Source organism: Streptomyces violascens (genome assembly GCF_014649955.1).
Lineage (GTDB): Bacteria > Actinomycetota > Actinomycetes > Streptomycetales > Streptomycetaceae > Streptomyces > Streptomyces violascens.
The window spans coordinates 1-57,671 of the sequence record NZ_BMUA01000015.1; the positions used below are offsets into that span (position 1 = coordinate 1).

At 71.3% G+C, this 57,671-nt stretch carries 43 protein-coding genes and 1 other RNA gene (1 of these 44 running past the window's edge); 24 read left to right on the plus strand and 20 right to left on the minus strand.

Annotated elements, in window-relative coordinates; translation table 11 throughout:
- Positions 1-110: 110 nt before the first annotated feature.
- The 5 genes from IE206_RS25915 to IE206_RS25935 are packed head-to-tail and all read right to left on the minus strand — an operon-like array spanning position 111 to position 5,536.
- Positions 111-1,421 carry a DUF58 domain-containing protein gene (locus tag IE206_RS25915; protein ID WP_189966054.1) on the minus strand — a complete coding sequence of 437 codons (1,311 nt, stop codon included), beginning with the start codon at positions 1,419-1,421 and terminating at the stop codon, positions 111-113.
- Positions 1,422-1,430: 9 nt separating this feature from the next.
- On the minus strand, positions 1,431-2,414 hold the full coding sequence (locus IE206_RS25920; protein WP_189966056.1) for an AAA family ATPase: 984 nt from the start codon (positions 2,412-2,414) through the stop codon (positions 1,431-1,433).
- Positions 2,411-3,601: a DUF4350 domain-containing protein gene (locus IE206_RS25925; protein ID WP_189966058.1), complete on the minus strand. Its 1,191-nt coding sequence runs from the start codon at positions 3,599-3,601 to the stop codon at positions 2,411-2,413. The genes IE206_RS25920 and IE206_RS25925 overlap by 4 nt, the downstream gene beginning before the upstream one ends.
- On the minus strand, positions 3,598-4,287 hold the full coding sequence (locus tag IE206_RS25930) for a DUF4129 domain-containing protein (protein ID WP_189966060.1): 690 nt from the start codon (positions 4,285-4,287) through the stop codon (positions 3,598-3,600). The genes IE206_RS25925 and IE206_RS25930 overlap by 4 nt, the downstream gene beginning before the upstream one ends.
- 4 nt (positions 4,288-4,291) lie before the next feature.
- Positions 4,292-5,536: a DUF7847 domain-containing protein gene (locus IE206_RS25935; RefSeq protein WP_189966062.1), complete on the minus strand. Its 1,245-nt coding sequence runs from the start codon at positions 5,534-5,536 to the stop codon at positions 4,292-4,294.
- A 155-nt stretch (positions 5,537-5,691) separates the two neighbouring features.
- On the opposite strand from IE206_RS25935, the gene mtnA reads away from it, so the two are divergent.
- The 7 genes from mtnA (at position 5,692) to IE206_RS25970 (ending at position 14,349) form a co-directional block, all read left to right on the plus strand.
- Positions 5,692-6,840: an S-methyl-5-thioribose-1-phosphate isomerase gene (gene mtnA, locus IE206_RS25940; RefSeq protein ID WP_189966064.1), complete on the plus strand. Its 1,149-nt coding sequence runs from the start codon at positions 5,692-5,694 to the stop codon at positions 6,838-6,840.
- Between the two features lie 4 nt (positions 6,841-6,844).
- Positions 6,845-7,534 carry a two-component system response regulator MtrA gene (mtrA, locus tag IE206_RS25945; RefSeq protein WP_189389435.1) on the plus strand — a complete coding sequence of 230 codons (690 nt, stop codon included), beginning with the start codon at positions 6,845-6,847 and terminating at the stop codon, positions 7,532-7,534.
- Between the two features lies 1 nt (position 7,535).
- Positions 7,536-9,545 carry an MtrAB system histidine kinase MtrB gene (gene mtrB, locus IE206_RS25950; RefSeq protein WP_189966066.1) on the plus strand — a complete coding sequence of 670 codons (2,010 nt, stop codon included), beginning with the start codon at positions 7,536-7,538 and terminating at the stop codon, positions 9,543-9,545.
- Entirely contained in the window at positions 9,535-11,442 is a 1,908-nt protein-coding gene (locus IE206_RS25955; RefSeq protein WP_373300984.1) for an LpqB family beta-propeller domain-containing protein, read from the plus strand. Before mtrB ends, IE206_RS25955 begins: the two co-directional genes overlap by 11 nt.
- Before the next feature lie 67 nt (positions 11,443-11,509).
- Positions 11,510-12,337, plus strand: a complete 828-nt coding sequence (locus IE206_RS25960; RefSeq protein ID WP_189966068.1) for a ComF family protein — start codon at positions 11,510-11,512, stop codon at positions 12,335-12,337.
- A gap of 314 nt (positions 12,338-12,651) precedes the next feature.
- Positions 12,652-13,341 (plus strand): ribosome hibernation-promoting factor, HPF/YfiA family, encoded by a 690-nt coding sequence (gene hpf / locus IE206_RS25965; protein ID WP_373300985.1) that lies wholly within the window; start codon positions 12,652-12,654, stop codon positions 13,339-13,341.
- 249 nt (positions 13,342-13,590) lie between these two features.
- Positions 13,591-14,349, plus strand: a complete 759-nt coding sequence (locus IE206_RS25970) for a response regulator (protein WP_189966070.1) — start codon at positions 13,591-13,593, stop codon at positions 14,347-14,349.
- Here IE206_RS25970 and IE206_RS25975 read toward each other — a convergent pair.
- Positions 14,342-15,508, minus strand: coding sequence for a winged helix-turn-helix domain-containing protein (locus IE206_RS25975; RefSeq protein WP_189966072.1), 1,167 nt, complete (start codon positions 15,506-15,508; stop codon positions 14,342-14,344). The two genes, IE206_RS25970 and IE206_RS25975, sit on opposite strands and share 8 nt — an antisense overlap.
- Positions 15,509-15,552: 44 nt before the next feature.
- Positions 15,553-16,125 carry a GNAT family N-acetyltransferase gene (locus IE206_RS25980; RefSeq protein WP_189966074.1) on the minus strand — a complete coding sequence of 191 codons (573 nt, stop codon included), beginning with the start codon at positions 16,123-16,125 and terminating at the stop codon, positions 15,553-15,555.
- A 197-nt stretch (positions 16,126-16,322) separates the two neighbouring features.
- Between IE206_RS25980 and secA the strand changes: the two genes are divergently transcribed.
- The gene (gene secA / locus IE206_RS25985) at positions 16,323-19,175 is read left to right on the plus strand and encodes a preprotein translocase subunit SecA (RefSeq protein WP_189966085.1); all 2,853 of its coding nucleotides are present in this window, start codon (positions 16,323-16,325) and stop codon (positions 19,173-19,175) included.
- Positions 19,176-19,277: 102 nt separating this feature from the next.
- Here secA and IE206_RS25990 read toward each other — a convergent pair whose 3' ends face one another.
- Complete coding sequence (locus tag IE206_RS25990; protein WP_189966087.1) at positions 19,278-19,685, minus strand: Rv3235 family protein; 408 nt, start codon at positions 19,683-19,685, stop codon at positions 19,278-19,280.
- Positions 19,686-19,963: 278 nt separating this feature from the next.
- Between IE206_RS25990 and IE206_RS25995 the strand changes: the two genes are divergently transcribed.
- Together IE206_RS25995 and IE206_RS26000 are read left to right on the plus strand one after the other, a co-directional pair.
- Positions 19,964-20,470: a DUF6912 family protein gene (locus IE206_RS25995; RefSeq protein WP_189966090.1), complete on the plus strand. Its 507-nt coding sequence runs from the start codon at positions 19,964-19,966 to the stop codon at positions 20,468-20,470.
- A 78-nt stretch (positions 20,471-20,548) separates the two neighbouring features.
- Positions 20,549-21,244, plus strand: a complete 696-nt coding sequence (locus tag IE206_RS26000; protein ID WP_189966092.1) for an HAD family hydrolase — start codon at positions 20,549-20,551, stop codon at positions 21,242-21,244.
- A gap of 6 nt (positions 21,245-21,250) precedes the next feature.
- Here the strand turns inward: IE206_RS26000 and IE206_RS26005 are convergent, their stop codons facing one another.
- Positions 21,251-21,817, minus strand: coding sequence for a DJ-1/PfpI family protein (locus tag IE206_RS26005; RefSeq protein WP_189966095.1), 567 nt, complete (start codon positions 21,815-21,817; stop codon positions 21,251-21,253).
- Positions 21,818-22,277: 460 nt separating this feature from the next.
- Here IE206_RS26005 and IE206_RS26010 point away from each other — a divergent pair, with 460 nt between their 5' ends.
- Positions 22,278-27,302: an NAD-glutamate dehydrogenase gene (locus tag IE206_RS26010; RefSeq protein ID WP_189966097.1), complete on the plus strand. Its 5,025-nt coding sequence runs from the start codon at positions 22,278-22,280 to the stop codon at positions 27,300-27,302.
- 61 nt (positions 27,303-27,363) lie between these two features.
- Here IE206_RS26010 and IE206_RS26015 read toward each other — a convergent pair whose 3' ends face one another.
- The 3 genes from IE206_RS26015 to IE206_RS26025 all read right to left on the minus strand — a co-directional run bounded on the left by IE206_RS26015 (position 27,364) and on the right by IE206_RS26025 (position 30,537).
- A complete protein-coding gene (locus IE206_RS26015) occupies positions 27,364-28,638 on the minus strand; it encodes a glycosyltransferase 87 family protein (RefSeq protein WP_226598903.1) in 1,275 nt (424 codons plus the stop codon).
- A gap of 188 nt (positions 28,639-28,826) precedes the next feature.
- On the minus strand, positions 28,827-29,615 hold the full coding sequence (locus IE206_RS26020) for an ABC transporter ATP-binding protein (RefSeq protein WP_226598907.1): 789 nt from the start codon (positions 29,613-29,615) through the stop codon (positions 28,827-28,829).
- Between the two features lie 22 nt (positions 29,616-29,637).
- Positions 29,638-30,537 (minus strand): ABC transporter permease, encoded by a 900-nt coding sequence (locus tag IE206_RS26025; protein ID WP_189966384.1) that lies wholly within the window; start codon positions 30,535-30,537, stop codon positions 29,638-29,640.
- 204 nt (positions 30,538-30,741) lie between these two features.
- Here IE206_RS26025 and IE206_RS26030 point away from each other — a divergent pair, with 204 nt between their 5' ends.
- The gene (locus tag IE206_RS26030) at positions 30,742-31,374 is read left to right on the plus strand and encodes a TetR/AcrR family transcriptional regulator (RefSeq protein WP_189966102.1); all 633 of its coding nucleotides are present in this window, start codon (positions 30,742-30,744) and stop codon (positions 31,372-31,374) included.
- Positions 31,375-31,530: 156 nt separating this feature from the next.
- Here the strand turns inward: IE206_RS26030 and IE206_RS26035 are convergent, their stop codons facing one another.
- From IE206_RS26035 to IE206_RS26055, 5 genes are all read right to left on the minus strand, one after another.
- Complete coding sequence (locus IE206_RS26035) at positions 31,531-33,771, minus strand: bifunctional glycosyltransferase/CDP-glycerol:glycerophosphate glycerophosphotransferase (protein ID WP_189966104.1); 2,241 nt, start codon at positions 33,769-33,771, stop codon at positions 31,531-31,533.
- Positions 33,772-33,951: 180 nt separating this feature from the next.
- Positions 33,952-34,833 (minus strand): carbohydrate ABC transporter permease, encoded by an 882-nt coding sequence (locus IE206_RS26040; RefSeq protein WP_189966106.1) that lies wholly within the window; start codon positions 34,831-34,833, stop codon positions 33,952-33,954.
- A gap of 70 nt (positions 34,834-34,903) precedes the next feature.
- Positions 34,904-36,256, minus strand: coding sequence for a carbohydrate ABC transporter permease (locus tag IE206_RS26045; protein WP_189966108.1), 1,353 nt, complete (start codon positions 36,254-36,256; stop codon positions 34,904-34,906).
- A gap of 7 nt (positions 36,257-36,263) precedes the next feature.
- Complete coding sequence (locus tag IE206_RS26050) at positions 36,264-37,601, minus strand: ABC transporter substrate-binding protein (protein ID WP_189966386.1); 1,338 nt, start codon at positions 37,599-37,601, stop codon at positions 36,264-36,266.
- A gap of 294 nt (positions 37,602-37,895) precedes the next feature.
- Positions 37,896-40,979: an FtsK/SpoIIIE domain-containing protein gene (locus IE206_RS26055; RefSeq protein WP_189966110.1), complete on the minus strand. Its 3,084-nt coding sequence runs from the start codon at positions 40,977-40,979 to the stop codon at positions 37,896-37,898.
- 397 nt (positions 40,980-41,376) lie between these two features.
- On the opposite strand from IE206_RS26055, the gene IE206_RS26060 reads away from it, so the two are divergent.
- From IE206_RS26060 to IE206_RS26075, 4 genes are all read left to right on the plus strand, one after another.
- On the plus strand, positions 41,377-43,035 hold the full coding sequence (locus tag IE206_RS26060; protein WP_189966113.1) for a serine/threonine-protein kinase: 1,659 nt from the start codon (positions 41,377-41,379) through the stop codon (positions 43,033-43,035).
- A gap of 156 nt (positions 43,036-43,191) precedes the next feature.
- The gene (locus IE206_RS26065; RefSeq protein ID WP_189966115.1) at positions 43,192-44,436 is read left to right on the plus strand and encodes a serine/threonine-protein kinase; all 1,245 of its coding nucleotides are present in this window, start codon (positions 43,192-43,194) and stop codon (positions 44,434-44,436) included.
- Positions 44,437-44,660: 224 nt separating this feature from the next.
- On the plus strand, positions 44,661-45,767 hold the full coding sequence (prfB, locus tag IE206_RS26070) for a peptide chain release factor 2 (protein ID WP_189966117.1): 1,107 nt from the start codon (positions 44,661-44,663) through the stop codon (positions 45,765-45,767).
- A gap of 439 nt (positions 45,768-46,206) precedes the next feature.
- Positions 46,207-47,136: a hypothetical protein gene (locus tag IE206_RS26075; RefSeq protein ID WP_189966119.1), complete on the plus strand. Its 930-nt coding sequence runs from the start codon at positions 46,207-46,209 to the stop codon at positions 47,134-47,136.
- 73 nt (positions 47,137-47,209) lie between these two features.
- Here IE206_RS26075 and IE206_RS26080 read toward each other — a convergent pair whose 3' ends face one another.
- Positions 47,210-47,401 carry a hypothetical protein gene (locus IE206_RS26080; protein WP_189966121.1) on the minus strand — a complete coding sequence of 64 codons (192 nt, stop codon included), beginning with the start codon at positions 47,399-47,401 and terminating at the stop codon, positions 47,210-47,212.
- 264 nt (positions 47,402-47,665) lie between these two features.
- Between IE206_RS26080 and ftsE the strand changes: the two genes are divergently transcribed.
- From ftsE to ssrA, 5 genes are all read left to right on the plus strand, one after another.
- Positions 47,666-48,355: a cell division ATP-binding protein FtsE gene (gene ftsE / locus IE206_RS26085; protein WP_053727228.1), complete on the plus strand. Its 690-nt coding sequence runs from the start codon at positions 47,666-47,668 to the stop codon at positions 48,353-48,355.
- A 46-nt stretch (positions 48,356-48,401) separates the two neighbouring features.
- Entirely contained in the window at positions 48,402-49,319 is a 918-nt protein-coding gene (gene ftsX / locus IE206_RS26090) for a permease-like cell division protein FtsX (protein WP_189966123.1), read from the plus strand.
- An 80-nt stretch (positions 49,320-49,399) separates the two neighbouring features.
- On the plus strand, positions 49,400-50,593 hold the full coding sequence (locus IE206_RS26095) for a S41 family peptidase (protein ID WP_189966125.1): 1,194 nt from the start codon (positions 49,400-49,402) through the stop codon (positions 50,591-50,593).
- A 34-nt stretch (positions 50,594-50,627) separates the two neighbouring features.
- Positions 50,628-51,140, plus strand: coding sequence for an SsrA-binding protein SmpB (gene smpB, locus IE206_RS26100; RefSeq protein ID WP_053727225.1), 513 nt, complete (start codon positions 50,628-50,630; stop codon positions 51,138-51,140).
- Between the two features lie 102 nt (positions 51,141-51,242).
- Positions 51,243-51,612, plus strand: a transfer-messenger RNA (tmRNA) gene (ssrA, locus tag IE206_RS26105).
- Between the two features lie 64 nt (positions 51,613-51,676).
- Here ssrA and IE206_RS26110 read toward each other — a convergent pair.
- A complete protein-coding gene (locus IE206_RS26110) occupies positions 51,677-52,096 on the minus strand; it encodes a hypothetical protein (RefSeq protein WP_189966127.1) in 420 nt (139 codons plus the stop codon).
- Positions 52,097-52,150: 54 nt separating this feature from the next.
- Entirely contained in the window at positions 52,151-53,389 is a 1,239-nt protein-coding gene (locus IE206_RS26115; RefSeq protein ID WP_189966129.1) for an MFS transporter, read from the minus strand.
- A gap of 104 nt (positions 53,390-53,493) precedes the next feature.
- Between IE206_RS26115 and IE206_RS26120 the strand changes: the two genes are divergently transcribed.
- The 3 genes from IE206_RS26120 to IE206_RS26130 form a co-directional block, all read left to right on the plus strand.
- Entirely contained in the window at positions 53,494-54,504 is a 1,011-nt protein-coding gene (locus IE206_RS26120) for a LysR family transcriptional regulator (protein ID WP_189966131.1), read from the plus strand.
- Positions 54,505-54,658: 154 nt separating this feature from the next.
- Positions 54,659-55,441: a hypothetical protein gene (locus IE206_RS26125; RefSeq protein ID WP_189966133.1), complete on the plus strand. Its 783-nt coding sequence runs from the start codon at positions 54,659-54,661 to the stop codon at positions 55,439-55,441.
- Between the two features lie 159 nt (positions 55,442-55,600).
- On the plus strand, positions 55,601-57,671 hold the 5' portion of the coding sequence (locus IE206_RS26130; protein ID WP_189966388.1) for a bifunctional polysaccharide deacetylase/glycosyltransferase family 2 protein. Its footprint extends 32 nt past the window's final position; 2,071 of the gene's 2,103 nt are visible here — the first part of the coding sequence; it begins with the start codon at positions 55,601-55,603; its stop codon lies beyond the right edge, outside the window.

Below are 57,671 nucleotides of genomic sequence, written 5' to 3' on the forward strand. Positions count from 1 at the left end.
GCCCCGCACCAGGTCCGTATCAACGGATCACGGTGCGGGGCTTTTTCGCGTTTCAGGGAGGGTTGGAAGAAGGCTCCTTTCTACCGCCCCTCCCTTTCTCCGCCCCTTCCTTACAGGCGGCCCGTCGCCTTCAGGTCGAGGTATGCGTCGGCCAAGGCGGGGGCCAGCTCGTCCGGGGTGGCGTCGACGACTGTGACGCCGTGGCGCATCAGTTTGTCGGCCGTGCGGCGGCGCTGATGCTGGGTCTGGGTGGCGGCGGCCGCCTCGTAGACCGACTCGACGTCGCCTCGTGCGGCTGCCATCTGCTGGATGTGAGGGTCGGCCACCGATGCCACCAGCACCGTGTGCCGCTGGGTGAGCTGTGGGAGTGCGGGGAGCAGGCCCTCCTCCGCTGCCGCCGTGTCCAGGCTGGTCAGCAGGACGATCAGAGAGCGGCGGGGCGCGTGGGTCAGGGCTGCTGCGACGAGGCCGCGGGCGTCGGTCTCCACGAGGGACGGTTCGAGCGGGGCCATCGCGTTGACCAGCGCAGGCAGGAGCTCGCCCGCGGCTCGGCCCAGTACCTGGGCGCGTACCCGACGGTCGTAGGCGAGGAGGTCGACTCGGTCGCCGGCTCGTGAAGCGAGAGTGGCGAGCAGCAGCCCGGCGTCCATGGCGGCATCCAGCCGGGGTATGTCGCCGACGCGGCCGGCCGATGTGCGGCCCGTGTCGAGGACGACCAGTACGTGGCGGTCGCGCTCCGGGCGCCAGGTGCGTACGGCGACGTTTCCCTGACGGGCGGTCGCGCGCCAGTCGATGGAGCGGGTGTCGTCGCCGGGGACGTACTCGCGGAGGCTGTCGAATTCGGTGCCCTCGCCGCGGGTCAACACGCTGGTGCGGCCGTCGAGTTCGCGGAGCCGGGCAAGGCGGGACGGCAGGTGCTTGCGGCTTGTGAAGGGTGGCAGGACGCGGACCGTCCAGGGGACGCGGTGGCTGCCCTGGCGGGCGGCCAGGCCGAGCGGGCCGTACGAGCGGATCGTGACGCGGTCCGCGTGGCGGTCGCCGCGGCGGGTCGGCCGCAGGGTCGTGGACAGGCGGCTTCGTTCGCCGGCCGGGATCGTCAACGGATGCCGGGATGCTGCCTGTTCGGTGCCGGAAGGCCAACTGCTGGGCGGCCAGGCATCCCTGAGCTGGGCGCGGAGGCGGCGGCTGGACGGGTTGGTGACGGTGAGGCCGACCTCGGCCGCGTCACCCAGTCGAACTGACGTATCACCGCTTCGAGTGAACTGGAGCTTCTGCACTGGCGCTGCGCAGGCGTAGTCGCACAGAATTGCGAGTGCAAGGGGAGCGTTGACCGCCAGCATGCCGGTCCAGCCCGGGGCGAAGACACCGACCGGGATGGAGCCGAGGGCGGCAAGGAGTGCGGAGCGTCCGGTGAGGGCCATGGGGGCGCCTCAGCGGGGCACGGGGACGTGGGCGAGGACCGAGGTGATGACGGAGTCGGCGGTGACGCCCTCCATCTCGGCTTCGGGGCGCAGTTGGATGCGGTGGCGAAGTGTGGGGAGTGCCAGGGCTTTCACATCGTCCGGGATGACGTAGTCCCGGCCGGTGAGCCAGGCCCAGGCCCGGGCCGTGGAGAGCAGGGCGGTGGCGCCGCGGGGGGAGACCCCGAGGCTGAGCGAGGGGGATTCGCGCGTGGCACGACAGATATCGACGACATAGCCGGTGATCTCGGCCGAGACCGAGGTCTTGGCGACGGCGGCTCGGGCGGCTTCGAGGTCGGCGGGGCCGGCCACCGGGCGTACGCCTGCTGCCTTGAGGTCGCGGGGGTTGAAGCCGTTCGCGTGGCGGGCCAGCACGTCTATCTCGTCCTGGCGGGATGGCAGCGGGACCGTCAACTTCAGCAGGAATCGGTCCAGTTGGGCCTCGGGCAGGGGGTACGTGCCCTCGTACTCGACCGGGTTCTGGGTGGCGGCCACCAGGAACGGGTCGGGCAGGAGGCGCGGGCTCCCGTCGACCGTGACCTGACGCTCCTCCATGGCTTCGAGGAGGGACGACTGGGTCTTGGGCGGGGTCCGGTTGATCTCGTCCGCGAGCAGCAGGTTGGTGAAGACCGGACCGGGCTGGAAGGAGAACTCCGCGGTACGGGCGTCGTAGATGAGGGAGCCGGTGACGTCGCTCGGCATCAGATCGGGGGTGAACTGGACGCGCTTGGTGTCGAGTTCGAGGGAGGCTGCCAGCGCACGCACCAGGAGGGTCTTGGCGACGCCCGGTACACCTTCGAGCAGCACATGGCCGCGGCACAGGAGGGCGACGACGAGGCCGGTGACGGCGGAGTCCTGGCCGACCACGGCCTTGGCGATCTCGGCGCGCAGGGCTTCCAGGGAAGCGCGGGCGCTGTCCGGGTTCGCTGCGGTCTCCGGGGTGCGGTCGCTCATGAAGTGCGTACCTCTCTTTCGAGGGCGTCCAGTTCGTCCGCGAGGCGGACCAGTGCGGCGTCGTCGGCGGGTGTCGGGCCGAAGAGCAGGGAAAGGGGGTCACGGCCGGCCGCGGGGAGCCGGGCGGAGACGGCCGGGACGAGGACCTCGGGGGAGTGTGCCGCCGAGGCGGTCACGCCGACGAGGGGGGCCAGGCGGCTGCGGGCGGCCGAACGGAGGGTCGCGGCCGCGCGGTCGCGGGCGTTGGCCTTGCGGTAGAGGCGGGCGCGGCCCTCGGTCGCCTCGGACGCGCGGATGGCGACCGGGAGTTGCTCGGTGACGAGGGGGCCGAGCCGGCGAGCCCGCCAGATGGCGGCGAGCACGGCGGCGAGGGCGAGTTGAAGGGCGGCCCAGCGCCATCCGGAAGGGATCAGGTCGAAGAAGGAGCGTTGGCCGCCGTCGGTGGCCGACACGTCACCCAGCGAGGGGAGGTACCAGACCACATGGGGGCGAGTGCCGAGCAGTTGCAGGGCGAGGGAGGCGTTGCCCTCCTTGTCGAGGCGGTGGTTGAGGAGGATGTCGGGGGCGCCGAGCAGGACGGTGTCGCCCTGGCCCTGGCCCCGGGGTGCGGTGCGGAGCAGGGTGGGCAGGCCGTCGGCCGGGTAGCAGCCGTCGCTGCTCTCGTCGGGGGCCGCGTAGCGGATGCCGCCGGTGTCGGCGCGGCCCGCTCGCGTCGCGGCGGGCTGGGCGCAGTCGGGGTCGCGGGGCTTGACGGAGACGGGGCTCTCGGCGCGTACTCCGGGGGCGAGGATGCCCAGGGAGGGCGACCCGGGGGCGATGAGGACCGTACGGCCGCCGGAGTCGATAGTGGCGGCGCGGAGTTGGCGTTGCTGAGCCCCGGTCAGGAGGTCGGGGACCGTGATCAGGAGCGTGGTGTCGGGGCCGGTGGCCACTGTCGCCTCGTCGAGGGTGGTCACCACGCGGGTGGAGACTCCCTGGGCCTTGAGGAGTTGGGCGACGGCTCGGCTGCCGTACCGGTCGGCGGAGCGCGGGTCGAGGCTGCCGTGCTGGGAGTTGGAATGCAGCGCGGCGAGTGCGATGCCGGCCGCGGCCAGGACGGCGAGGGCGAGCAGCAGACCCCGGGTACGGGCCCACAGCCGGTGGGCCGTGGCCGAGGTGGAGGTCGGGGCGGCTATGGGGGTGGTCATTCGGCCCCTCCGCTGACCGCGTCGCTCAACGCGGGCCTCGTGCGTTCGAGGTCGCGGTCGAGGTCGCGCAGGCGTCCGTACGCTGCTTCGTCGGCGGTGCGGCCGCCGTATGTGACGTCGTCGAACGACCGGGCGGCGGCGCGCAGTCGGTCCGCGTGGCCGGGCAGGGGGCGGCCCGCTTCGGCGGCGGCCTCGTCGGCGGTGCGGCCGGGGCGGGGGTCGAGGAGGGCGCGTTCTTCCAGCGAGCGGACGATGGCGCGCATCCGTTCCTGGACGGCTTCGTTCCAGCGGCGGGCGGCGGCGTGCGTCTCGGCCGCGGTGCGGTGTTCGGCGGCGCTGCGCGGGCGGTCGTCGAAGACCGTGCCGCCCGGGGTGACGGTCCGCTGCGGGGTGCCGAGCCGCCACCACAGCGCGGCGATCAGGGCGAGGACGGCGACCGCGATCACGACCAGGCCGAGCGGGCCGCCGGGGGTGGCTCCCGATGCCGAGTCGAAGAGCGAGCCGACCCAGTCCCAGAATGCGTCGAGGGCGCGCTGGAGGAGGCTCGGGTCGTTCTGGTGGTACGCCGGGTCGGACAGTTCGCGCCGTGCCGCCTCGCGGGCGGCGTCGCGCCCGATGTCCACCGGAGGTGTGCCGGATGCGCCGCTCTGCAGTCGTGCCGTGATGAAGCCCCCCGCTCCTGACACTGCATCAGCTCCCGGGTGTCTGGTAGCCGGGAACGCCTGCGGCGCGGGCGAGTTCGAGGTCGAGGGCCTCGCGGCGGATGCGCTGGTCGATGTAGAGCAGCACGCTGACTCCGGCGGCGATGGGGTAGGTGATCGCCGAGCCGATCACGGCCCCGATCCCCGAGATGATCAGGTAGGACCAGCCGAACTCCGGGGTGGTGCCGCTCAGGATGCCGTGGAAGTCGCTGCTGTCCACGGCCATCGCGATCGCGGCGAACGGGATCATGATGATCATCGAGACGATGGCCATCAGGATCGACGTCAGCAGGCTGATGCCGAAGATGCGCCACCAGGAGCCGTTGACCAGCTTGGCGGAGCGGCGCATGGACTGGACGATGCTCTGCCGTTCCAGCATCAGCGCCGGGGAGGCGAGGCTGAACCGGACGTACAGCCACAGGGTGACCACGGACGCGGCGAGACCGCCGAGCACGACAAGCGCGGCGCCGCCGCCTCCCCCGAGGAGCACGCCGGGAAGGATGCCGACGGCGAAGATCGCGCAGAACATGCCGAACAGGAGGGTCAGCAGGCCGAACAGGCTCAGCAGACGTGGGCGGGCCTCGGTCCAGGCATCGCCGAGGCTCACCGGGCGGCCGAGCACGGAACGGCTGACGACGATGGTGAGGACGGCCGTCGTGAACAGCGTGGCGAACTGACCGATGATCAGGGACGGCGTGAAGTCGAGCAGGCTGGACTGCAGGGCGTCGAAGGCCTGGTTGACGGCCTCGGTGCCGGTCGCGTTCGGATCGATCGAGGCCGGGGGCGGCAGGATGAACCGGACGGCGAGGATCTGCGCGATCTGGGAGATCACCGCGACGGCCAGCGTCAGGCCGAGGACCGTGCGCCAGTGGGCGCGCGTGGTGGAGACGGCGCCGTCGAGGATCTCGCCGACGCCCAGCGGGCGCAGCGGGATGACGCCTGGCTTGGCGGCGGGCGGACGGCCGTAGTTCTGGTTCCAGTTGCCGCCCGGAGGCTGCCCCGGGACCTGGCCCCAGCCGCCTGGACCATGCTGCGGGCCGCCCCGGCCGGGCTGCGGCGCAGGCGGTGTCGGGCCGGCGCCCGGCGGGGACCACTGGGCGGCCGGTGGCTGGTCCTGCGACCACTTCGAGGAGGCACGGGCCCGGTCGGAGGGCTCGGGCGTCGGGGGTGTGCCGGAGTTTTCGCCGTCGGAGGGGGCCGATCCGGGCGAGGCCCAGCCCGGAGAGTCGTTCACGGTCGTCCACCTCGTGGATTGGTCGCGGGACCGGCTGCGCGTGCCGGCTCCTTCGGGTTGGCTGCCATCGTGCCACGTGGATCCTGGCCGCGGACCTGCCCCCGTATCTCGTTCGCACCTTCAATTGTCGGTGGCTCACGGGGCAGACTGGGCGGATGGCTGATCAGGACGTGCGAACCACCATGGGCCCCGGCCCTTCGGGGATTCCCTCGCTGCGCTGGGACGAGCCGCCGGAGGGCCCGGTGCTGGTCCTCCTGGACCAGACACGGCTGCCGGCCGAGGAGGTGGAACTCGTCTGCACGGATGTGCCGGGGCTGGTGCTCGCCATCCAGACGCTGGCGGTACGCGGGGCTCCGCTGCTCGGCCTCGCCGGGGCCTACGGGGTGGCGCTCGCCGCGGCACGCGGCTACGACGTGGACGAGGCGGCGGCGCTGCTCGCGGGTGCGCGGCCCACCGCGGTCAACCTCGGGTACGGGGTGCGGCTGGCGGCCGGGGCGTACCGCGCGGCCGTCGAGAAGGGCGTGAGCCGGGCGGAGGCCGGGGCGGTGGCGCTGGCCGCGGCCAAGGAGCTGCACCGGGCCGACGCCGAGGCCAGCGCGCGGATGGCCCGGCACGGGCTCGCGCTGCTCGACGAGCTGCTGCCCGGCGGCAGCCACCGCATCCTCACCCACTGCAACACCGGCCGCCTGGTCTCGGGCGGCGAGGGCACCGCCTTCGCGGTCGCGCTGGCCGCGCACCGGGCGGGCCGGCTGCGGCGGCTGTGGGTGGACGAGACGCGGCCGCTGCTGCAGGGGGCGCGGCTGACGGCGTACGAGGCGGCGGGCAGTGGAATGGCGTACAGCCTGCTGAGCGACAATGCGGCCGGCTCGCTGTTCGCGGCCGGTGAGGTGGACGCCGTGCTCATCGGTGCCGACCGCATCGCGGCCGACGGCTCGGTGGCGAACAAGGTGGGGAGCTATCCGCTCGCCGTGCTCGCCAAGTACCACCACGTGCCGTTCGTCGTGGTCGCGCCGGTCACCACGCTGGATCTGGAGACTCCCGACGGAGCTTCGATCGAGGTGGAGCAGCGGCCCGGCCAGGAGGTGACAGAGTTCACTGCGCCGCAGGTCCCGGGGGGCGGCTGGGGGTCGGGTTCCGGACAGCCGGTGGCACCTCTTGGGACGCAGGCGTACAACCCCGCCTTCGATGTGACGCCGCCGGAACTGGTCACGGCGATCGTCACGGAGGAAGGGGTGCTCTCCCCGGTGACAGGGGGCGGGCTGAGGGAGCTGTGTGCCAGGTCACGCCAGGTAACGATTAGCTAATGGGATGATGACGTTTATGAAGGGACGCGTCCTTGTCGTCGACGACGACACCGCACTGGCCGAGATGCTCGGCATTGTGTTGCGTGGAGAAGGTTTTGAGCCGTCGTTCGTAGCGGATGGCGACAAGGCACTGGCGGCATTCCGTGACGCCAAGCCCGACCTGGTGCTGCTCGATCTCATGCTGCCCGGACGGGACGGCATCGAGGTCTGCAGGCTGATCAGGGCCGAGTCGGGTGTGCCGATCGTCATGCTCACCGCAAAGAGCGACACCGTGGACGTGGTGGTCGGCCTGGAGTCCGGGGCCGACGACTACATCGTGAAGCCGTTCAAGCCGAAGGAGCTGGTCGCCCGGATCCGGGCCAGGCTGCGCAGGTCCGAGGAGCCTGCGCCGGAGCAGCTCGCCATCGGCGATCTGGTCATCGACGTGGCGGGGCACTCGGTGAAGCGGGACGGGCAGTCGATCGCGCTGACCCCACTGGAGTTCGACCTGCTGGTCGCGCTCGCCCGCAAGCCGTGGCAGGTGTTCACTCGAGAAGTACTCCTCGAACAGGTCTGGGGCTACCGCCACGCGGCGGACACCCGCCTGGTCAACGTCCATGTCCAGCGGCTGCGCTCGAAGGTCGAGAAGGACCCCGAGCGGCCGGAGATCGTGGTGACCGTCCGTGGGGTCGGTTACAAGGCAGGACCGAGCTGAGATGACCCAAGAAGCTGGGCGCAAGACGTCCTGGGGCGGCCGGCTGCTCCAGGACGGAGCGCCCGGCGGTCCGGTGTTGCGCCTCGTCGTGCGCTGGCTGCGGCGCCCGCTGCTGCCCGCCGCGCGGCTGTGGCGGCGCAACATCCAGCTGCGGGTGGTCGCGGCCACCCTGCTGATGTCGCTGGGCGTGGTCGTGCTGCTCGGCTTCGTGGTCATCGGGGCGGTGCGCAACGGCCTGCTCGAAACCAAGGAGAAGGCGGCCGTGAGCCAGTCCGCCGGCGGTTTCGCGGTCGCGAAGGACAAGGCGGGCACGCCCGTCTCGTCCGGTGACGACTCCACCTCGGGCCGCGGCTCCGGCTCCTCGGTGAGCTGGCGCAACGACCTGGTGACCCAGCTCGCGAGCAGCGGCCAGGGTGCGTTCTACGTCGTCGCCCTGGGCTCGGCCTCGTCGGACTCCGACTCGGCGTCCAGCAACCGCGGGCCGCGCGCCTCCGGCTTCGTGGACCCCCGCGCGAGCGTTCCGCAGAGCCTGCGCGACAGCGTCGACGAGGGCGTCGGCGCGTTCAAGACCTACACCTCGATCAAGTTCACCGACGGCCAGGAAGCCGAGCCGGGGCTCGTGGTGGGCACCCGGCTCAAGGACGTCGACGGGCAGTCCTACCAGCTCTACTACCTCTTCCCGCTGGTGCAGGAGGAGAGGTCGCTCACCCTGGTCAAGACGACCCTTGCGACGGCCGGGCTCTTCGTCGTGGTGCTGCTCGGGGCGATCGCCTGGCTCGTGGTGCGGCAGGTGGTCACGCCGGTGCGGATGGCGGCCGGAGTCGCCGAACGGCTCTCCACCGGCGTCCTCAGAGAGCGCATGAAGGTCACCGGCGAGGACGACATCGCCCGGCTCGGCGAGGCCTTCAACAAGATGGCGCAGAATCTCCAGGGCAAGATCAACCAGCTGGAGGAGCTGTCACGGATGCAGCGGCGGTTCGTGTCCGACGTCTCGCACGAACTGCGCACACCCCTGACGACCGTACGGATGGCGGCCGATGTCATCCATGAGGCGCGGGTCGACTTCGACCCGGTGACGGCGCGTTCGGCCGAGCTGCTCGCCGGGCAGCTGGACCGGTTCGAGTCGCTGCTCGCCGACCTCCTGGAGATCAGCCGGTTCGACGCGGGTGCGGCGGCGCTCGAAGCCGAGCCGATAGATCTGCGCGAGGTCGTGCGCCGGGTGATCGAGGGCGCCGAGCCGCTGGCCGAGCGCAAGGGCACCCGGATACGGGTGGCCGGTGACGAACAGCCCGTGGTCGCCGAGGCCGATGCCCGCCGGGTCGAGCGGGTGCTGCGCAACCTGGTCGTCAACGCCGTCGAGCACGGCGAGGGGCGGGACGTTGTGGTGCGCCTCGCGGCGGCCGGCGGGGCCGTGGCCGTCGCGGTGCGGGACTACGGCGTCGGGCTCAAGCCCGGCGAGGCGACGCGGGTGTTCAACCGGTTCTGGCGGGCCGACCCGGCGCGCGCCCGCACCACCGGTGGTACCGGGCTCGGCCTGTCGATCGCCGTCGAGGACGCGCGGCTGCACGGCGGCTGGCTGCAGGCCTGGGGCGAGCCGGGCGGCGGTTCCCAGTTCCGCCTGACCCTGCCGCGTACCGCCGACGAGCCGCTGCGCGGATCGCCGATACCGCTGGAGCCGGAGGACTCACGGGCCGCCCGTGAGCGGGCCAAGGCCGAGGCGGGGGCCGCGCAGGCGCAGGGCAACCGGCTCTCCTCCGTACCGACACCGCGCCTGGACCGTTCCGCGCTGCCCGTGCCGCCCGCGGCGCCGGTGCGCCCGCGCACCTCGGGTCCGGCGGCCAGTCCGGCGGGGCTGCCCGCAGGCGGCGCAGGCGGCGGGGGCCGCGTGGTGGCCCGGCTGGCCGACGCGGAACCGGGCACGCGGGCCGCAGCCGAGCGCGGGGAAGGCACGGCGAGTCCCGAGCGGCTCACCGACATGACTGACCAGGAGGGATCGGCCCGTGGGCGCTGACCGGGGGAGGGCCCGCGGCACGCTGCCCCGGGCGGTGGTCGTGCTGGGCTGCGGCTCGCTGCTGGTGTCGGGCTGTGCGTCCATGCCGAGCAGTGGTGACGTGCACTCGGTATCGGCGTCCCAGCGAGCCGATTCGCAGGTGCAGGTGTACGCGGTGCCGCCGCGGCCCGGCGCCCAGCCCAACGAGATCGTCTCGGGCTTCCTCGAGGCCATGACCAGCGACGATCCCCAGTTCGCGATGGCCCGCCAGTATCTGACCGTGAAGGCCGCGAAGGACTGGCAGGCGAATCAGGTCACCGTCCTCGCCGACGGTCCCGACCCGCAGCCGAACCGGTCCGGAGACCGGGGCGCGGATTCGAGCGGCTTCACCTTCACGGTGTCGGGCAAGCCCGTCGCCGTCGTCGACAAGCAGCGCGCCTACCAGCCCGCCAAGCCGCAGGACACCTACAGCCAGACCATTCACCTGGTGCGGCAGAGCGGTCCGGACGGGACGGGCAAGGAGTGGCGCATCGACGCGCTGCCGGAGGGGCTGCTGCTCGGGCAGTCCGACTTCCAGCGCATCTACCGCTCGGTCAACAAGTACTACTTCGCGGCGGGTCAGAACCAGCTGGTCGCCGACCCGGTGTACGTGCGCCAGCGCACCGATCCCGAGACGCAGATGAACCTGATCACGCAGACGGTGCAGTCGGTCCTGGACGGCCCGACCAACTGGCTGAAACCGGTGGTCGCTTCGAAGTTTCCGTCGGGAACGGCACTGAAGAGCGACACCAAGTCGCTCGCCCTGGACGACCGCAATGCGCTGAAGGTCCCGCTGAACGAGCGGGCCTCCCACGCCGAGGATCAGCAGTGCAAGCGGATGGCGGCCCAGCTCCTGTTCACCCTGCGGGATCTGACGACCACTCGGATCGGCCAGGTGGAGCTCGACCGGGCCAACGGCTCCCAGATGTGCGTGCTCAGCGGCAACCAGGCCGAGACGTACGCGCCGGAGCGCATGTCGACGACCCCGGGGCAGTACTTCGTGGACACCACGGGCCATGTGGAGCGGATGAGGGCCGACACGAGCGGTTCGGACGGCTCGGGCGGCGGCACGGACAGTTCCGACGGTTCGGACGCCTCGGTGGTGACCGAGCCGGTGCAGGGCCCGTTCGGCAAGGGCGAGCAGCAGGTGCGTACGGTCGCCGTCTCGCGGGACGAGAAGCGCGCTGCCGGGGTCTCGGCGGACGGCAAGGCCCTGCTCGTGGCTCGGCTCGCGGTCGGCGGCGAGCTGGTGCACACGTCGGTGACCAGCGACGACAGGGATGCCAAGAACGGCGGCCTGTCGGCGCCGAGCTGGGACGGGCGCGGCGACCTGTGGGTGGCCGACCGCAACCCGGCCAAGCCGCGGCTGCTGCGCCTCGCGCAGGGCACGGGCGAGCCCGAGGCGGTCGACGTGACGGGACTCAACGGCGCGCAGATCCAGCAGGTGCGCATGTCGGCGGACGGCGTGCGCATCGCTCTGCTCGTCTCCGAGGGCGGGCACACGACGCTGCGCATCGGGCGGGTCGAGCGGACCGAAGACGGCGACAAGAAGGTGGTCTCGGTGCGCGAACTGCGCCCCGGGGCCCCGCAGATGGAGGACGTGACCGCCGTGTCCTGGGCCGGGCGCAGCCGTCTGGTCGTGGTCGGCAAGGAGATCGGCGGGGTCTCCCAGCAGCTGCGCTATGTGCAGACGGACGGGTCGACCTCGGCGGCCGGCACCCTGCCGAGCGTCAACAAGCTCACGGACATCGCGGCCACCGATGACGACCGGATGCCCCTCGTGGCGCACTCGCAGGAGGACGGCATCGTCCGGCTGCCGCCCGGGGCGAACTGGAAGACGGCCGTCAAGAAGGGCTCGGCGCCCGCGTATCCGGGGTAGCCGCCGGGCTGTGGACAGGTTGTCCACAGGGGTGGCCGGGCCCCGCTCCGATTGGCACAGTGGAGCCATGCGGGGGTGGTGGCGGGAGTTCTCCGGCCTTGTGCTGCCGACCGCCTGCGGCGGCTGCGGCAGGCCGTGTACGGCGCTGTGCGAGGGGTGCCGGGCGGCGCTGCTGGGGGCGCCCGCATGCCGGGTCCGCCCGGCACCGGAGCCCGCCGGGCTGCCCGCGGTGTACGCCGCCGCGCCCTACGAGGACGCGGTGCGCGCGGTGCTGCTCGGGCACAAGGAGCGGGGCGCGCTCGGTATGGCCGCGGCGCTCGGGCAGGCCCTGGCGGGCGCGGCGCGGGCGGCCGCGGGGCCGTGCGGCCAGGGGCCGTTGCTGCTTGTCCCGGTGCCGTCCTCGCGGCGTGCGGTGCGGGCCCGCGGGCACGACGCGACCCGGCGCATCGCGCTGGCCGCGGCCGGGGAGCTGCGCCGGACGGGGACGGACGCCCGGGTGGCCGCGGTCCTGCGCCAGCGCCGTACGGTGGCCGACCAGGCGGGCCTGAGCGCCCCGCAGCGGCTCGCGAATCTGTCCGGGGCCCTGGTGGTGGCAGGTGGTGGTGCGCGGCTCCTGGAGGGCGGCCGGGTGGTCCTGGTGGACGATCTGATGACCACGGGCGCATCGCTGGTGGATGCGGCGCGTGCGGTGCGGGCGGCGGGGGTAGGCGAACCCGGCAACGGTCCTCTGCGCGGAGACCGATACCCCGGACAGGGAAATGCAGGATTTACCCGTTCGGCGGCTTCGCATCAGTGGCCGGGAGGCGGGGCAGCGGTGCGGAACGCCGGTGTTCCGCACCCGGTGGCCGCGGTTGTCGCGGCCACTCCGGAAACGTTCGCAATAAACCGGAACTGACCGCGAACGTGCATCGTTGCAGGTAGTGAGAGGGCAGAAGCACCTGAGTGGAGGTACGTGCGAGTAGCGGGTGCCGACTTCGGGCCGATGGAGCTATGTTCGGTTGTGAGGAATGGCGAAAGACCGTTCACTTGATGCACGGCTGAACTTCGGCGCGTTGTCACTTACCCCCGGGTTCGTGGGGTGGGGATCTTCTCGACGGGGGAGGAGGAGGTGATACGTCACCGAGTCCGACGCCCCGGCACTCACCGGGGTCTGGTGCAAAAGGGAGCAGCTCCGCACTGAGGCGGAGTGATCCGGGAACGGAGTTCTGCGTGGACATCGTCGTCAAGGGCCGCAAGACCGAGGTGCCCGAGCGGTTCCGCAAGCACGTGGCCGAGAAGCTGAAGCTGGAGAAGATCCAGAAGCTCGACGGCAAGGTAATCAGCCTCGACGTCGAGGTGTCCAAGGAACACAACCCGCGGCAGGCGGACCGTTCGGACCGGGTGGAGATCACCCTCCACTCGCGCGGCCCGGTGATCCGTGCGGAAGCGGCGGCAGCAGACCCGTACGCGGCGCTCGACCTGGCGACCGGCAAGCTTGAGGCGCGGCTGCGCAAGCAGCACGACAAGCGCTACACGCGCCGGGGCAACGGCCGGCTCTCGGCCGCGGAGGTCGTGGATGTCGTACCGGGTGTGGCGGAGTTGAACGGAAACGGCAAGCCTGTGGACGCTTCGGAGGAAGACCGCATTCCCACCACCAGGATCGGCTCGCTCGAAGTACAGGGCGAAGGACCGCTGGTGGTCCGCGAGAAGAACCATGTCGCAGCCCCGATGACGCTCGACCAGGCGCTCTACGAGATGGAGCTGGTCGGGCACGACTTCTACCTCTTCGTCGACTCGGAGACGAAGAACCCCAGTGTCGTCTACCGGCGGCACGCCTACGACTACGGCGTCATCCACCTGGAGACCGACCCGCTCGCCGGTGAGGACGCGAGCGGCGCGGGCGGTGCGCTGGGCGGCTGACCCCGGCCGGGAAGGACCACGGAGAACCTGCTGGCCGGCGCGTTGAACGTCCGCGGACGGCGCGCCGTACCCATGGGTGTAGGTGCCCCTGGAGCCTTTGTGCGCCCCCGGGGGCACCACCGTGCGACCACTGGATCACCCTTCTGTCGGCCGGGCATGAAATCATGGCGTCGCACGCCAACCGCAGCTCCCTGGAGCGTGGTTGGTGCCGCACACCAACTCGGGCCACGGCCTTCAGGGGGAGGAACGATGGCGGACAGCTTCGGGCCGGTGCACGACGGTTCCCATGCCGACAGCCCGAACGGTGGGGACCGCGAGGCCGGCATGGACGCGGGCGCTTCCCGCAAGGAGCCGATCCGGGTCCTGGTGGTGGACGACCACGCCCTGTTCCGCCGGGGCCTGGAGATCGTCCTGGCCGCCGAGGAGGACATCCAGGTCGTCGGCGAGGCGGGGGACGGCGCGGAGGCGGTGGACAAGGCAGCCGACCTGCTGCCGGACATCGTGCTGATGGACGTGCGCATGCCCCGGCGCGGCGGCATCGAGGCCTGCACCTCCATCAAGGAGGTGGCCCCCAGCGCGAAGATCATCATGCTGACGATCAGCGACGAGGAGGCCGACCTCTACGACGCGATCAAGGCCGGCGCGACCGGCTATCTCCTCAAGGAGATCTCCACCGACGAGGTCGCGACCGCGATCCGGGCGGTGGCCGACGGCCAGTCGCAGATCAGCCCGTCGATGGCGTCCAAGCTGCTCACCGAGTTCAAGTCGATGATCCAGCGCACCGACGAGCGCCGTCTGGTGCCCGCGCCCCGGCTCACCGACCGTGAGCTGGAGGTCCTCAAGCTGGTCGCCACGGGGATGAACAACCGCGACATCGCCAAGGAGTTGTTCATCTCCGAGAACACCGTGAAGAACCACGTGCGCAACATCCTGGAGAAGCTGCAGCTGCACTCCAGGATGGAAGCGGTGGTCTACGCGATGCGCGAGAAGATCCTGGAGATCAGGTAGCCAGCGCCGAGGTGAGCGCCGCCGCTTCCTGCGGGCTCCCGGCCCGTTCGACGCGTACGGCGTCGCAGCCCACCCACTCGGCAGCCTCCAGCAGGGCCTGGGCCATGGGCTGGACGGCCTTCGGCGAGTCCAGCGAGACCTGCTTGGCGACCAGGGTGCGGCCCTCGCGCGCCGGGTCGACGCGGCCGATCAGCCTGCCGCCGGAGAGCAGCGGCATCGCGAAGTACCCGTGTATCCGCTTGGGCTTGGGGACGTAGGCCTCCAGGCGGTGGGTGAAGCCGAAGATCCGCTCGGTGCGGGCGCGCTCCCAGACCAGTGAGTCGAACGGCGAAAGCAGCGTGGTGCGGTGGCGGCCGCGCGGCTCGGTGGCCAGCGCCGCGGGGTCGGCCCAGGCGGGCTTGGACCAGCCCTGCACGGTGACCGGCACCAGACCCGAGTCGGCGACCACCGCGTCGAACTGCTCGCCCTTGAGGCGGTGGTAGTCCGCAATGTCCGCCCGGGTGCCCACGCCGAGGGACTGCCCGGCGAGCCGCACCAGCCGGCGCAGGCACTCGACGTCGTCCAGGTCGTCGTGCAGGAGCGCGTTCGGAATGGCGCGCTCGGCGAGGTCGTACACCCGCTTCCAGCCGCGCCGCTCGGTGCAGACCACCTCGCCGTACATCAGCGCCCGCTCGACGGCGACCTTGGACGCCGACCAGTCCCACCACTCGCCCTTGTTCTTGGCGCCGCCCAAGTCCGTTGCCGTGAGCGGGCCTTCGGCGCGCAGCTGCTTGATCACCTGCTCGTACGCGCCGTCCGGCAGCTCGTGGTTCCAGTGCGGCCGGGAGCGGTAGGCGCGGCGGCGGAAGGCGAAGTGCGGCCACTCCTCGACGGGCAGGATGCAGGCCGCGTGCGACCAGTACTCGAAGGATTGGCCGCCGCTCCAGTACGCGTCCTCGACGGTTTTGCGGCCGACCGCGCCGAGGCGGGCGTACGGGATGAGCTCGTGCGAGCGGGCGAGCACGGAGATGGTGTCGAGCTGGACCGCGCCCAGGTGGCGCAGCACCCCGCGCACCCCGGCCCGGCGGTCGGCCGCGCCGAGGAAGCCCTGGGCGCGCAGGGCGATCCGGCGGGCCTCGTCCGCGGACAGTTCGGCGGCGGGAGGCGGCAGGCTCGTCATGCTCCGCACGATAGTGTCCGCCACTGACAACGCCCGGGCGGAGGTCAGCTCTGCGCGGGCAGGTAGGGAAGGGCGCCCGGCAGCCCCAGGTCCGAGGGGAGCAGGGCGCCGACCCAGCTGTCGCGGCGGGTGCCCTTGTTGAGCATGGCGCCGCGCAGGGTGCCCTCGACGGTGAAGCCGGCCTTCTCGGCCACCTTGCGCGAGCCCGTGTTGCCGACCTCGGCCCGCCACTCCAGGCGGTCGATCCCGAGTTCCGTGAACGCCCAGCGGGCCAGGCGCCCCAACGCCTCCGTGGTGTAGCCGTGGCCGCGGTGCTCGGCCACCGCCCAGAAGCCGATCTCGGCGGCGCCCGTCCCGCGCGCCATCACGCCCATGAGGGCGAGCAGCGGCCCGCCGTCCTTGGGGAAGATCGCGAAGCAGTACTCCGTGCCGGTCGTCCAGGACTCCGGCGCGATCTTGCCGGCGAAGGCCTCGGCGTCCTCGCGGGTATAGGGGGACGGGACGGTGGTCCAGCGCTGGACGGCCGGGTCCTGGGCGCCCTCGTACACGGCGTCGATGTCCTGGGGGCCGAGCGGGCGCAGCAGCAGCCGTTTTGAGGTGAGTGTCACGGGTTCCATCGCCCGATTCTCCGGAAGCCCGGCAGCCGGGGCCACCTCATTTCCCCGTCAGCCCGGCACCTTCGGACAGTCCCGTCCGTTGTCGTAACGGCAGACCTCCCGGCGCGGCCGGGTCCTCGCATACGATGACCGTTGCTGTACCCATACCCATAGCCACTCGACCGCGCCAGGCCCGACCGGCAAGGAGACCAACCCCCGTGTCCGTCCTCTCAAAGATCATGCGTGCAGGCGAAGGCAAGATCCTGCGCAAGCTGCACCGCATCGCGGACCAGGTCAACTCCATCGAAGAGGACTTCGTCAACCTCTCCGACGCCGAGCTGCGTGCCCTCACCGACGAGTACAAGCAGCGGTACGCGGACGGCGAGAGCCTGGACGACCTGCTCCCCGAGGCCTTCGCGACCGTGCGGGAGGCCGCCAAGCGCGTCCTCGGCCAGCGTCACTACGACGTCCAGATGATGGGTGGCGCCGCCCTGCACCTCGGCTACGTCGCCGAGATGAAGACCGGTGAGGGCAAGACCCTCGTCGGCACGCTGCCGGCTTACCTCAACGCCCTGTCCGGCAAGGGCGTGCACCTGATCACGGTCAACGACTACCTGGCCGAGCGCGACTCCGAGATGATGGGCCGGGTGCACAAGTTCCTCGGTCTCGAGGTCGGCTGCATCCTCGCCAACATGTCGCCCGCCGAGCGTCGCGCCATGTACAACTGCGACATCACGTACGGCACGAACAACGAGTTCGGCTTCGACTACCTGCGTGACAACATGGCGTGGTCCCAGGACGAGCTCGTCCAGCGCGGCCACAACTTCGCGATCGTCGACGAGGTCGACTCGATCCTGGTCGACGAGGCCCGTACGCCGCTGATCATCTCCGGCCCGGCCGACCAGGCCACCAAGTGGTACGGCGACTTCGCCAAGCTGGTGACGCGCCTGACCAAGGGTGAGGCGGGCAACCCGCTCAAGGGCATCGAGGAGACCGGCGACTACGAGGTCGACGAGAAGAAGCGCACCGTCGCCATCCACGAGCCGGGCGTCGCCAAGGTCGAGGACTGGCTGGGCATCGACAACCTCTACGAGTCGGTGAACACCCCGCTCGTCGGTTACCTGAACAACGCCATCAAGGCGAAGGAACTGTTCAAGAAGGACAAGGACTACGTCGTCATGGACGGCGAAGTCATGATCGTCGACGAGCACACCGGCCGTATCCTCGCCGGCCGCCGCTACAACGAGGGCATGCACCAGGCGATCGAGGCGAAGGAAGGGGTGGACATCAAGGACGAGAACCAGACGCTCGCCACGATCACCCTGCAGAACTTCTTCCGCCTCTACAAGCGCCACGACCAGCAGGGCAAGGAAATCCCGGGCCTGTCGGGCATGACCGGTACGGCGATGACCGAGGCCGCCGAGTTCCACCAGATCTACAAGCTGGGCGTCGTCCCGATCCCGACCAACCGGCCGATGGTCCGCAAGGACCAGTCCGACCTGATCTACCGCACCGAGGTCGCGAAGTTCGAGGCGGTCGTCGACGACATCGCCGAGAAGCACGAGAAGGGCCAGCCGATCCTGGTCGGCACCACCTCGGTCGAGAAGTCCGAGTACCTCTCGCAGCAGCTCTCCAAGCGCGGCATCCAGCACGAGGTGCTCAACGCCAAGCAGCACGACCGGGAGGCGACGATCGTCGCCCAGGCCGGCCGCAAGGGCGCCGTCACCGTCGCCACCAACATGGCTGGACGAGGCACCGACATCAAGCTCGGCGGCAACCCGGACGACCTCGCCGAGGCCGAGCTGCGCCAGGCGGGCCTCGACCCGGTCGAGCACGTCGAGGAGTGGGCGGCGGCGCTCCCCGCCGCCCTGGAGAAGGCCGAGCAGGCCGTCAAGGCCGAGTTCGAAGAGGTCAAGGAGCTCGGCGGCCTGTACGTGCTCGGCACCGAGCGGCATGAGTCGCGGCGCATCGACAACCAGCTGCGCGGCCGCTCCGGCCGCCAGGGCGACCCGGGCGAGTCCCGCTTTTACCTGTCGCTCGGCGACGACCTGATGCGCCTGTTCAAGGCCCAGATGGTCGAGCGCGTCATGTCGATGGCCAACGTCCCGGACGACGTCCCGATCGAGAACAAGATGGTGACGCGCGCGATCGCGTCCGCCCAGTCGCAGGTCGAGCAGCAGAACTTCGAGACGCGCAAGAACGTCCTGAAGTACGACGAGGTGCTCAACCGCCAGCGCGAGGTCATCTACGGCGAGCGCCGCCGCGTCCTGGAGGGCGAGGACCTGCACGAGCAGGTCAGGCACTTCATGGACGACACGATCGACGCCTACATCCAGGCCGAGACCGTCGAGGGCTTCGCCGAGGAGTGGGACCTGGACCGGCTGTGGGGCGCCTTCAAGCAGCTCTACCCGGTGAAGGTCACCGTGGAGGAGCTGGAGGACGCGGCGGGTGACCGGGCGGGCATCACCGCCGAGTTCATCGCCGAGTCCGTCAAGGACGACATCTACGAGCAGTACGCCTCCCGTGAGGAGCAGCTCGGCTCCGACATCATGCGCGAGCTGGAGCGCCGCGTGGTCCTGTCGGTCCTGGACCGCAAGTGGCGCGAGCACCTCTACGAGATGGACTACCTCCAGGAGGGCATCGGCCTGCGGGCCATGGCGCAGAAGGACCCGCTGGTCGAGTACCAGCGCGAGGGCTTCGACATGTTCAACGCCATGATGGAGGGCATCAAGGAGGAGTCGGTCGGCTACCTGTTCAACCTGGAGGTCCAGGTCGAGCAGCAGGTCGAGGAGGTCCTGGTCGAGGACGCTCCGGCCGACGCGCCCTCGCTCAGCAAGGAGGACGCCATCCCGGCCGCCCGTCCGGAGATCCGGGCCAAGGGCCTGGACGCCCCGCAGCGCCCGGACCGGCTGCACTTCTCGGCGCCGACGGTGGACGGCGAGGGCGGCGTCGTCGAGGGCGACTTCGACAACGGTGACGACGAGCCGGCCCGCTCGGAGTCGGACGGTCTGACGCGCGCCGAGCGCCGCAAGGCCCAGAAGACCGCGGGCGGCCGCCGCCGCAAGAAGTAAGCCGCGCGAAGCAGCCGGCGGCTGTACGTCGTGAAGGGGCCCGGTACCGGAAAGGTGCCGGGCCCCTCCGGTTGTCGGGCCCCCTCCGCCGTCGTCCCCGCGCTATGCCGGGACGCGTTCGCCGCCCAGTTCGACCGCGGCGCACCGCCAGCGCAGATCGGCGCCCTGCTCCAGGCGGAAGGCCATGGCGCGCACCTGCTCGCCCGCCGCGATGCAGGCGGCCGCCTCGACGATCCCGTGGGCCGGCGGGGCCGCGCGGCAGGACCGTACGACGGGACGGGTGCCGCGGGTGCGGAACGGGGCGCGCGGGGCGAGCCGCACCAGCTGCTCGTAGGCGTCCCCGACGGTCAGGCCCAGCATCCAGTGCACCGGGCGCTCGCCGCTGAGCACCGCGAGGAGCTTCTGCGCGAACAGCGCGTGCGGAGTCAGTCGCTCCGGGCGCCGGGTTCCGGTGCTGCCGGGCCTGCGCTGGTCGCCGCGTCCCGTCGGCCCGGTCGTGGTCCTGCTCATGGCTGCCGCCCCCTTCGATACCAGTGGGTAACTTCTGTTGGGGATCTTGTACGGGGGCGGCGCGAGCGGCCGCAAGGACCGACCCGGGGTGCGGCGGGGCTCCACAGATTCACCTATCCGGGTGAGTGGGTTAGCTGTCTTCCCAGGTGGGGGCTGGTGCGGCAGGCTCCGGCGGTCAGCGGAGCCGAGGCGGTACCGGCAGCTCGAAGGGGGACTCCCGCGCGTATCCTGAACCCGTCTCACGACCGGATGGGACGACGAGAAGAGAGCGGTCTGTCATGCGCGTCTACGTACCCCTGACCATCTCCGGTCTCGCGACGGCACACGGCGCGGGGGAGCTCGGCCCCGGCCCGCTCACCGCCTACGCCGTCACCCCCGGCCTGCGCGAGTGGTACGTCTCCGACGACATCGAGGAGCTGGAGTACGCGGCGCTCAGCCGGGCCGCGGCCGCCTCGCTGCGGCTGCTCGCCGGAGCGCCCGGCACGGCCAGGCGCCGCGTCGTGATCGCTGTGGACGTGCCGGACAACACGGTGTCCGCCGACCCCGACAGCGCCCTGGACGCCGGCTCGCTCGGCGAGGTCCGGATCGCCTCACCCGTGGCGCTCGCCAAGGCGGCCGCCGTACACGTGGACGCCGAGGACGCGGTGGCCGATGTGGCGGCCGCGGCGGACGCGCTCGGCGCCGCCGACCACGGCGACGACGACGCCCAGTTCACCGTGGACGGCGCCGAGGACCACGAACTGCTCTGGTTCGGGGTGCAGGAGATCCCCAACCTGATCGCCTGATCTCCCGCCCAACGTGCCCTGATCTGCGGATACGGCCGCTCGTGGTCGATTGTCAGCGGGGGTGGGTACCGTTTTGGCATGGGGAACGGCAGGCAGGACACGGGGAAGCGACCGGCCCATCTCGTCTGGGACTGGAACGGCACGCTGCTCGACGACAACGTGGCGATCATCGAGGCGACCAACGCCGCGTTCGCGGAGCTCGGCCTCGAGCCGATCACACTGGAGCGCTACCGCGACCTGTACTGCGTGCCGATACCCCGGTTCTACCAGCGCCTGATCGGGCGGCTGCCCACGGACGCCGAGTGGCTGGTCATGGACGCGGCCTTCCACCAGCAGTACTGGGCGAGGGCGGATGCCTGCGGGCTCACCGAGGGCGCGGCCGAGCTCCTCGCGGCACGCCGGGCGGCCGGGCTCAGCCAGTCGCTGCTCTCCATGGCGCCGCACGAACACCTGGTGCCGATCGTGCGGCGGCACGGGATCACCGGCCATTTCGTACGGGTCGACGGGCGCACCGGGCCCTCGCACGGCAGCAAGGCGGAGCACATGGTGCGCCACCTGACCGCGCTGCGGGCGGCGGACCCCGAGATATCCGGCGAGCGCACCGTGGTGATCGGGGACGCGGTCGACGACGCGGTGGCCGCGGCGGCCGTGGGCGCGAAGGCGGTGCTCTACACCGGCGGCTCCCACAGCCGGGCCAGCCTCGCCGCGGCGGGGGTGCCGGTCGTCGACTCCCTCGCCGAGGCGGTGACCGTCGCGGAGGAACTGGTCGGCTGAGCGGGGTTACGTCACCGGAGCCTTCGCCCGCAGCACCGTCAGGAACTCCCGCATCCAGCGGGAGTGGTCCGGCCAGGCGCGGGCGGAGACCAGGGTGCCGTCCACCACGGTCTCGGCGTCCTGGAACGTCGCGCCCGCCGTCTGCATGTCCAGCTCAAGGGCGGGATAGGCGGTGACCCGGCGCCCGCTCAGGCCGCCGATCGCGGCCGTCAGGAGCGGGCCGTGGCAGATCTGGGCGACCGGCTTGTCGGTGTCGAAGAAGGCCTTCAGGATCTTCCTCAGCTCCGGGTCGTTGCGGAGGTACTCGGGGGCCCGGCCGCCCGGGACCACCAATGCGACGTACTGGCCGGGGTCGACTTCCGAGAAGGCCAGGTCGGCGGGCCAGGTGTAGCCGGGCTTCTCCGTGTACGTGTCGAAGCCGGGCTCGAAGTCGTGGATCACGAACCGCAGCTTCTTGCGGGCCGGGGCCGCGATGTGGACGTCGTACCCCTCCTCGCGCAGACGCTGGTACGGGTAGAGGACTTCCAGGGATTCGGCGGCGTCACCGGTCACGATGAGGATCTTGGCTGCCATGAGTGGCCTCCCTCTCAGGGGCTGGAGCTCAGGTGGCTGGAGGTCGATCGCACCTGCGGATTCCGTACCGTCAACCTGCCCGCGCGGCGCCGGTTTGCCAAGAGGGCTCGTTCTCGCCGCCACGTCGCTGTCCAGAGTGTCAAACTTCGGGCCCATCTTTTGTACACATAAGGCTCATGACGGTTCGGGGGGAAGGGGCGATAGCCTTGACCCGTGATCAGCGCGATATGCCGCGGAGGCACTGACGCCTCTGCCCTGCGCCCGGAGCACCACCGTGCCCGGGCAGTCGCTGATTCCCTCCACCCGGAATCAAGGCGCCAAGCCACAAAATTGGCCGGTAAGCGCCCGGGTATCTCTCATCGCGGCATAGCGTCGACACCGACCGGACACCCCGCGTCGTGGCGTTGCGTCGCTTCTTCCCCCTACGTCACGCAACGGCGCGCGACAGGAGCCAGAGGACATGCAGACCAAGCTGGACGAAGCCAAGGCCGAGCTGCTCGCACGGGCGGCCCGGGTAGCTGAGAACAGCCCGGCCGGGGGGCCCGGAGGCCTGGGGGACACCCCCCGGACCGACCGGGCAGCCACGACCGGGGCCACGAGCGAGGAAGGTCCCGACCAGGGCGTCCTTCTTGGGTACCTCCAGCGCTACTACCTGCACACCGCTCCCGAGGACCTGGCCGACCGCGACCCGGTCGACGTCTTCGGCGCAGCGCTCTCCCACTACCGTCTCGCGGAGAACCGGCCGCAGGGTACGGCGAACGTCCGGGTGCACACCCCGACGGTCGAGGAGAACGGCTGGACCTGCAGCCACTCCGTGGTCGAGGTCGTCACCGACGACATGCCCTTCCTCGTCGACTCGGTCACCAACGAGCTGTCCCGGCAGAGCCGCGGCATCCACGTCGTGATCCACCCGCAGGTCGTCGTCCGCCGCGACCTCACCGGCAAGCTCATCGAGGTCCTCGACACCGGCGCCCAGACCGCCGAGCTGCCGCACGACGCCCTCACCGAGTCGTGGATCCACGTCGAGATCGACCGCGAGACCGACCGCGCCGACCTGAAGCAGATCACCGCCGACCTGCTGCGCGTCCTGTCCGACGTACGGGAAGCCGTCGAGGACTGGGAGAAGATGCGCGACGCCGCGCTGCGCATCGCCGACGAGCTGCCCAAGGAGCCGAAGGCCGGCGACCTGCGCGAGCAGGACGTCGACGAGGCCCGCGAGCTCCTGCGCTGGCTCTCCGACGACCACTTCACCTTCCTCGGCTACCGCGAGTACCAGCTCACCGACGACGACTCGCTGTCCGCCGTCCCCGGCACCGGCCTCGGCATCCTGCGCTCCGACCCGCAGCACGGCGAGGACGACGGCCACCCCGTCTCGCCGTCCTTCAGCCGGCTGCCCGCCGATGCCCGCGCCAAGGCCCGCGAGCACAAGCTCCTCGTGCTGACCAAGGCCAACAGCCGGGCCACCGTGCACCGGCCCTCCTACCTCGACTACGTCGGCGTGAAGAAGTTCGACGAGCAGGGCAACGTCGTCGGCGAGCGCCGCTTCCTCGGCCTGTTCTCCTCGGCCGCCTACACCGAGTCCGTGCGCCGGGTGCCGGTCGTGCGCCGCAAGGTCGAAGAGGTCCTCAAGGGCGCCGGCTTCTCGCCCAACAGCCACGACGGCCGCGACCTGCTCCAGATCATGGAGACCTACCCGCGCGACGAGCTGTTCCAGACCCCCGCCGACCAGCTGCGCTCCATCGTGACCTCCGTCCTGTACCTCCAGGAGCGGCGCCGGCTGCGCCTGTACCTGCGCCAGGACGAATACGGCCGCTACTACTCGGCGCTGATCTACCTGCCGCGCGACCGCTACACCACGGGCGTACGGCTGCGGCTCATCGAGATCCTCAAGGAAGAGCTCGGCGGCACCAGCGTCGACTTCACCGCCTGGAACACCGAGTCGATCCTGTCCCGGCTGCACTTCGTGGTGCGAGTCCCGGCCGGCACCGAGCTGACCGAGCTCACCGACGCCGACTCCGACCGCATCGAGGCCCGCCTCGTCGACGCCGCCCGCTCCTGGGCCGACGGCTTCTCCGACGCCCTGAACGCCGAGTGCGGCGAGGAGCGCGCCGCCGAGCTGCTCCGCCGCTACGGCCACGCGTTCCCCGAGGGATACAAGGCCGACCACTCGCCGCGCGCGGCGGTCGCCGACCTCGTCCACCTGGAACAACTCACCCACGGGCGCAAGGACTTCGCGCTCTCCCTGTACGAGCCGGTCGGCGCGGCCCCCGGCGAGCGCCGCTTCAAGATCTACCGGATCGGTGAGCAGGTCTCGCTGTCCGCGGTCCTTCCGGTGCTCCAGCGCCTGGGCGTCGAGGTCACCGACGAGCGGCCCTACGAGCTGCGCTGCGCGGACCGTACGCACGCCTGGATCTACGACTTCGGCCTGCGCATGCCGAAGAAGATCAACGGCAACGGCGACTACCTCGCGGACGACGCCCGCGAGCGCTTCCAGGAGGCCTTCGCCGCCACCTGGACGGGCGCCGCCGAGAACGACGGCTTCAACTCCCTCGTGCTGCGCGCCGGTCTCAACTGGCGCCAGGCGATGGTGCTGCGCGCCTACGCCAAGTACCTGCGCCAGGCCGGCTCCACGTTCAGCCAGGACTACATGGAGGACACCCTCCGCGACAACGTCCACACCACCCGGCTGCTCGTCTCGCTCTTCGAGGCCCGGCTCTCGCCGGACCGCCAGCGGGCCGGCACCGAGCTCATCGACGGGCTCCTCGAAGAGCTCGACGGCGCGCTCGACCAGGTGGCGAGCCTGGACGAGGACCGCATCCTGCGCTCCTTCCTCACCGTCATCAAGGCCACCCTGCGCACCAACTTCTTCCAGAGCGCAAGCGATGGAAGCGGCAAGAAGGGTCAGGAGACGGCGGACGGTTCGCCACACGCGTACGTCTCGATGAAGTTCGACCCGCAGGCCATCCCCGACCTCCCGGCGCCCCGCCCGGCGTTCGAGATCTGGGTGTACTCGCCGCGCGTCGAGGGCGTCCACCTGCGCTTCGGCAAGGTCGCCCGAGGCGGGCTCCGCTGGTCCGACCGGCGTGAGGACTTCCGCACCGAGATCCTCGGCCTGGTCAAGGCGCAGATGGTGAAGAACACCGTCATCGTGCCGGTCGGCGCCAAGGGCGGATTCGTCGCCAAGCAGCTCCCCGACCCGTCGGTGGACCGCGACGCCTGGCTCGCCGAGGGCATCGCCAGCTACAAGACGTTCATCTCGGCGCTGCTCGACATCACCGACAACCTGGTCGCGGGCGAGGTAGTCCCGCCGGCCGACGTGGTCCGCCACGACGAGGACGACACCTACCTGGTGGTCGCCGCCGACAAGGGCACCGCGACGTTCTCGGACATCGCCAACGACGTGGCGATCAGCTACAACTTCTGGCTCGGCGACGCCTTCGCCTCCGGCGGCTCCGCCGGATACGACCACAAGGGCATGGGCATCACCGCCCGCGGCGCCTGGGAGTCCGTCAAGCGGCACTTCCGCGAGCTCGGCCACGACACCCAGACCGAGGACTTCACGGTCGTCGGCGTCGGCGACATGTCGGGCGACGTGTTCGGCAACGGCATGCTGCTCTCCGAGCACATCCGCCTGGTCGCGGCCTTCGACCACCGGCACATCTTCATCGACCCGAAGCCGGACGCGGCCGTCTCCTACGCCGAGCGCCGCCGCCTGTTCGACCTGCCGCGCTCCAGCTGGGCCGACTACAACAAGGAACTGCTCTCGGCGGGCGGCGGCATCCACCCCCGCACCGCCAAGTCGATCCCGCTGAACGCGCACATCCGCGAGGCCCTCGGCATCGCCCCCGGCGTCACCAAGCTGACGCCGGCCGACCTGATGCAGGCCATCCTCAAGGCCCCGGTCGACCTGCTGTGGAACGGCGGCATCGGTACGTATGTGAAGTCGTCGGCGGAGTCCAACGCGGACGTCGGCGACAAGGCCAACGACGCGATCCGCGTCAACGGCGAGGACCTGCGCGTCAAGGTCGTCGGCGAGGGCGGCAACCTGGGCCTGACCCAGCTCGGCCGGATCGAGTTCGACCGCAAGGGCGGCCCCGAGGGCGAGGGCGGCAAGATCAACACCGACGCCATCGACAACAGCGCGGGCGTGGACACCTCCGACCACGAGGTGAACATCAAGATCCTGCTCAACGCCCTGGTGGCGGACGGCGACATGACCGTCAAGCAGCGCAACAAGATCCTCGCGGCGATGACCGACGAGGTCGGCCAGCTGGTGCTGCGCAACAACTACGCGCAGAACGTGGCGCTGGCCAACGCGGTCGCGCAGTCGCCCTCGCTGCTCCACGCCCACCAGCGCTTCATGCGCCGCCTGGGCCGCGACGGCCACCTGGACCGGGCCCTGGAGTTCCTGCCCAACGACCGCCAGATCCGTGAACTGCTGAACAGCGGCAGGGGGCTCAGCCAGCCCGAGCTCGCCGTGCTGCTCGCGTACACGAAGATCACGGTGGCCGACGAGCTGATCCACACCGGTCTGCCGGACGACCCGCACCTGGCCGGGCTGCTGCACGCCTACTTCCCGCAGCAGCTCCGCGAGAAGTTCACCGAGGCCGTCGACGGGCACGCGCTGCGCCGCGAGATCATCACGACCGTCCTGGTCAACGACACCGTCAACATCGGTGGTTCGACCTTCCTGCACCGGCTCCGCGAGGAGACCGGGGCCTCGCTCGAAGAGATCGTGCGCGCGCACGCCGCGGCCCGCGAGATCTTCGGCGTGAACGGGGTGTGGGACGCCGTCGAGGCGCTCGACAACAAGGTCGCCGCCGGCGTCCAGACCCGCATCCGGCTGCACTCGCGCCGCCTGGTGGAGCGCGGCACCCGCTGGCTGCTCAACAACCGGCCGCAGCCGCTCCAGATCGCCGAGACGATCGAGGACTTCTCGGCCGGCGTGGCCCAGGTCTGGGACTCGCTCGCGAACCTGCTGCGGGGCGCCGACCTGGAGTGGTACCAGGGCATCCTGGACGAGCTGACCGGCGTGGGCGTGCCCGAGGAACTCGCGCGGCGCGTCGCCGGGTTCTCCTCGGTCTTCCCGGCGCTCGACATCGTGGCCATCGCGGCCCGCACCGACAAGGAGCCGCTCCAGGTCGCCGAGGTCTACTACGACCTCGCGGACCGGCTGCGGATCACCCAGCTCCTGGACCGGATCATCGAGCTGCCGCGGGCCGACCGCTGGCAGTCGATGGCGCGCGCGGCCATCCGCGAGGACCTGTTCGCGGCGCACGCCGGGCTGACCCAGGACGTCCTGTCGGCCGGCAACGGCACGACGTCGCCGGAGCAGCGGTTCAAGGCGTGGGAGGAGAAGAACGCGGCGATCCTGGGCCGTGCCCGCACGACCCTGGAGGAGATCCAGTCCTCCGACGCGTTCGACCTGGCGAACCTGTCCGTTGCGATGCGGACCATGCGGACGCTGCTGCGCACGCACAGCTGATTGCTCGGCGGCCCCCCAAAGGGCCGGGGAAGGGGCGTCCACCCTTGTGGTGGGCGCCCCTTCAGCGTTGGGTGGTCGTCGAGGAGGTCACCGTGGACGTCCACAGCCTTCGGCACGAGAGCAGGGCTGCCGCCAGGAGCAAGGTGTTGCGGGCGGCCATGATGCCGGTGCCCAGGGCGGATCCGGCCATGACCTCGTCGTACAGGCAGGGGAAGGCCAGTGCGCTCAACGCGGCTGTGGGGAGCAGGAGTCGGGCCACCGGGCGCTGGGCGGTCTGGCGTGAGGTGAGGCAGGCGGCGGCCAGGCCGAGCAGCCAGATCAGGTACTGGGGGCTGATCACCCGGCTGGTCACGGTGAACAGGAGCACCGCGCACAGCGCCGCGTCGAGCGGCACCGCCACCGTCCAGCGCCGGGCGCGCACCCGCCAGAACAGCAGCCAGCAGAGCGCGAGTCCGGTCAGGGCCAGGCTGAGGGTGGCGAGCGCCGAGACGTACGGGCCGGTGAACTCCATGGCGCCGTACCGGTAGACGACCCGGCCGGGGTGGCCCGTGAGCAGGTGGGCGAGCTGGAGCGCGGTGCCGCCGAGGGACTCGATCTGGAGGCCCCGGCCGCCCTGCTGGCGGGCGAAGTCCAGGGTGTGGTCGAAGGCGAGGGCGAGCACGGCGAGCAGGGCGGCAGCCGAGCCGAGCGCGCCGAGCAGCGCGCGGCGGGCGCCGCGGCCGGGCGGGGCGCCGATCAGGGTGAGCAGCGGCCACACCTTGACCAGGGTGCCGATGCCCGCGAGCGCGCCGCCGAGGCCGGGCCGGCGGCGCAGCGCGAGCAGGGCGCCGACGGCGACCGCGGTGACCTGTACGTCGTAGCGGGCGTACGGGATGTGCAGGAGCAGTGGGAGACCGGCCACCCACAGCCAGGCTCCCGCCACGCTGCCGCCGGGGCGGGCGCCGGCCCGGACCAGTGCGCGGGCGATCAGCGCGTCGCAGCCGACGGTGACGGCGGTGAAGGCCTGGAAGAAGGTGAGGAAGGGGAGGAGAGCGGGGGCGAGCATGATCACCCCCGCACCCGGCGGGTACTGCCAGGTGGGGTCCCCGAACGGGAAGGCGCCCGTGCCGAGCTGCTCGTACCAGCGCCGGTAGAGGACGTACACCTCGCCGGTCACGCCGCCGACGCCGAGCCGGTCGGCGACCAGGAGGTGGAGCATCAGCGCGCGGGTGGCGAGCCAGCTCGCGACGAGGGCCGCGGACCGGGTGCGGCGGCCGAAGGCGCCGGGGTCGGGTGCGGGCGCCGGGGCCGGGATGCGGACCCGGGCGGGCGGCGGGGGCATCTGAGAGGGCGTCATCGCGCGAAGTTTATGCGCGCTTTGTCATGATTCTGCGAGGCGCCGCGAGGGGCAGGGCGTGGAGCGTCGCGACGGCGGAGGACGGCGCCCGGCGGAGTGCGGGGTGCGGAGGCGATGTCGCGCCGGGCGCCGCGCAAAGAGCTGTGCGGGGCGCCCCGGCGGCGCCCCGCACACGTGCCGTGGACCGGCTACTTCTTCTTCGTGAACTGCTCGTACGCCGCGATCACCTCGGCCGTCGGGCCGTCCATCCGCAGCGTGCCCGACTCCAGCCAGAGCGTCCGCTCGCAGGTCTCCCTGATCGAGGCGTTGCTGTGGCTGACCAGGAAGACGGTGCCCGCCTCCTGGCGCAGCTCGTTGATGCGCTCCTGGCTGCGGCGCTGGAACCGGGCGTCACCGGTGGCCAGGGCCTCGTCGATGAGGAGCACGTCGTGGTTCTTGGCGGCCGCGATGGAGAAGCGCAGCCGCGCGCTCATGCCGGAGGAGTACGTGCGCATCGGGAGCGAGATGAAGTCGTCCTTCTCGTTGATCCCGGAGAAGTCGACGATGTCGTCGTAGCGCTCGCGCACCTCCTCGCGCGACATGCCCATGGCGAGTCCGCCGAGGGTGACGTTGCGCTCGCCGGTCAGATCGTTCATCAGCGCCGCGTTCACGCCGAGCAGCGAGGGCTGGCCCTGGGTGTAGATCTTGCCTCGGGCGGTCGGAAGGAGCCCCGCGACCGCCTTGAGCAGGGTCGACTTGCCCGAGCCGTTGGAGCCGATGAGGCCGATCGCCTCGCCGCGCCGGGCTACGAAGGTGACGCCCTTGACGGCGTGCACCTCGCGCATGCCCGGGGTCTCCTTGCGCGAGACGATCCGGTTGAGCGCGGCGGTGGCCCCGCCCCTGCCCTTGGACCCGGTCCCGTTGACCTTGTAGACGACGTGCACGTCGTCGGCGATCACGGTCGGCTCGCCGAGCTCTGCCGGCGCCGCGTCTTCCACGGCCCTGTCCGGCGTCTGGGTCTCAGCCACGTCCGTACTGCTCCTCTGCCTTCCAGAAGTACATGAAGCCCAGGGCCAGCGCGACGACCGCCCAGCCGCCGGCCACCGCCCACACGTGCGGGGGCAGCTTGCTCGCGTGGAAGCTCCGGATCATCGAGAACCGCACCAGGTCGATGTAGACCGCCGCCGGGTTGAGCCCGAGCAGCTGGCCCACCAGGGGGTTCATCTTCTTGAGCTGCGGGCCCAGGTTCCACATCACGCCGGACATGTACATCCAGGTACGCAGGATGAACGGCATCACCTGGGCGATGTCCGGGGTCTTGGCGGTGATCCGGGCCATCACGAGCGACAGGCCCGTGTTGAACATCGACTGCAGGACCAGCGCCGGGACGAGCAGGAGCCACGAGATCCCGGGCAGCTGGCCGAAGCACATGATGATGATCGCGAGCGCGGCCAGCGAGAACAGCAGCTGCTGGAGCTGCTGGAGGGCGAGCGAGACGGGCAGCGAGGCGCGCGGGAAGTGCAGCGCCCGCACCAGGCCGATGTTGCCGGTGATCGCGCGGGTGCCCGCCATGATCGAGTTGGCCGTGAAGGTCCAGATGAACACGCCCGTGACCAGCCACGGGATGTAGTCCGGCGTGCTGCCCTTGTTGCCCATCAGGACGCCGAAGATGAAGTAGTACACCGCCGCGTTCAGGAGCGGCGTCATCAGCTGCCAGATCTGGCCCAGCTTCGCCTCGCTGTACTGCGCGGTCAGCTTGGCGGTGGCGAACGCGGTGATGAAGTGGCGCCGGGCCCACAGCTGCCGCACGTACTCGGGCAGCGAGGGGCGGGCGCCGCTCACCTTCAGGCCGTACTTCTCGGCCAGCTCGGCCGGGCTGAGGGCCTGGTCGCCGGGGTACCGGGCGGACTGCGTCGGGATGAAGGCCGACGCGTCCGATGGTGCTGCGGTCTCGCGCGCAGCTGCGGTCTGGCTCACTACGGTCGCTTTCGCCGGGGGATCCCGGGAGGCTTCCCGGGGCTGGGGATCACTTGCGACGGGACGGACCCGTATCGTCGCTACGGCGAGAGTAGGGCGGGTTTGCGTCGCAACGCAACCGTGTCGTCGCAACGCTATGCTCAAGGCATGACCAAGACGGACCCGGAGACCGCCGCGAACCGCCCGCCGTCACGCCGCGCCCCCGCGGGCGCCGCCGTGCTGCGCGAGGACGTGACGGAGGCCATCCGGGCGGCCGTCTTCGAGGAGCTCGCCGCGGTCGGCTTCGCCCGGATGTCCATCGAGGGCATCGCGCGCCGCGCGGGGGTCGGCAAGACCGCGGTCTACCGCCGGTGGAGGTCGAAGCTGAGCCTGGTCCTCGACCTGGTGTCGGCCTTCGCGGAACAGGGCCTTCCGGTGCCGCACACGGGCTCCCTCTACGGGGACATCCGGGCCCTGCTGGCGGTCGCCTCGCTGGCCCTGCGCCACCCCGTCGCCTCGCAGGTCATCCCCGACCTGCTCGTCGAGTCCGTACGCCACCCGGAGATCGCCGACGCGATCAAGGCTGCGCTGCTCGACGGTCAGCAGGGTGTCGCCGCGGTCGTCGTCCGCGAGGCCGTCGAACGCGGCGAGCTGCCCCCGGGGGCGGACCCCGACCGAGCCCTCGACCTGATCGTGGGCCCTCTGTACTGGCGCCTGGTAGTGGTCAAGGGAGCCCTGCCGAAGGGCTACCTGGACGACCTGGCCAAGTCGGCGGTAGCCGCCCTGAAGGCAACGGGCTAGCGCCTCACGGCCGCAGGCGGTGCGGCCCGCGGCCCGGCCGAACGGGTTCGAGGGGCGCGGGGCTGTGACAGCGTGCGGCTCCGCCGTGTGGGCGCGGAAGCCTCCCACGGCCCGCACCCGAAAGCGAAGTCGCGGAAGCCCCCCGCGCCCCTCACCTCAGCGACTCGCCCCCGCAGGGGCGAACTCCGCCCCCCTGACGCGCTGCGCGGGCAGATTCCGGCCCGTGGGGGCGGGGGCGGACCCGGAGTCCCCCAGGAACACCCGCCGCACGACCCGCTCCGCCGCATGCCCGTCGTCGTACGGGCAGAACCGCGTGCGGAAGGCGGACCGCAGCTGGGCCGAGCGCGAGCCGCGCCAGTGGCCGGTGGTGAAGATGTCGATCAGCTCGTCCTCGTTGCGGGCGACCGCGCCCGGCGGGCAGCTCCGCAGGTCGAAGTAGGTGCCCCGGGCCGCCTCGTACGCCTCGCGGTCGTCGTCGAGGATGACGATCGGCCGGTCGAGAGTGACGAAGTCGAACATCAGGGACGAGTAGTCCGTGACGAGCGCGTCCGAGACCAGGAAGAGCTCCTCGACCGACGGATACCCGGTGACGTCCAGGACGCGCGGCAGCGGGGTCCGGTTCAGCGGCGCCCGGTAGGCGAAGTGGGCGCGGGTCAGCAGGAAGAACTCCGGGCCGAGCGCGCGGCCGAGCCGCTCCAGGTCGAGCGGGAGGTGCTGGCTGCGGCTGTAGTCGCGGTACGTCGGCGCGTACAGGACGACCGTCGACTGCTGCGGAACGCCGAGCAGTTCGCGCAGTGCGGCCACGCCGGCCGGGGTGGCGCGGTGCAGCACGTCGTTGCGCGGGCTGCCGTATTCGAGCGTGGTGTACGAGGCCGGGAAGGCACGCTCGCCGACCAGCGTGGCGTGCCGGTTGGCGGACAGGGCGTAGTCCCACTTGTCGGCGTCGGCGAGCAGGCGGGCGGCGTCGGTGTCGCGCGAGGCCGCCGGACGGTCCGTCAGATCCAGGCCCACCGTCTTGAGCGGGGTGCCGTGGTGGGTCTGGAGCAGGATCTGGCCGCGCCGCTTGACCAGGCGGTGGTCGAACTCGACGTTGCTCACCAGGTACTTGGCCCGCGCGAGGGCCTCGAAGTAGCCGAAGCTCTCGGGGCGCAGGCGCGGGGTGGCCGACGGCACCGTCGCGTCCTGCTCGGGCGCCGTGATCCAGGCGGTCCGCATGCCGGGGACGAGTTCTCGGACCTTCGCCTCGATCGCCGCCGGGTTGCACGCGTAGCCGCGGTTCCCGTACGCGCTGAACACCGCCAGGTCCTCGCGTACGGGCCGACATCGCTGGACCCGGTAGTGCAGCCCCAGCGCGGCCGAGCGCACCGGGCGCACCACCTTCGCGGCGAGCGCCCGGGTGCGGGCACGCAGCGCGCGGATCCCGCGCAGCACGCGGTAGATGCGGTACGTACCGAAGCGGACGCCGGCGTACCGCAGCCCGGCGGCGCCCGGCACGCGGTGGCGGCCGTAGTGGGCGCGGGCCAGGCGGAAGAACTCGGTGCGGGTGCGCGCGGACAGGCCGGGCGCGGTGAGGACCGTGGCGGAGGCGGCCACGAGGTGCTCGGCCATCCGGCGCGCGAGCACCGGGCGCCACCTGTTCAGCTCGGGACGGGAGTCGATGAAGTCGAAGGTGCGGTCGTACTGGGGGAAGAGGTCGAAATAGCGGCCGGACGTGGCGGCCGCGCCGCGCCGCCTGCGGTGGTGCACGCAGACCCGCTCCAGGGTGCTGAGCGAACCCGCCGCGAGGAGCGTCGCGTACGACCAGAAGGTGTCCGTGTGCCGGCCGGGCGCGAAGGTGAGCCCCTCGCGCTCGGTGAACTCCCGCTTGTACGCCTTGTTCCAGGACGGCGACGGCTGCCTCAACAGGTCCGGGCGCTCGTCCAGTGGGAAGGAGACGGGGCCCGACTCGGTGAGGTGTGGCGGCAGGACGTACTCCCTCTCGCCCGACCAGTGCGTATGGGCGTGGCCGAAGACCAGGACGTCGGGGTCGCCGGACGCCTTGAGCCGGTCGGCGATGTCGCGCAGGGCGTGCGGGGCCAGGGTGTCGTCGCCGTCGAGGAACAGCACGTACTCGCCGGTGGCGCGGGCGAGCCCGGCGTTGCGGGCGGGGCCCGGGCCCTGACCGGGGTCGGCCGGGTCCGCGGGCAGGTGCACCGCGACGACCCGGGGATCGCGGGCGGCGACCTCGTCGATGATCTCGCCGCAGGAGTCGGGCGAGCCGGCGTCGACCGCGATCACTTCCAGGTCGAACGCCGGGCTCTCGTCACTCTCGTACGTCTGACTCAGTACCGATTCCAGACAGGCGTGAAGATGGGCCTGGAGCTTGTACGCGGGCACGATGACGCTGAACCGGGGCAACGGAACATCCTGGGGGCGTGAGAGGACACGGGCGGATGGCCCGTGAACGTCCGAAGGAGTGATCCGGTTACGCCGCCGGTGCCGTCCGGCGTAGTCGCGTGATCATGCGCTTGACGTGGTGTCATGCGAGCGCCTGGCCATGATCGTTCGATCGGGTGATCAAGTTCGCTGCACGTACGCTTACTTGACCGCGCCGGCCATCACCCCCGACACGAACTGCCGCTGGAAGGCGAAGAAGACGGCGAGCGGGATGACCATCGAGACGAAGGCGCCCGGCGCGAGCACGTCGATGTTGTTGCCGAACTGGCGGACCTGCTGCTGCAGGGCCACCGTGATCGGCGGGTGCTTGGAGTCCGCGAAGATCAGCGCGACCAGCATGTCGTTCCAGACCCACAGGAACTGGAAGATGCCGAGCGAGGCGATCGCCGGGCCGCCGAGCGGCATCACCACGCGGGTGAAGAGCCGGATCTCGCCCGCGCCGTCGAGGCGGGCCGCCTCGAGGAGCTCCCTCGGGATCTCCGCGAAGAAGTTGCGGAGCAGGAAGATCGCGAAGGGCAGGCCGAAGGCGACGTGGAAGATGATCACGCCGACCGTCGTCTCGAAGATCCCGATCTGCCCGAAGAGCTTGGCGACCGGCACGAGGGCGACCTGCACCGGCACGACGAGCAGGCTCACCACCACCATGAACCACCAGTCGCGGCCCGGGAAGTCCATCCAGGCGAACGCGTAACCGGCGAGCGAGCCGATGACGACGACCAGGACGGTGGCGGGGACGGTGATCGCGACCGTGGAGAGCAGGGAGTTGGTGATCGTGCTGTTGTCCAGCAGGCTCGCGTAGTTGTGGAAGGTGAACCGGGACGGGTCGGTGAATGTCTTCCACCAGCCCGTCGAGGCGATGTCGGAAGGGCTGCGCACCGAGGAGAGCAGCAGTCCGACGGTCGGCATCAGCCAGAAGAGGCCGACCAGGACGAGGAACACGCGCAGCACGCCGCCGCCCGTACGCGACGCGATGCGCGCGGGCAGAGACTGCCGGGCCTTGACGATCCCTTCGACAGCGGTCATCGCCTGGCCTCCTCGCGCACACACCGGACAATGCCGTGCCGTCCCGGGCGACGACCGCCTCTGCGGGCCCTCATCGCTTGGCCTCCCGTCGCATGCGGCGAATATTGAAGAGCATCACCGGGATCACGAGGAGCAGCAGCAGGACCGCGATCGCGCTGCCTATGCCCAGGTCCGCCTCGGTGCCGAAGGAGGAGCGGTAGAGCTGGAGGGCGAGCACGTTCGCGTCGGCCTGGCTGGAGCCGGGCGCGATGATGAAGACCAGGTCGAAGATCTTCAGGACGTTGATCATCAGCGTGACCAGGACGACCGCGAGCACCGGCGCGAGCAGGGGGACGGTCACCCGGCGGAACACCTGCCACTCGTTCGCGCCGTCCACGCGGGCCGCTTCCAGGAGTTCGCGCGGCAGCCCGGCGAGCCCCGCCGCGATGAGCACCATCGCGAACCCGGCCCACATCCAGATGTACGAGCCGATGATGGCCGGGGTGACCAGCGTCGGGCCGAGCCATTCGACGCCGTTGTAGGGCTCGTGGAAGTTGCTTTCGGGCAGCCGGAGTTGGGCTCCGTCGGCCGAGGCGGGCAGGGTGAACGTGCCGTCCGCGCCGGCGGTGGCCGAGGTGACGATCTTGCCGTCCTTGACGGCCTCGACCTTGATGCCCTTGAGGCCGAGCTCCTTGGCGTCGATGACGCCCGGACGGCCGCCGCCGCCCTTGGTGAAGTCGAGCCAGACCGTGCCGGTGACCTTGCCCGGGTCGGCCTTGGCGGCCTTCGCGGTCCCGGCCGACGCCGGCATCTTGTCGGCGGCGACGCCCACGAGGGGCAGCAGGGCGGGGTGCCCGGCGTGCACCGCGTCCCGGGTGATGAAGGTCCCGCCGCCCCCGTCCTTCAGCGGCGCGCTGGGCAGCGGATGCGCCTTGGGATAGCCGGCCGACTCGGTGAACGTGTCGTGCACGCCCACCACCACCGCGTTGGCGACCCCGCGCGCCGGGTCCTGCTCGTACACCAGGCGGAAGATGATGCCCGCGGCGAGCATCGAGATTGCCATCGGCATGAACACGATGAGCTTGAACGCCGCTCCCCAGCGCACCCGTTCGGTCAGTACGGCGAAGATCAGGCCGAGGGCGGTGGCGATCGTCGGGGCGCAGACGACCCAGATCGCGTTGTTCTTCACCGCGGTGCGGATGGTGTGGTCGGTGAACAGCGTCTTGTAGTTGTCGATTCCGGCGAATGAATGACCGGACTGATCGAAGAACGATCGATAGATCGAGAATCCGATCGGATAGACCACGAGCGCACCGAGCAGCACGAGCGCGGGCAGCAGGAAGGCCGCCGCGATCCACTTGCGGGTACCGGTGACGCTCTTGACGGCCTGGGGCGCGGGCGGTGTGGCGGGAGGCGGCGCGCCTCCCGCCGTGGCGGTCGTCATCGCCGGATCAGCTCTTGAACGCCGCGGCCGCGTCGGCCTCCAGCTTGGACTGGGTGCCCACGATGTCGGACGGGTTCTTCAGGAAGTCCTGGAGGTCCTTCCACTCGCCCTTGCCGGGCGTGCCGCCGAAGGACTGCGGAGCCTGGTCCGACATGTCGAAGCGCACGTTGTCACCGGCCGCGACCAGCGACTTGGCGATGTTGCGCTGTACGTCATTGGGGTACGCGCCGGCGTCCAGGGCCTTGTTGGGCGAGATGAAGCCGCCGGCCTTCGCCCAGATCTGCGCGGCGTCGGTGGACGCGAGCCAGGTGAGCAGCGCCTGGGCGCCCTTGGTGTCCTTCAGTGCCACGGCCGCGTCGCCGCCGGTCACGACCGGAGCCTTGTCGCCCACGGCAGGGAACGGGAACGCCTTGGCGTCGGTGCCGATCTTGGCGGAGGTCTCCGCGATGTTGACGGAGGCGAAGTCGCCCTCGAAGACCATGCCCGCCTTGGGCTGGTCGCCACCCGTGAAGGTCTGGGTGACGGAGGCCGGGAACTCGGTCTGGAGCGCGCCGTTGGTGCCGCCCGCGATGAGGTTCGGCTTGCCGAAGAGCTGGGCGAGGGTGGTGAGCGCGTCCTTCACGGACGGGTCGGTCCACTTGATGGCGTGCTTGGCCAGCTGGTCGTACTTCTCGGGCCCGGCCTGGGAGAGATAGACGTTCTCGAACCAGTCGGTGAGCGTCCAGCCGTCCGCGCCGCCGATGGACACCGGGGTCACGCCGGAGGCGGAGATGGTGTCGGCGGCGCTCAGGAAGTCCTTCCACTTCGCGGGCACGCTGACGCCCGCGTTCTGGAAGACCTTGGTGTTGTACCAGACCAGGGACTTGTTGGCGGCCTTGAAGTAGACCCCGTACTGGGTGCCGTCGACCGAGCCGAGGTCCTGCCACACCTTGGAGTAGTTCGCGGCGAGCTGCGCCTTGGCCTCGGGCCCGGCGGGCTTGGCCCACTTCTTCGCCACGGCCTGCTGGATCGCGCCGACCTGCGGGAGCATCGCCACATCGGGCGGGCTGCCTCCGGCGATCTTCGTGCCGAGGAAGTTGACGATGGGGTCCTGGGCGGGCACGAAGGTGACGGTGGCCCCGGTCCGCGCCTCGAACTCTTTGAGCACCTTCACGAAGTTGGCCTGCTCGGGCCCCGTCCACACGGCGGCGACCTCGATCTTCTCCCCGCTGAGCTTGGGGAGTTGGACCCCACCGCCCGTGGAGGCGGAGGCCGAGGCGCTGGCGGACGGCCCGCTCTTCTTCCCGTCGTCGCTGCTGCACGCGGCCGCACCGAGCGCGAGGGCGCCGATGGCGAGGGCGGACATGAGGGTGCGACCTGTTGTCGTGGTGCGTGTGGTGGTGCGGCCTGTACGAGTGCTGCGCATGCGTGCCCCGTCTCTCCCGTGCGCGTACGAACCGCCGCGCCCGGTGACGCAGGCGCCGCCGCTCTCGTCCCGTGCGACAGTCCTACGCCGGGTGTGGGGGCGCCGCAATACCGCCTTCGCTGTCCAGTTGATGATCGTGATGGGCTTGTGACGTTGGGTGCTGCGGGATGCCCCAACTGCCTCCCTTTGCAGCCGGGTTGATCCGCCGGGGGCCGCGCGCGGCGGCCCCCGGCGTCACGGCAGAGGCGGCACCGAGGGCGCGTTGACCAAGGACGCCGCGCGGTCGAGGGCGCTCGCCAGCAGGGCCAGGTCGGTGGGCCCGTTGCCGAGCTCGCGGACGGGCCGGCGGGCCGGCGGGTCGCCCATCCGCTCCCACTCCAGGACCACGACGGTGGGCCGCTGTGTCGCGGTGCGCGGTATGCGCCCGGTGACCCGGCCGCCCTGGAACGGCACGGACACCCCGTCCGCCTGGTGCAGCCGGCCCCTTCCCGGGGACGGTTCCTCCGGCGAGGGTGATGCGGGCGGCGGATCGAGGACGACGCGGTGCCGGACGCCGCGCGCGAGCTCCGTGTCGGCCGTGCGGTCCGGCCGGGCCGAGGCCGCCACGAGGTGCACCCCGAGCCGCTCGCCCTCGCGGGCCACCGCCTCCAGGGCCCGTACGACCGAACCCGCGGCGGGCCGCCCGGGGCTGCCGAGCGCGGGCGCCACCAGCGCGTCCAGATCGTCGACCAGGACGACCAGGCGGGGCAGCGCGGGCCCCTCCTCGGTGCGGCTGCGGGCCACCGGGCGCAGCCTCAGCGTGCTGCTGCCCGGCGGATCGAGGTCGCCCCGGCTCTCCGCGGCGGGGGCCTGCCGCTGCCCCACCATGCGCCCGGCGACCTCGCGCTGGGTCTGCCACTCCGCGAAGCCGAGCCCGCCGAGCACCTCGGCCCGGCGCTTCAGCTCGGCACCCAGGGCCTGTGCGAACTCCCGCATCCGTACGGGGTCGGAGGCGATCAAGTGCGTTGACACATGCGGGAGTTCGGTGCAGGGCCGCAGTCCCTCGCCGCGCTCGCCGCCCGCTCCGTCGACCAGGATCAGGGCAAGCCGGTCGGGCCGGGCGCCCGCCGCGAGGGAGGCGGCGACGGCCCGCAGCAGCTCGGTGCGGCCGCTGCCGGGCGGCCCTTCGACCAGCAGGTGGGGGCCGTCGGACGCGAGATCCACGCCGACCGGGCCGCGCGGCCCGGTGCCGAGCACGACCGCCCCGTCCGGCGCCGACTCCCAACGCGCCATCAGGGACGCCGGGGTGGCCCGGGCAAGCCCCAACTCGTCAAGCAGACGCGAGGACTGGGGCAGCGAGGAGGCGAGGCGCCCGGCCGAGGCCGCCGTGCCGTCGCCGGTGCGCAACGGGGCGAGGGCGCGGGCGAACCGCTCGGCCCAGGCGCGCGAGACCGCGTCCATCGTGGCCACCGTGCCGTGCCCGGCGGGCCGGCCGCCCGCGATGCGCAGCAGCCGCAGCGCCGTGGCCACATCCCCGCTGAGCAGCGCGACCGCCCCGCATTCACGGAAGGCGAGCGAGGCCGCGCACGCCGTCTCGTACGTCGCCGCGACGGGGGACGCGGCCGATGCGGGCGGGGCGTCCGCGAGGCACAGCAGATGGATGCCGGCCGCGGCGCCGGCCGCGGCGAGGCGTGCGGTGGTCTCGCGCAGCGGGGCCGAACCCGGGTCGCCGTCCACGACGACCACCGTGAGCGGGCCCTCGTAGCGGGCGGCGGCCTCGGCCACCGCACTCCGCTCGGCCGAGGCCCAGCCCGGGCCGAGCGGGCCCGCGTCGAGCCGTCTGACCAGCTCCGCCGTGCGTGCCGTCGCCTGGTCGCGGTCGTAGGCGAGGAGCAGCCGGCAGTCCTGGCCGTGCGCCGGGCGGACCTGGGGGAGCCAGCCCAGCCAGTCCCACTCGGCGGTGCGCGCCTGGAGGGGGCGCGACCGGTCCGTGCTGATGAGGACGATCTCCAAGGTGGTCGGCGCGTGCAGCGCGGCCAGCTGGGCGATCGCCGAGCGGGCCAGCCCCGCGAGCCGCTCGCGGGGCCCGGCGAGCCCGAGCGAGCCCGCCTCGCGCAGCCCCACCGTGACCGGCACGGCCGCCAGCTCGCCCCGGTCCGCGGTGCCGACCCGGATCGCGAGTGCCTCCGGATGACCGGGCTCGCGCTCCCACAGCCGGGGTCCGGGGCCGAGCGCGGTCAGGAGCAGCGCGGCCGGGTCGGGCCAGCTCTCGGGCGCGGGCTCGGCCGGGGGGCGGTGCGGCTCGGCGGGCGACTGCTCGGGTGCCATCTCGCCGCGCCCGCCGGCCAGCCGCCGGGCCCATGCCCCTATCCCGCGCCGTCGGCCGCCGTCGGCCGCATCCGCGCGGGCGTGCTCGGTCTCGTCAGGGCCGGGCAGGCCTTCGGGGAGCCGGGTGCCGCGCAGCGGCGTGCCCTGCCGCCTGCTCGGCGGCGCCGCCTCCCGATGGTCGTCCCGCCCGTCGTGCCCGTACCCGGACGGCGCTCCCAGCGCGTCGAACCCGCCGCCGTACGCCCCCTCGTGCCCGCCCGGCGTGCGGGGGGACGTACCGAAGGAGTGGCTCGTCTCGCCCGACGGGCCCGGCGGAGGGGTCAACTCCGTTACAGGATCGGCCGGTTGGGCCGCTGCCGTACGAGGAGTCACCCGAAGGTGTCCATCGCCGTCCGGTGTGGTGACGAGGGAGGGCTCCGCCTCGGGGCCGCCGGGGGAGAGCCGCAGGGCGGACTCGCCGATCCGCAGCAGCGCGCCGGGGGCGAGCCGGACCGGCCGGGCGCCGATCTCGCGGCCGTCCAGGCGGGTGCCGTTCGTGGAGTTCAGGTCGGCGACGCTCACCCGGCCGTCCTCGCCGACCGTCACCTCGCAGTGCCGGCGCGAGACGTCCGGATCGTCCAGCGCCACGTCCGACTCCGTGGAGCGGCCGATGCCGATGCGGCCGCCGTGCAGCAGGTGGACGCCGCCCGCGTCGGGCCCCGCCACCACGTGGAGGCGGGCCGGGGCCGGGCCGTCGTGGGCCGGCTCGCCCTCGGCGGGGGAGGCGAGCGAAAGCACCGCGCCGTCCACCAGCGGTGGCTCACCCAGGATGCGGCGCTGCGCGTCGAGCCGCTCGCGGCCCGCGTACAGCACCACGGAAGCGCCCGAGACCTCCGCGCCGGAGGCGGCCGAGGCCAGGCCCGACGCGACGGCCGCGAGTGCCGTCCCCGCCGGGGCGGTGACGAGCACGTCGCAGGCGCGCGCCGCAGCGTGGCCGCTGCGCGGCGCGAGGACGGTCAGCCGGATCTGCATCGCCTCGGCGGTCCCTTCTGCGCGGGGGTGCCAAGAAGGGGGAGCAGCCCTGTGATTCCCCCCACCCGGCACACAATTCGTGCTGAGGGCATCCTCGCACCTGTCACTGACAACGCGCCCGTCGCCCACCTTTAATTGATCTTGATTGGTCGGCTCGGGACGCAATTGTGGACGGAAAAGTGGCTGGTTACGACCGAGTGGGGCATTTCGAAGAGGTGCCGGGCACGGCCGTTCGGCAACCTTCCGTGCGAAGACCGCGTCTTTCCCGAGAAGCATGAGAAGACGGTGAACAACCTGGTGGCACCGACCGCACGACCCGTCGGCGCGGTCGGGGGCGGCACTAGAGTGGGCCGGAAACCCACACAGCAATGGACGCGAGCAGCAGGGAGCGCATGACGTGCGGCCGGTAGGCAGCAAGTACCTGCTCGAGGAGCCGCTCGGACGCGGCGCCACGGGCACCGTCTGGCGAGCCCGCCAGAGGGAGACCGCGGGCTCGGAAGCGTCCGTGGCGGGCCAGCCGGGCGAGACCGTGGCGATCAAGGTCCTCAAGGAGGAGCTCGCCAACGACGCGGACGTGGTGATGCGCTTCCTGCGCGAACGCTCCGTGCTCCTGCGGCTGCGCCACGACAACATCGTGCGCACCCGCGACCTGGTCGTCGAGGGCGATCTGCTCGCCCTGGTCATGGACCTGATCGACGGCCCGGACCTGCACCGCTACATCCGCGAGAACGGCCCGCTCACCCCGGTCGCCGCCTCCCTGCTCACCGCGCAGATCGCGGACGCGCTCGCCGCGAGCCACGCCGACGGCGTCGTGCACCGCGACCTGAAGCCCGCCAACGTCCTCCTGGACGAGCGCGACGGCGCGATGCACCCGATGCTCACCGACTTCGGCATCGCGCGCCTGGCGGACTCCCCGGGCCTGACCCGAACGCACGAGTTCGTGGGCACGCCCGCGTACGTCGCGCCGGAGTCCGCCGAGGGCCGCCCGCAGACCTCCGCCGTGGACATCTACGGCGCCGGAATCCTGCTGTACGAGCTGGTCACGGGCCGTCCGCCGTTCGCGGGCGGCACCGCGCTCGAAGTCCTGCACCGCCACCTCAGCGAGGAACCGCGCCGGCCCACCACCGTCCCCGCGCCGCTGTGGACGGTCATCGAGCGCTGCCTCAGCAAGGACCCGGACCGCCGGCCCAGCGCCGAGAACCTGGCGCGCGGGCTGCGCGTCGTCGCCTCCGGCATCGGCGTCCACTCCACCTCGGCCCAGGTCGAGGCGGCCGACGGGGTGGGCGCCCTGCTCGCGCCCGACCCGGCGCCGGCCCCGGTCCCCGAGGCCCCGGGCGCGGCGGACCCGACGCAGGTCCTGCCGAGCAACGCGGCCTCGTACGACCCGGCCGCGCGCACCTCGGTGCTGCCGCAGACGGGCCAGGCCCAGCACGCCGACCCGACCGCCGTCATGCCGCCGGTGCCGCAGGGCCAGCCGCAGCCGCAGGAGCCGCACCCCTGGCAGTCCCAGCTCCAGGCCGCGCGCGACCGCAACGAACAGACCCAGGTCGGCTACCTGCCCCCCGAGCAGGACCCGCTGCGCCGCCGCCCGCACCGCCAGCAGCAGCCCCCGCAGGGCTACGGCCAGCAGGGCCGGCAGCCTCCTCAGGGCTACGCCCAGCAGGGCCCGCCGCAGGGCCGCCCGCCCCAGCACCAGCAGTACGCGCCGCCGCCGCAGCCCTACCAGCAGCAGCAACCGCAGCAGTACGCGCCGCAGCGCCAGCAGTACGCGCCTGCGCAGCCCCCGCCGCAGCAGCCGCAGGCTCCCGCCCGTGAGCCGCGGGAGCCCCGCGAGCCGCGCCGGCGCAGCCCGAACCGGATGCGGATTCCGGGTCTGGGCTGCCTCAAGGGCTGCCTGTTCACGTTCCTGCTGCTCTTCGTCGCGGGCTGGCTGATCTGGGAGCTCACCCCGCTCCAGGACTGGGTCGCCCAGGGCAAGAGCTACTGGCAGGCCATCGGTGACGGGATTTCGACGGTATCCGGCTGGATCAAGAGCATCGGCGACGCCGGAAAGTAGCGGGCACAGGGCTCTCACAGGGCTCCGCCCTGCCGGTCCGGGACGCGACTTCGTGGATTTGTCGACTTCCAGAGGGTGATTTCGGCGCCAGAAGTGAAGGTTGGCGTCCCGGCCGCGTAGCCTCAGCGTGCACAGCCAGCCGCTGAGGGAGCAGTCTTGGCACGGAATATCGGCAGCCGGTACACCGCCCACCAGATCCTGGGCCGCGGCAGCGCCGGCACGGTGTGGCTCGGCGAGGGGCCCGAGGGCCCCGTCGCCATCAAGCTGCTGCGCGAGGACCTCGCCGCCGATCAGGAGCTGGTCGGCCGCTTCGTGCAGGAGCGCACCGCTCTGCTCGGCCTCGACCACCCCAACGTGGTGGGCGTGCGCGACCTGGTGGTGGACGGCAACGACCTCGCTCTGGTCATGGACCTGATCCGGGGCACCGATGTGCGCACCCGCCTGGACCGCGAGCGCCGGCTCGCCCCCGAGGCGGCCGTGGCCATCGCGGCCGACGTCGCCGACGGGCTCGCCGCCGCCCACGCGGCCGGCGTGGTGCACCGGGACGTCAAGCCCGAGAACATCCTCCTGGACATGCAGGGCCCGCTCGGCCCCGGCGGCGCCCACCCCGCCCTGCTCACCGACTTCGGCGTCGCCAAGCTCATCGACACCCCCCGCCGCACCAAGGCGACCAGGATCATCGGCACCCCGGACTACCTGGCACCCGAGATCGTCGAGGGCCTCCCGCCGCGCGCCGCCGTCGACATCTACGCGCTCGCGACGGTTCTTTACGAGCTGCTCGCGGGCTTCACCCCGTTCGGCGGCGGCCACCCCGGCGCCGTGCTGCGCCGCCATGTGACCGAGACGGTCGTCCCGCTCCCGGGCATCCCCGACGAGCTGTGGCAGCTGATCGTCCAGTGCCTGGCCAAGGCCCCGGCCTCCCGCCTGCGCGCCTCCGAACTCTCGGTCCGGCTGCGCGAACTGCTGCCCCTCGTCGCGGGCATGCCCCCGCTCGACGTGGACGAGCCGGACGCCGAAGGCACCGAGGACGAGGAGGCGTACGAGGACCCGTACCCGACCGTCCCCACCACCCCGCGCCGCGGCGCGGTCCCGCTCGTGCCCGGGGCGCAGCACGACTCCGCCAACCGTGACACCCACACCAGCATGCGCGTCCCCGGCCCCGACGAGCTGGCCGGCGGCCCGCTCGGCACCGCCCGCGCGCCCCGCCCCTCCGGCGCCCCGCGCCCCGGCTCGGCCCGCCACCGCGCCGACCAGGTCCGCAAGCGCCGCCTCGTCCTGACGGCGGCGGCGGTCGCCCTCGCGGCGGCGGTCGGCGTCGGCGGCTGGCTGGCCCTGAGCGACGACTCCGGCAAGCAGTCCCCGCCCCAGGACACCAAGAACTCGGCGCCGGTCGTCCCCTAAGGGGTGCCCGATGGGTCATGGCCGGGGTCGCGGCGTCTGGCACGGCACCTCGCGGCGTTGCCGAAACGTCCCGAGAGCTCCGCTATCGGGACGCTCCGGCGCCTTGCGATGCACCGCACCAGACGCCACGCCCTACCCGACCCTGACCCATCGGACACCCCCTAGGACATGGATGATCAAGCCGCCCGGGGAACGCCGGAGCGCGCAGCCGTTACGCTGGACCCGTGGCAGTCGTCGATGTATCCGAAGAGCTGAAGTCCCTCTCCTCGACCATGGGGTCGATCGAGGCCGTCCTGGACCTCGACACGATGAGGGCAGATATTGCTGCGCTCGAAGAGCAGGCGGCCGCCCCGTCCCTCTGGGACGACCCGGAGGCGGCGCAGAAGATCACCAGCAAGCTTTCGCACCTCCAGGCCGAGCTGCGCAAGACCGAGGCCCTGCGCGGCCGGATCGACGACCTCGGGGTGCTCTTCGAGCTCGCCGAGGAGATGGACGACCCGGACACCCGCACCGAGGCCGAGGCCGAGCTGGAGTCCGTGCGCAAGGCGCTGGACGAGATGGAGGTCCGTACCCTCCTGTCCGGCGAGTACGACTCCCGCGAGGCGCTGGTCAACATCCGCGCCGAGGCCGGCGGCGTCGACGCCTCCGACTTCGCCGAGCGCCTCCAGCGCATGTACCTGCGCTGGGCCGAGCGCCACGGCTACAAGACCGAGGTGTACGAGACCTCGTACGCGGAAGAGGCCGGCATCAAGTCGACCACCTTCGTCGTCAGCGCGCCCTACGCCTACGGCACGCTCTCCGTGGAGCAGGGCACGCACCGCCTGGTCCGCATCTCGCCCTTCGACAACCAGGGCCGCCGCCAGACGTCCTTCGCCGGCGTCGAGGTGCTGCCGGTCGTCGAGCAGTCCGACCACGTCGAGATCGACGAGTCCGAGCTGCGCATCGACGTGTACCGCGCATCGGGCCCGGGCGGCCAGGGCGTCAACACCACGGACTCCGCGGTCCGCATCACGCACATCCCGACCGGCATCGTGGTCTCCTGCCAGAACGAGCGCTCGCAGATCCAGAACAAGGCGAGCGCCATGAATGTCCTCCAGGCCAAGCTCCTCGAGCGCCGCCGCCAGGAGGAGCAGGCGCTGATGGACTCGCTCAAGGGCGACGGCGGCAACTCCTGGGGCAACCAGATGCGTTCGTACGTCCTGCACCCGTACCAGATGGTCAAGGACCTGCGCACCGAGTTCGAGGTCGGCAACCCGCAGGCGGTTCTCGACGGCGAGATCGACGGCTTCCTCGAAGCGGGCATCCGCTGGCGCAAGCAGCAGGAGAAGTAGGCCTGTTGCGCGCACGCTGTGAGCGCACCAAGACGCCGGGTCCCGAAAAGGGGACCCGGCGTTTCCCGTTGTGGTGGTTGCGTGTGCCCGAGGTGGCGGTTCGGTAGCGGGGCGGGGCGAGAACATGTCCTGCGGCCGAATTCGCTGGCGCAAGCGGGAATTGAGCGACTCGGCGCTTTGTCGACATCCGAACTCCCCTGCGGAAGGCGTCAGTTCCGGTCTTCTGTCACAGTCGTATTCCCGTACGCCCGGCAAGTAGGGCGATTTCGGGCATTGCGTACGCAACGACCTTGACGCGATCTTTAAAACTGGCAAAGCTAACGCGCGGCATGCGTATCTCTGGGGCGCGTGTGACGGGGGAGGGGCTCAATCGCTCTCCCCGGCGTTGCCGCCCCGGGCGCTGCTCCACGACGAGACAGCTACTGGGGGTAGCAGGCAGATGACCAAGAACACGCGGGTCCGCGTCGCGCGGATAGCAGCCGGTGCGGTGATTGCCGCCGGCGCGTCCCTGACCGCCGCGGGGGCGGCCCAGGCCGTCGGCTTCGACTCCAATGACGGCAAGGCCAAGAGCACCTTCGACGAGCCCTGCATCCCGGGTACGCCGCTGTGCGACACCACGGGCGGCCAGACGACCGGTTCGACCACCGACGGTACGACCGGTTCCACCACCTCGGCAGGCACCACGGGCTCGACCACCTCTTCGGGCACGACCGGCTCGACCACCTCTTCGGGCACGACCGGTTCGACCACCTCCGAGGGCACCACGGGCTCGACCACGTCGGGCACCACCGGCTCCACGACCTCCGGTACCTCGGGCGCCACGGGCTCCACGACCTCTGGTACCTCGGGCACCACGGGGTCGACGACCTCGGGCACCTCCGGCACCACGGGGTCCACCACGTCCGGTACCTCGGGCACCTCGGGCACCACCGGATCCACCACCTCCGGTACCTCGGGCAGCACCGGGTCCACCGGTTCCACCGGTTCGACGGGCTCCACGGGCAGCACCGGTTCCACGGGCTCGACCGGTTCCACCGGCAGCACGGGTTCGACGGGGTCGACCGGTTCCACCGGCAGCACCGGCTCCACGGGCAGCACCGGCTCGACCGGGTCCACCGGTTCGACGGGCTCCACGGGCAGCACCGGTTCCACGGGCTCGACCGGTTCCACGGGCACCACCGGCAACACCGGCACCAACCCCGACACCGTCGGGTCGCAGCCGGTCGAGCAGGGCAAGCAGAAGGAGGAGCTCGCCGCCACCGGTGCGGGCGGGACCACCTTCCTGCTGATCGGCGCCGCGACCATGATCGCGGGTGGCATCGGCTTCCGCTTCATGCCGCGCCTCGCGGGCGGTCGTAACGTCGCGTAAGCAGTAGCTGACGCAGAAGAGGGCCCCGGGTGCGTTCTGCACCCGGGGCCCTCTTCGTGTACGGACCGACGGATCAGACGGTCTGGTGGGCCAGCAGGGCGAAGGCCGCTATCAGGACGATCAGGAGCGTCACCAGTGCCGCCGGGCTCAGGGCTCCCCACTGGCTCTCCTGCTGCAGGCGCTCCCGGTTCGCCCGGCAGACACGGCAGCGGCCCTCGCTCACGGGCGCCGCGCAGTTGGCGCACACCAATCGGTCATAGGTCATGCGCTCTCCTCCTCCCGCGCGGCGGAGCCGGCGCATACAGCGTTCAACCCGCTATCTCTCCGCTCAACGCTCAGGGAAACGCAACCGTTCCCCCTACCACTGTGCCAGCTCCCGCGCGTTTCGGCGCGCCCCGCCTGATTCATCCCGGTCCGGGCCCCCGACTCAAGGGACATAAGGTGCATCCCCAGACGTGGCCTGCGCGGGCTCGTCCCGTTCGCGTAAGGTCACGCACACCTATACTCCCGGCCGACCCGTGGTGCACCCGTGATCCGATTCGACAATGTCTCCAAGACCTATCCCAAGCAGAACCGACCAGCCCTGCGGGAAGTCTCCCTCGACATCGAGAAGGGGGAGTTCGTCTTCCTTGTCGGCTCGTCCGGTTCCGGGAAGTCGACCTTCCTGAGACTCGTCCTGCGTGAAGAGCGTGCCAGCCATGGGCAGGTGCACGTGCTCGGCAAGGACCTGGCCAGGCTCTCCAACTGGAAGGTGCCGCACATGCGGCGCCAACTGGGCACCGTCTTCCAGGACTTCCGGCTGCTCCCCAACAAGACCGTCGCGGAGAACGTCGCGTTCGCCCAGGAGGTCATCGGCAAGCCGCGCGGCGAGATCCGCAAGGCCGTGCCGCAGGTGCTCGACCTCGTCGGGCTCGGCGGCAAGGAGGACCGCAGGCCGGGCGAGCTCTCGGGTGGTGAGCAGCAGCGCGTGGCGATCGCCCGCGCCTTCGTCAACCGGCCCATGCTGCTCATCGCGGACGAGCCGACCGGCAACCTCGACCCGCAGACCTCCGTCGGCATCATGAAGCTGCTCGACCGGATCAACCGGACCGGCACCACCGTAATCATGGCGACCCACGACCAGAACATCGTCGACCAGATGCGCAAGCGCGTCATCGAGCTGGAGTCCGGCCGTCTCGTACGAGACCAGGCGCGCGGCGTCTACGGCTACCAGCACTGAGCGCCGTAGAGCACTCGTCGAGCACTGAAAGGCTGAAATCGTCGCCATGCGCGCTCAGTTCGTACTCTCGGAGATCGGGGTCGGTCTCCGCCGCAACCTGACCATGACGATCGCCGTCGTCGTCTCCGTCGCCCTCTCGCTGGCCCTGTTCGGCGGTTCGCTGCTGATGCGGGACCAGGTCAACAACATGAAGGGCTACTGGTACGACAAGGTCAACGTCTCGATCTTCCTCTGCAACAAGGCGGACGCCGAGAGCGTCGCCAAGTGCGCCAAGGGGGCGGTGACCGCCCAGCAGAAGAAGGACATCGAGGCCGACCTCAAGAAGCTGGACGTCGTCCAGACGGTGTCGTACGAGTCGGCCGACGAGGCGTTCAAGCACTACAAGGAGCAGTTCGGCAGCTCCCCGATGGGCGGGTCGATCACGCCGGACCAGATGCAGGAGTCCTTCCGGGTCAAGCTCAAGGACCCGGAGAAGTTCGCCGTGGTCGCCACCGCCTTCGCGGGCCGCGACGGCGTCCAGTCCGTCCAGGACCAGAAGGGCATTCTGGAGAACCTGTTCGGGCTGCTCAACGGCATGAACATGGCGGCGATCCTGGTCATGTTCGTGATGCTGATCGTCGCGCTGATGCTGATCGTGAACACCGTGCGCGTCTCCGCCTTCAGCAGGCGGCGCGAAACCGGGATCATGCGTCTGGTGGGCGCCTCCGGCTTCTACATCCAGGCGCCGTTCATCATGGAGGCCGCCTTCGCCGGGCTGATGGGCGGTGTGGCCGCCGCGGGCTTCCTGGTCGTCGGCCGCTACTTCATGATCGACCACGGGCTCGACCTGGCGCACAAGCTGAACCTCATCAACTTCATCGGCTGGGACGCGGTGTTGGCCAAGCTGCCGCTCGTGCTCGCGGCCAGTGTCCTGATGCCCGCGCTCGCGGCCTTCTTCGCTCTGCGCAAGTACCTCAAGGTCTGACCCCGCCTGTGACACACGCCCCGGGCGCCGTGGGAGCAACAACCCCTGCGGCGCCCGACGTTTGTCCTAGACTCGGCGCCATGTCTGGCCCGGAGCTCTGTCCCAGGCCCCGCGGCGTGCGCCGCGGGGCGGCTCTGGCATTGGTCTTCGCGAGCGTCCTGGTGACGGCGGCAGCCACCAACTGCCTTCCGCAGGAGCAGAGACCCGCCGCTTTACCGGCCGGGAGCGCGGCGGCCGCCCTCGACCCGCGCGAGGGACACACCGCCCGCGGCGGCGACCGCACCGCCGAGGACGTGACCCGCGCGGCCGCCGAGGCGCAGGCCGACGGCAAGTCCGCCACCCGCGCCGCCGAGGAGGCCGTGGACCGCAGCGGGGACCGCTGGGGCGCGGTGTACGACAAGGGCCAGTACGAGCAGTACACGGACGCCCTCGACGGCCGCTACACCGGTGTCGGCCTCTGGGTCGCCCGCACCGCCGACGGCCGCACCCAGGTGACCCGGGTCCAGTCCGGCGGCCCCGCCGCCCGCGCCGGCGTCGAGGCCGGCGACTTCCTGCGCAGCATCGACCACTGGTCCGCCGACGGCCGGCCCGTCACCGAGGCCGTGTCCCGCCTCAGGGGCGACGCGGCGGGCAGCAAGGTCGTCGTCGGCCTTCAGCGCGGCTCCCGCAGCTGGCAGCAGACGCTCGGCCGGGCGGTCCTCGACACGGAGGACGTGGCCGTCCAAGAGCTCTCCGCCGAGGTCGTGATGATCAAGGTGACGGCCTTCACCAAGGGCTCCGGCGAGCGGGTGCGCGCCGCCGTGCGCCGGGCCCCCAAGGACGCCGGGATCCTCCTTGACCTGCGCGGCAACAGCGGCGGCCTGGTCGGCGAGGCCGTCACCGCCGCCTCCGCCTTCCTCGACGGCGGCCTGGTCGCCACGTACGACGTGCACGGCAAGCAGCAGGCGCTGTACGCGGCCGACGACGGGGACGGCGCGAGACCCCTGGTCGTGCTGATCGACGGCGGCACCATGAGCGCGGCGGAACTCCTCACCGGCGCACTCCAGGACCGTGGCCGCGCGGTCACCGTCGGCTCGCGCACCTTCGGCAAGGGGTCGGTCCAGATGCCCACCGGCCTCGCGGGCGGCTCGGTCGCCGAGCTGACCGTCGGCCACTACCGCACCCCCTCGGGCCGCGGCCTCGACGGCAAGGGCATCACCCCCGACCTTCCCGTCACCGACCGCCCCCTCGAACACGCGAAGACCGTCCTGAGCGGTCTGGGCGGCACGTCTTAAACCTGTTGCGCCGGGGTGAGAAAATGGCCGCACTATGGCTAAGAACACGGGCAAGGACAAAGAGAAGGACAGCAAGCGCAAGCTGGTCGCGCAGAACAAGAAGGCACGGCACGACTACCTCATCATCGACACCTACGAGTGCGGTCTCGTACTCACCGGTACCGAGGTGAAGTCGCTGCGCCAGGGCCGCGCCTCGCTGGTCGACGGCTTCGTCCAGATCGACGGCGGCGAGGCCTGGCTGCACAACGTGCACGTGCCGGAGTACGCGCAGGGCACCTGGACCAACCACAGCGCGCGGCGCAAGCGGAAGCTGCTGCTTCACCGGGTCGAGATCGACAAGCTGGAGTCGAAGTCGGGGGAGTCGGGCCACACGATCGTGCCCCTTGCGCTGTACTTCAAGGACGGCCGGGCCAAGATCGAGATCGCGCTGGCCAAGGGCAAGAAGGAGTACGACAAGCGGCAGACGCTGCGTGAGAAGCAGGACCGACGCGAGACGGACCGCGCCATCTCGGCGGTCAAGCGCAAGGAGCGGGCGAGCCTGCGCTAGGCAGGCAGCGGCCCGCGCGGAATAGGCTGGCACCCTCGGGCGTTGGTCACGTACGATGGCATCAGCCCCTCACCGCAGGGGCGCCTTTTGAAAACACCACATGGGGATGATCGGTTTCGACAGCGGATGTCGAAGCAGGGGAAGCGTGTCGAGGAAGCGGCAATGATCTCGTAAACCATATGTCGCAAACAATAATCGCCAACACCAAGCGCGATTCCTTCGCCCTCGCTGCCTAAGTAGCGACTTGCGAAGTGTCAGCCCGGGGCTGTTCCCGACCCGGATCCTGGCATCAGCTAGGGAACTAAACTTCTAGACCCGGTCACGGGGTCTAGAAGGAAATCAAACAGTGGCTGGGCCCGTCGGCGACTTGTTCGCGTGATTGCCGGGGCCGAGAAAATCGCAGCGAACTGCACACGGAGAAGCCCTGTTTTTGCACCGTTGGACGCGGGTTCGATTCCCGCCATCTCCACAATTCCCATGTAGGCGAAGGCCCCGCTGTTCCGACAGCGGGGCCTTTGTCGTGCCCGGGGCCGGGGTCAGGCGACCGGCTGGCCGGTCAGCATGCCGAGGAGCTGGTCCATCTCGTTGCGCCACAGGCGGTGGACGTTCATGCGGGTCGGCTTCGGCTGTCCTGGCAGCTGGCAGCGGAACGAGCTCCACAGTGTGTTCCGCCGTACGTCACTGATCATCCGCATCGCCTCGGCCGGCGGGATAGCCGTGACGATCTCCTGCGGGCGGTTGTTCCAGCGGCTGGCCCGGTGCAGCAGCACGGCCTGCTGGGTCACGGTGATGAAGTAGTACGACAGGAAGCACTGGCCTATGACGCCGAGCATGCTCATCAGCCAGACGCTGGGGCCCGCCACCGCCTGGATCATGACGATCGGACGGTCCTGCGGATTGGCCTGCGCGATCGCCTCGGCGACCTGTTGCTGGATGGTCGACTTCTTCATGGCCATGGGGATGGGCCTTCCTGATACGTGGTCATGCTCAAGCGGAGGGGGACGTCCCGCTTATCGGCGGGGCGGTGCAGCGTACCGCCCGGATCCGGCCGCGCTCACCACCAGGGCGACGGCCGCCGCGCAGACCGGGATCAAGTACCCCATCTCCGCGCCCGCTTGGTCGATGACCTGGCCGCCGATGGCCGAGCCGGCCGCGATGCCGCCCAGGATCGCGGTCACGGCGAGGGTCATGCCCTCGTTCAACCGGCCCTCGGGGGTGAGGCGCTGGATCAGGGTCATGCCGGTGACCATGGTGGGTGCGGTGGCGGCGCCCGCGCACAGCAGGGCCGCGGCCGGCGCGAGCAGTGAGCCGCCGGCCCGTGCCGCGAGCAGTGGCAGGCACATCAGCACGGTCATGGCCCCGACGCAGCCGACGAGCCGCCGGGGCACGCTGCGGGCCGGGCGGACCGCCCCGTACAGGAGCCCCGCGACGCACGATCCGGCCGCCTGGAGCGCGAGCACGCCGCCCGCCGCGGACCGGTGGCCGAGCCCGTCGGCGTACGCGATGGTGACGACCTCCAGGGAGCCGAACACCGCGCCGGTGGCGAGGAAGACCGCGAGCAGCGGGGCGAACCCCCTTGTGCGCAAAGGGGACTTGGCGGCGGGAGTGCGAGGTGCGGCGGGCGGTTCGGTCGTGCGCTGGGCGGCGAAGAGCAGGATGCCTGTCATCAGCAGGACCGCGCCGACCAGGGTGCCGGCCTCGGGGAACAGGGCCGAGCAGAGGAAGGCGGCGGCGACCGGGCCGAGCATGAAGCAGAGCTCGTCGGCGGCCTGCTCGAAGGAGTTGGCGGTGTGCAGGGCGGCCGCGGCTTCCGGGGAGGAGCCGCGGTGCAGGTGGGCCCAGCGGGCGCGGGACATGCCGCCGGTGTTGGGCGTGGTGGCGGTCGCGGCGTAGGCGGCGAACAGGGTCCAGTCGGGGGCGCCGAAGTGCACGCACAGGACCAGGGCCAGCGAGCCACAGACCGCAACTGTCGTTGCAGGTACGGCAATTCGGGCCTGGCCGTGCCGGTCGACGAGCCGGGCCGTCCACGGGGCGACGAGCGCGGTCGCGGCGAGACCGGTGGCGGTGACGGCGCCCGCGAGGGCGTATGAGCCGCGCGCGCCCGCGATCATGATCACGGCGCTGACGCCGAACATGCCCATGGGGAGCCGGGCGACGAGATTGCCCAGCGTGAAGGCGCGGGCGCCAGGGGTGCGGAAGAGGCGTATGTACGGGTTCTGGCGTCGGTCGAGCGGGGTCGTTTGCGGCATGCCCACGATCCTTGTGGCGGCCGGTGGTTGGGGTCCAACACCTGATCAGGGCCCATTCACGCACTCTTGTTGTCAACGCCCGTGATGTTGTTGACTTCACCCTCGTGCCCCACGACCTGGACCCGCGCCTCCTCCGCTCGTTCGCCGCCGTCGCCGAGGAGCTGCACTTCACCCGCGCGGCCGCTCGTCTGTTCGTCGCCCAGCAGGCGCTGAGCCGCGATGTCCGGCGCCTGGAACGGGAGTTGGGTGCCGATCTCTTCGTGCGCACCACCCGGGCCGTCGCGCTCACGGCGGACGGGGCACGGCTGCTGCCGTACGCCCGCAAGGTGCTCGCCGCCTACGACGAACTGCGTACCGCATGGGCGGGCGGCGGCTCCGCGCGGCCGCTGCTCGTGGACATCTCGGCGCCCGTCGGCACCGGGGCGCGGGTGCTCGCCGAGGCCCGCGAACAGGCGCCCGGCGTCGAGTTCGTGGCCCGGTTCATCAGCGGGCTCACCGGGGCGGCGGCCGAGATCCTGGCCGGGCGGCTCGACGTCTCCTTCGGCCGGGTGGCCGGACTCGACCCGGCGGTGCTCGCGGGGCTCGGCCACCAGCCGGTGCGCTACGAGCGGATGGCCGTGCTGCTCGACGAAGGGCACCGGCTCGCGGGCCTGGCCGAGGTGCCGTTGGCCGCGCTGGCCGGCGAGACGCTGTACGCGGCGGCGGGGAATCCGGCCACCGCCGAGTGGACCGACCTGGCGGAGCGGCTCTTCGCGGGGCGCGGCATCGAGATGGCCGCGCCGTTCCCGGAGATCGCGGGGGAGGAGGAGTTCGTCCGGGTGGTGCGCAAGCAGGGCTGGTCGGTGCTTGCCAGCACCGAGTTCATGGACGTGCCCGGCATGGTCGTACGCCCGCTGACCGGACCCGTACCGCTCGCGCCGGTGTCGTTGGTGTGGCGCAAGGGGCTCTCGCATCCCGGCGTGGACGTCCTGCGGCGGGTCGCCGACGAAGCCTCGGGGGCGCACGGCTGGCTGGAGAAGCCCTCCGCAAGCTGGCTGCCCGAGCCCGACATGTCCCTGATGGTGGCCGATGCCCCGCATGTGGCCCGCCGAAGGCGAACATCGCGCGATACGTGAACACATGTCCACAGCCACGTGCGCTACATTCATCGCCCGGGTGCGGCGGGATAGTGGGGGCGCTCGGAACGGGTGGGGTTTCCCCGTTCCGGATGGTGGTGCCCGGGAGTCGTGCGCGCAACCCGCGAAACACATTCAGGGAGTGCGTACGAAAATGGACAGTCGGATATCCAACGGGCCGGGCGGACAGCCCCGTCCCGGCCACCCGGTGGATCAACAGCAGCCACGCGACGCGACGATGCAACTCGGTGTGTTCGCGGAGGAATTGACCACGCCCACGCGGCGTCTGACCAAGCCCGAGCCGCAGCTGACGAAGCCGGAGCCGCAGGCCGTCAGGTCCGATCCGCGTCTGACGAAGCCCGATCCGCGGGTGGCCGGGGCCGTGCCGCAGGCGAGCGTGCCCACGCAGCAGTTCACCAAGCCCGCACCGCAGGCCGTCAGGCCCGACCCCGAGCCCCTTTCGCGGTCCATGACCGAGAAGATTCCCACCTTCAAGCCGCTGCGGGCGGCCTCGGCCGAGCAGGCCGTGTTCGTCGACGCCAGCGGAAAGCGCGGCAAGAAGCTGCGCTGGCTGGGCTGGCTCTTCGGGCTCGCGGCCACCGGCTTCGCCGTGGCGCTCGTCGGCTCGCTGCTCGGCGGCAGCGCCCGCGCCCCCGGTCTCAACCTCCCCGACAAGGCCGACGCCGTGACGGCGCCGCCCCAGGCGACCGCCTCGCAGGCCCCGCAGCCGAAGGCGTCGCCCTCGAAGAAGGCCGTGGTCCCCGCGCACAGCGCCTCCAAGGCGCCCTCGCCCAAGGCCTCCAAGTCCGTGCCGCACAGCGCCACCCCGGTGACGGGGCACAGCCCGGTGAACACCAAGGTCTCCCCACGCCCCGGCACCTCGCACAAGCCGGCCGCGCGGGCGGCCATCCCCTCCGCCGGCAAGACCGGCGCCTGACCCCGCCGTCCCGGCCCGCCCGCAGTGGTCCGGACGACAGCGGCCCCAGCACCAACCCCGTACGGCGCCCCCAACGTCGTACCGCCCGAAGGCGTAACGACACCTGCCATGAGAACCACCAAGGCGAAGCCGCGGCCAACGCGGCGCAAGCGGCTGCCCATGCGCTATCTGCTGCCGCTGCTCCTGCTCGTCGCGCTCGTCGCGATGCTGATGCTGCGCGGCTATGTGCACAGCGAGATCCAGGCGGACCACCGCGTACGCGACCCCGCGCCCACCGACAAGGTGCCCGACAAGATCATCGACGGCGGGCCGGTCATCGACGCGCGCAACGCCGCCAAGCCGGTCAGCCTGCGGATACCGGACCACAAGATCGTCATCACCTTCGACGACGGCCCGGACCCCACCTGGACGCCGAAGGTCCTGGACGAGCTGAAGAAGTACCACGCGCATGCCGTCTTCTTCGTGACCGGAACCAACGCCTCGCGCTACCCGGACCTCATCAAGCGCATGGTCGCCGAGGGCCACGAGGTGGGCCTGCACACCTTCAACCACCCCGACCTCTCCTACCAGTCGAAGTCGCGCATCGACCGCGAGCTCTCCGAGAACCAGCTCGCGCTCGCGGGCGCCGCGGGCGTGCACAGCTCGCTCTTCCGGCCGCCGTACTCCTCGTTCGCCGACGCCATGGACAACGACACCTGGCCGGTGGTCCAGTACGTCGGCAGCAAGGGCTACATCGTCGCGCTCGACTCCACCGACAGTGAGGACTGGCAGCGGCCCGGCGTCAAGAAGATCATCCACAACGCCACCCCGGAGGACGACAAGGGCGCCATCGTCCTGATGCACGACTTCGGCGGCGACCGCTCGCAGACCGTGGCCGCGCTCGACAAGTTCCTGCCGGACATGCAGGAGTCGGGCTACAGCTTCGTCAACCTCACCACCGCGCTCGGCGCACCGAGCGCGCTGACGCCGGTCACGGGCATGGACCTGTGGAAGGGCGAGGCCTTCGTCGGCGCCGTCCAGGTCGCCGAGCACACCACCGACTTCCTGGTCGTGGGCCTCGCCATTGTCGGCGTGCTGGTCTTCGCCCGCTTCGGGCTGATGCTGATCCTGTCCTTCGTGCACGCCCGCAAGGTGCGCAAGAAGGACTTCCAGTGGGGGCCGCCGGTCACCGAACCGGTCTCGGTCCTGGTGCCCGCGTACAACGAACGCGAATGCATCGCCAACACTGTTCGTTCGCTCATGGCGAGCGATCATCCGATCGAAGTGATCGTCATCGACGACGGTTCGAGCGACGGCACCGCCGACATCGTCGAGGCGCTGGGCCATCCCAACGTGCGCGTGGTGCGCCAGGAGAACGCCGGCAAGCCCGCCGCCCTCAACAACGGGATCGCGCACGCCCGTTACGAGCTCGTCGTGATGATGGACGGCGACACCGTCTTCGAGCCGTCCACCGTCCGCGAACTGGTCCAGCCCTTCGGCAACCTGCGGGTCGGCGCCGTCGCGGGCAACGCCAAGGTCGGCAACCGCGACTCGCTCATCGGCGCGTGGCAGCACATCGAGTACGTGATGGGCTTCAACCTCGACCGCCGCATGTACGACCTGCTGGGCATCATGCCCACCATCCCCGGCGCGGTCGGCGCGTTCCGCCGCCAAGCCCTGGAGCGGGTCGGCGGCATGAGCGAGGACACCCTCGCCGAGGACACCGACATCACCATGGCCATCCACCGCGACGGCTGGAAGGTGGTCTACAGCGAGAACGCCCGCGCCTGGACCGAGGCCCCCGAGTCCGTCCAGCAGCTCTGGTCGCAGCGCTACCGCTGGTCGTACGGCACCATGCAGGCGATCTGGAAGCACCGCGGCGCCATCAAGGACCGCGGTCCCTCCGGCCGCTTCGGCCGCTTCGGACTGCCGCTGGTCGCCGCGTTCATGGTGCTGGCCCCGCTGCTCGCCCCGCTGATCGACATCTTCCTGCTGTACGGGATCGTCTTCGGCAAGACCGAGCAGACCATCGTGGCCTGGCTCGTCGTGCTGATGATCCAGGGGATCTGCGCGGCGTACGCCTTCAGGCTCGACAAGGAAAAGCTGACGCATCTGCTCTCGCTGCCCCTCCAGCAGGTCCTGTACCGGCAGCTGATGTACGTCGTGCTGCTCCAGTCCTGGATCACCGCGGTGACCGGCGGTCGCCTGCGCTGGCAGAAGCTGCGCCGCACCGGCGTGGTCGAGGCGCCGG

What these genes read in the sequence shown, in the direction of transcription:
- IE206_RS25915 (WP_189966054.1), bottom strand. Translation starts at nt 1,421, where the DNA reads ATGGCCCTCACCGGACGCTCCGCACTCCTTGCCGCCCTCGGCTCCATC.
- IE206_RS25920 (WP_189966056.1), bottom strand. Translation starts at nt 2,414, where the DNA reads ATGAGCGACCGCACCCCGGAGACCGCAGCGAACCCGGACAGCGCCCGC.
- IE206_RS25925 (WP_189966058.1), bottom strand. Translation starts at nt 3,601, where the DNA reads ATGACCACCCCCATAGCCGCCCCGACCTCCACCTCGGCCACGGCCCAC.
- mtnA (WP_189966064.1), top strand. Translation starts at nt 5,692, where the DNA reads ATGGCTGATCAGGACGTGCGAACCACCATGGGCCCCGGCCCTTCGGGG.
- mtrA (WP_189389435.1), top strand. Translation starts at nt 6,845, where the DNA reads ATGATGACGTTTATGAAGGGACGCGTCCTTGTCGTCGACGACGACACC.
- mtrB (WP_189966066.1), top strand. Translation starts at nt 7,536, where the DNA reads ATGACCCAAGAAGCTGGGCGCAAGACGTCCTGGGGCGGCCGGCTGCTC.
- IE206_RS25960 (WP_189966068.1), top strand. Translation starts at nt 11,510, where the DNA reads ATGCGGGGGTGGTGGCGGGAGTTCTCCGGCCTTGTGCTGCCGACCGCC.
- IE206_RS25970 (WP_189966070.1), top strand. Translation starts at nt 13,591, where the DNA reads ATGGCGGACAGCTTCGGGCCGGTGCACGACGGTTCCCATGCCGACAGC.
- IE206_RS25975 (WP_189966072.1), bottom strand. Translation starts at nt 15,508, where the DNA reads ATGACGAGCCTGCCGCCTCCCGCCGCCGAACTGTCCGCGGACGAGGCC.
- IE206_RS25980 (WP_189966074.1), bottom strand. Translation starts at nt 16,125, where the DNA reads ATGGAACCCGTGACACTCACCTCAAAACGGCTGCTGCTGCGCCCGCTC.
- IE206_RS25990 (WP_189966087.1), bottom strand. Translation starts at nt 19,685, where the DNA reads ATGAGCAGGACCACGACCGGGCCGACGGGACGCGGCGACCAGCGCAGG.
- IE206_RS25995 (WP_189966090.1), top strand. Translation starts at nt 19,964, where the DNA reads ATGCGCGTCTACGTACCCCTGACCATCTCCGGTCTCGCGACGGCACAC.
- IE206_RS26000 (WP_189966092.1), top strand. Translation starts at nt 20,549, where the DNA reads ATGGGGAACGGCAGGCAGGACACGGGGAAGCGACCGGCCCATCTCGTC.
- IE206_RS26005 (WP_189966095.1), bottom strand. Translation starts at nt 21,817, where the DNA reads ATGGCAGCCAAGATCCTCATCGTGACCGGTGACGCCGCCGAATCCCTG.
- IE206_RS26010 (WP_189966097.1), top strand. Translation starts at nt 22,278, where the DNA reads ATGCAGACCAAGCTGGACGAAGCCAAGGCCGAGCTGCTCGCACGGGCG.
- IE206_RS26015 (WP_226598903.1), bottom strand. Translation starts at nt 28,638, where the DNA reads ATGACGCCCTCTCAGATGCCCCCGCCGCCCGCCCGGGTCCGCATCCCG.
- IE206_RS26030 (WP_189966102.1), top strand. Translation starts at nt 30,742, where the DNA reads ATGACCAAGACGGACCCGGAGACCGCCGCGAACCGCCCGCCGTCACGC.
- IE206_RS26040 (WP_189966106.1), bottom strand. Translation starts at nt 34,833, where the DNA reads ATGACCGCTGTCGAAGGGATCGTCAAGGCCCGGCAGTCTCTGCCCGCG.
- IE206_RS26045 (WP_189966108.1), bottom strand. Translation starts at nt 36,256, where the DNA reads ATGACGACCGCCACGGCGGGAGGCGCGCCGCCTCCCGCCACACCGCCC.
- IE206_RS26050 (WP_189966386.1), bottom strand. Translation starts at nt 37,601, where the DNA reads ATGTCCGCCCTCGCCATCGGCGCCCTCGCGCTCGGTGCGGCCGCGTGC.
- IE206_RS26055 (WP_189966110.1), bottom strand. Translation starts at nt 40,979, where the DNA reads ATGCAGATCCGGCTGACCGTCCTCGCGCCGCGCAGCGGCCACGCTGCG.
- IE206_RS26075 (WP_189966119.1), top strand. Translation starts at nt 46,207, where the DNA reads ATGACCAAGAACACGCGGGTCCGCGTCGCGCGGATAGCAGCCGGTGCG.
- IE206_RS26080 (WP_189966121.1), bottom strand. Translation starts at nt 47,401, where the DNA reads ATGACCTATGACCGATTGGTGTGCGCCAACTGCGCGGCGCCCGTGAGC.
- ftsX (WP_189966123.1), top strand. Translation starts at nt 48,402, where the DNA reads ATGCGCGCTCAGTTCGTACTCTCGGAGATCGGGGTCGGTCTCCGCCGC.
- IE206_RS26095 (WP_189966125.1), top strand. Translation starts at nt 49,400, where the DNA reads ATGTCTGGCCCGGAGCTCTGTCCCAGGCCCCGCGGCGTGCGCCGCGGG.
- smpB (WP_053727225.1), top strand. Translation starts at nt 50,628, where the DNA reads ATGGCTAAGAACACGGGCAAGGACAAAGAGAAGGACAGCAAGCGCAAG.
- IE206_RS26110 (WP_189966127.1), bottom strand. Translation starts at nt 52,096, where the DNA reads ATGGCCATGAAGAAGTCGACCATCCAGCAACAGGTCGCCGAGGCGATC.
- IE206_RS26115 (WP_189966129.1), bottom strand. Translation starts at nt 53,389, where the DNA reads ATGCCGCAAACGACCCCGCTCGACCGACGCCAGAACCCGTACATACGC.
- IE206_RS26125 (WP_189966133.1), top strand. Translation starts at nt 54,659, where the DNA reads ATGGACAGTCGGATATCCAACGGGCCGGGCGGACAGCCCCGTCCCGGC.